The organism is Chryseobacterium sp. FG46, assembly GCF_057809135.1.
On record NZ_JBMDJJ010000023.1, the window covers coordinates 1 to 57,671 of the forward strand.

The 57,671-nt window shown below is 37.2% G+C and carries 50 protein-coding genes (1 of these 50 running past the window's edge); 20 read left to right on the plus strand and 30 right to left on the minus strand.

Annotation, left to right across the window (positions count from 1 at the left end; translation table 11 throughout):
• The 4 genes from ACODR7_RS16115 to ACODR7_RS16130 form a co-directional block, all read right to left on the minus strand.
• On the minus strand, window positions 1-100 hold a 100-nt coding region (locus ACODR7_RS16115; RefSeq protein ID WP_488840696.1), incomplete at its 3' end, for a class I lanthipeptide.
• Between the two features lie 55 nt (window positions 101-155).
• Window positions 156-335 carry a class I lanthipeptide gene (locus ACODR7_RS16120; RefSeq protein ID WP_076595229.1) on the minus strand — a complete coding sequence of 60 codons (180 nt, stop codon included), beginning with the start codon at window positions 333-335 and terminating at the stop codon, window positions 156-158.
• 88 nt (window positions 336-423) lie between these two features.
• Window positions 424-2,820 carry a TonB-dependent receptor gene (locus ACODR7_RS16125; protein WP_488840589.1) on the minus strand — a complete coding sequence of 799 codons (2,397 nt, stop codon included), beginning with the start codon at window positions 2,818-2,820 and terminating at the stop codon, window positions 424-426.
• 66 nt (window positions 2,821-2,886) lie between these two features.
• The gene (locus ACODR7_RS16130; RefSeq protein WP_488840591.1) at window positions 2,887-3,531 is read right to left on the minus strand and encodes a hypothetical protein; all 645 of its coding nucleotides are present in this window, start codon (window positions 3,529-3,531) and stop codon (window positions 2,887-2,889) included.
• Between the two features lie 125 nt (window positions 3,532-3,656).
• Here ACODR7_RS16130 and ACODR7_RS16135 point away from each other — a divergent pair, with 125 nt between their 5' ends.
• Window positions 3,657-4,415: a response regulator transcription factor gene (locus tag ACODR7_RS16135; protein ID WP_488840593.1), complete on the plus strand. Its 759-nt coding sequence runs from the start codon at window positions 3,657-3,659 to the stop codon at window positions 4,413-4,415.
• A 19-nt stretch (window positions 4,416-4,434) separates the two neighbouring features.
• Here the strand turns inward: ACODR7_RS16135 and ACODR7_RS16140 are convergent, their stop codons facing one another.
• Window positions 4,435-5,181, minus strand: a complete 747-nt coding sequence (locus ACODR7_RS16140) for a ThiF family adenylyltransferase (RefSeq protein WP_488840595.1) — start codon at window positions 5,179-5,181, stop codon at window positions 4,435-4,437.
• A 202-nt stretch (window positions 5,182-5,383) separates the two neighbouring features.
• Complete coding sequence (locus tag ACODR7_RS16145; protein ID WP_488840597.1) at window positions 5,384-6,010, minus strand: helix-turn-helix domain-containing protein; 627 nt, start codon at window positions 6,008-6,010, stop codon at window positions 5,384-5,386.
• Between the two features lie 121 nt (window positions 6,011-6,131).
• On the opposite strand from ACODR7_RS16145, the gene ACODR7_RS16150 reads away from it, so the two are divergent.
• The 8 genes from ACODR7_RS16150 to ACODR7_RS16185 all read left to right on the plus strand — a co-directional run bounded on the left by ACODR7_RS16150 (window position 6,132) and on the right by ACODR7_RS16185 (window position 17,564).
• Window positions 6,132-6,527 (plus strand): type III secretion system chaperone family protein, encoded by a 396-nt coding sequence (locus ACODR7_RS16150; RefSeq protein ID WP_076595237.1) that lies wholly within the window; start codon window positions 6,132-6,134, stop codon window positions 6,525-6,527.
• Between the two features lie 19 nt (window positions 6,528-6,546).
• The gene (locus tag ACODR7_RS16155) at window positions 6,547-7,248 is read left to right on the plus strand and encodes a PspA/IM30 family protein (RefSeq protein WP_488840599.1); all 702 of its coding nucleotides are present in this window, start codon (window positions 6,547-6,549) and stop codon (window positions 7,246-7,248) included.
• A gap of 1 nt (window position 7,249) precedes the next feature.
• Window positions 7,250-7,906: a hypothetical protein gene (locus ACODR7_RS16160; RefSeq protein WP_488840601.1), complete on the plus strand. Its 657-nt coding sequence runs from the start codon at window positions 7,250-7,252 to the stop codon at window positions 7,904-7,906.
• A 124-nt stretch (window positions 7,907-8,030) separates the two neighbouring features.
• Window positions 8,031-10,052, plus strand: coding sequence for a flotillin family protein (locus tag ACODR7_RS16165; RefSeq protein ID WP_136522985.1), 2,022 nt, complete (start codon window positions 8,031-8,033; stop codon window positions 10,050-10,052).
• A 156-nt stretch (window positions 10,053-10,208) separates the two neighbouring features.
• A complete protein-coding gene (locus ACODR7_RS16170) occupies window positions 10,209-15,011 on the plus strand; it encodes a DNA repair ATPase (RefSeq protein WP_488840604.1) in 4,803 nt (1,600 codons plus the stop codon).
• 226 nt (window positions 15,012-15,237) lie between these two features.
• On the plus strand, window positions 15,238-15,606 hold the full coding sequence (locus ACODR7_RS16175) for a hypothetical protein (protein WP_488840606.1): 369 nt from the start codon (window positions 15,238-15,240) through the stop codon (window positions 15,604-15,606).
• A gap of 42 nt (window positions 15,607-15,648) precedes the next feature.
• Window positions 15,649-17,064 (plus strand): aminotransferase-like domain-containing protein, encoded by a 1,416-nt coding sequence (locus ACODR7_RS16180; protein ID WP_488840608.1) that lies wholly within the window; start codon window positions 15,649-15,651, stop codon window positions 17,062-17,064.
• A gap of 14 nt (window positions 17,065-17,078) precedes the next feature.
• Complete coding sequence (locus ACODR7_RS16185; RefSeq protein WP_488840610.1) at window positions 17,079-17,564, plus strand: GNAT family N-acetyltransferase; 486 nt, start codon at window positions 17,079-17,081, stop codon at window positions 17,562-17,564.
• 74 nt (window positions 17,565-17,638) lie between these two features.
• On the opposite strand, the gene ACODR7_RS16190 is transcribed toward ACODR7_RS16185, so the two are convergent.
• The 6 genes from ACODR7_RS16190 to ACODR7_RS16215 form a co-directional block, all read right to left on the minus strand.
• Complete coding sequence (locus tag ACODR7_RS16190) at window positions 17,639-19,492, minus strand: alkaline phosphatase family protein (RefSeq protein ID WP_488840612.1); 1,854 nt, start codon at window positions 19,490-19,492, stop codon at window positions 17,639-17,641.
• Window positions 19,493-19,903: 411 nt separating this feature from the next.
• Window positions 19,904-20,572, minus strand: a complete 669-nt coding sequence (locus ACODR7_RS16195) for an HAD-IA family hydrolase (protein WP_488840614.1) — start codon at window positions 20,570-20,572, stop codon at window positions 19,904-19,906.
• A 7-nt stretch (window positions 20,573-20,579) separates the two neighbouring features.
• Entirely contained in the window at window positions 20,580-21,734 is a 1,155-nt protein-coding gene (locus ACODR7_RS16200) for a TIGR03364 family FAD-dependent oxidoreductase (RefSeq protein WP_488840616.1), read from the minus strand.
• 11 nt (window positions 21,735-21,745) lie between these two features.
• Complete coding sequence (locus tag ACODR7_RS16205) at window positions 21,746-23,050, minus strand: DUF5690 family protein (protein WP_488840618.1); 1,305 nt, start codon at window positions 23,048-23,050, stop codon at window positions 21,746-21,748.
• Window positions 23,051-23,059: 9 nt separating this feature from the next.
• Entirely contained in the window at window positions 23,060-25,885 is a 2,826-nt protein-coding gene (locus ACODR7_RS16210; protein ID WP_488840620.1) for a TonB-dependent receptor, read from the minus strand.
• Window positions 25,886-26,477: 592 nt separating this feature from the next.
• A complete protein-coding gene (locus ACODR7_RS16215) occupies window positions 26,478-27,047 on the minus strand; it encodes a helix-turn-helix domain-containing protein (RefSeq protein ID WP_034693936.1) in 570 nt (189 codons plus the stop codon).
• A gap of 420 nt (window positions 27,048-27,467) precedes the next feature.
• Between ACODR7_RS16215 and ACODR7_RS16220 the strand changes: the two genes are divergently transcribed.
• The 10 genes from ACODR7_RS16220 (at window position 27,468) to ACODR7_RS16265 (ending at window position 36,923) form a co-directional block, all read left to right on the plus strand.
• Window positions 27,468-28,175 (plus strand): response regulator transcription factor, encoded by a 708-nt coding sequence (locus ACODR7_RS16220; RefSeq protein ID WP_047377977.1) that lies wholly within the window; start codon window positions 27,468-27,470, stop codon window positions 28,173-28,175.
• A 3-nt stretch (window positions 28,176-28,178) separates the two neighbouring features.
• Window positions 28,179-29,591: a sensor histidine kinase gene (locus ACODR7_RS16225; protein ID WP_488840623.1), complete on the plus strand. Its 1,413-nt coding sequence runs from the start codon at window positions 28,179-28,181 to the stop codon at window positions 29,589-29,591.
• A 275-nt stretch (window positions 29,592-29,866) separates the two neighbouring features.
• Window positions 29,867-30,361 carry a hypothetical protein gene (locus ACODR7_RS16230; protein ID WP_488840625.1) on the plus strand — a complete coding sequence of 165 codons (495 nt, stop codon included), beginning with the start codon at window positions 29,867-29,869 and terminating at the stop codon, window positions 30,359-30,361.
• A 30-nt stretch (window positions 30,362-30,391) separates the two neighbouring features.
• On the plus strand, window positions 30,392-31,219 hold the full coding sequence (locus tag ACODR7_RS16235) for a YoaK family protein (protein WP_488840627.1): 828 nt from the start codon (window positions 30,392-30,394) through the stop codon (window positions 31,217-31,219).
• A 314-nt stretch (window positions 31,220-31,533) separates the two neighbouring features.
• Window positions 31,534-33,330 (plus strand): DNA mismatch repair endonuclease MutL, encoded by a 1,797-nt coding sequence (gene mutL, locus ACODR7_RS16240; RefSeq protein ID WP_488840629.1) that lies wholly within the window; start codon window positions 31,534-31,536, stop codon window positions 33,328-33,330.
• Window positions 33,331-33,335: 5 nt separating this feature from the next.
• Window positions 33,336-34,064: a rhomboid family intramembrane serine protease gene (locus tag ACODR7_RS16245; RefSeq protein WP_488840631.1), complete on the plus strand. Its 729-nt coding sequence runs from the start codon at window positions 33,336-33,338 to the stop codon at window positions 34,062-34,064.
• A gap of 9 nt (window positions 34,065-34,073) precedes the next feature.
• Window positions 34,074-35,066: an endonuclease/exonuclease/phosphatase family protein gene (locus ACODR7_RS16250; RefSeq protein WP_488840633.1), complete on the plus strand. Its 993-nt coding sequence runs from the start codon at window positions 34,074-34,076 to the stop codon at window positions 35,064-35,066.
• 73 nt (window positions 35,067-35,139) lie between these two features.
• Window positions 35,140-36,111: an endonuclease/exonuclease/phosphatase family protein gene (locus tag ACODR7_RS16255; RefSeq protein WP_488840635.1), complete on the plus strand. Its 972-nt coding sequence runs from the start codon at window positions 35,140-35,142 to the stop codon at window positions 36,109-36,111.
• A 4-nt stretch (window positions 36,112-36,115) separates the two neighbouring features.
• Window positions 36,116-36,478: a hypothetical protein gene (locus ACODR7_RS16260; RefSeq protein WP_488840637.1), complete on the plus strand. Its 363-nt coding sequence runs from the start codon at window positions 36,116-36,118 to the stop codon at window positions 36,476-36,478.
• Window positions 36,479-36,506: 28 nt separating this feature from the next.
• The gene (locus ACODR7_RS16265) at window positions 36,507-36,923 is read left to right on the plus strand and encodes a hypothetical protein (RefSeq protein ID WP_488840639.1); all 417 of its coding nucleotides are present in this window, start codon (window positions 36,507-36,509) and stop codon (window positions 36,921-36,923) included.
• A gap of 69 nt (window positions 36,924-36,992) precedes the next feature.
• Here ACODR7_RS16265 and ACODR7_RS16270 read toward each other — a convergent pair whose 3' ends face one another.
• From ACODR7_RS16270 to mraZ, 18 genes are all read right to left on the minus strand, one after another.
• A complete protein-coding gene (locus tag ACODR7_RS16270) occupies window positions 36,993-38,507 on the minus strand; it encodes a GH3 auxin-responsive promoter family protein (RefSeq protein ID WP_488840641.1) in 1,515 nt (504 codons plus the stop codon).
• Window positions 38,508-38,612: 105 nt separating this feature from the next.
• On the minus strand, window positions 38,613-39,023 hold the full coding sequence (locus tag ACODR7_RS16275) for a BrxA/BrxB family bacilliredoxin (protein ID WP_027372869.1): 411 nt from the start codon (window positions 39,021-39,023) through the stop codon (window positions 38,613-38,615).
• A gap of 457 nt (window positions 39,024-39,480) precedes the next feature.
• Window positions 39,481-39,927 (minus strand): GatB/YqeY domain-containing protein, encoded by a 447-nt coding sequence (locus tag ACODR7_RS16280; protein ID WP_076595261.1) that lies wholly within the window; start codon window positions 39,925-39,927, stop codon window positions 39,481-39,483.
• 90 nt (window positions 39,928-40,017) lie between these two features.
• Entirely contained in the window at window positions 40,018-41,931 is a 1,914-nt protein-coding gene (ftsZ, locus tag ACODR7_RS16285) for a cell division protein FtsZ (protein ID WP_488840643.1), read from the minus strand.
• Window positions 41,932-42,053: 122 nt separating this feature from the next.
• Entirely contained in the window at window positions 42,054-43,439 is a 1,386-nt protein-coding gene (ftsA, locus tag ACODR7_RS16290; RefSeq protein WP_488840645.1) for a cell division protein FtsA, read from the minus strand.
• A gap of 64 nt (window positions 43,440-43,503) precedes the next feature.
• The gene (locus ACODR7_RS16295; protein ID WP_488840647.1) at window positions 43,504-44,472 is read right to left on the minus strand and encodes a cell division protein FtsQ/DivIB; all 969 of its coding nucleotides are present in this window, start codon (window positions 44,470-44,472) and stop codon (window positions 43,504-43,506) included.
• Window positions 44,473-44,515: 43 nt separating this feature from the next.
• Window positions 44,516-44,893 (minus strand): GxxExxY protein, encoded by a 378-nt coding sequence (locus tag ACODR7_RS16300; RefSeq protein WP_488840649.1) that lies wholly within the window; start codon window positions 44,891-44,893, stop codon window positions 44,516-44,518.
• Between the two features lie 194 nt (window positions 44,894-45,087).
• On the minus strand, window positions 45,088-46,446 hold the full coding sequence (gene murC, locus ACODR7_RS16305) for a UDP-N-acetylmuramate--L-alanine ligase (protein WP_488840651.1): 1,359 nt from the start codon (window positions 46,444-46,446) through the stop codon (window positions 45,088-45,090).
• A gap of 134 nt (window positions 46,447-46,580) precedes the next feature.
• Window positions 46,581-46,874: a GIY-YIG nuclease family protein gene (locus ACODR7_RS16310; RefSeq protein ID WP_076595267.1), complete on the minus strand. Its 294-nt coding sequence runs from the start codon at window positions 46,872-46,874 to the stop codon at window positions 46,581-46,583.
• A gap of 107 nt (window positions 46,875-46,981) precedes the next feature.
• Window positions 46,982-48,076, minus strand: a complete 1,095-nt coding sequence (gene murG, locus ACODR7_RS16315) for an undecaprenyldiphospho-muramoylpentapeptide beta-N-acetylglucosaminyltransferase (RefSeq protein ID WP_488840653.1) — start codon at window positions 48,074-48,076, stop codon at window positions 46,982-46,984.
• Between the two features lies 1 nt (window position 48,077).
• Window positions 48,078-49,316, minus strand: coding sequence for an FtsW/RodA/SpoVE family cell cycle protein (locus ACODR7_RS16320; protein ID WP_488840655.1), 1,239 nt, complete (start codon window positions 49,314-49,316; stop codon window positions 48,078-48,080).
• Window positions 49,317-49,338: 22 nt separating this feature from the next.
• Complete coding sequence (gene murD, locus ACODR7_RS16325) at window positions 49,339-50,676, minus strand: UDP-N-acetylmuramoyl-L-alanine--D-glutamate ligase (RefSeq protein WP_488840657.1); 1,338 nt, start codon at window positions 50,674-50,676, stop codon at window positions 49,339-49,341.
• 62 nt (window positions 50,677-50,738) lie between these two features.
• Window positions 50,739-51,980 carry a phospho-N-acetylmuramoyl-pentapeptide-transferase gene (gene mraY / locus ACODR7_RS16330; RefSeq protein ID WP_110011287.1) on the minus strand — a complete coding sequence of 414 codons (1,242 nt, stop codon included), beginning with the start codon at window positions 51,978-51,980 and terminating at the stop codon, window positions 50,739-50,741.
• A gap of 77 nt (window positions 51,981-52,057) precedes the next feature.
• The gene (locus tag ACODR7_RS16335; protein ID WP_488840660.1) at window positions 52,058-53,518 is read right to left on the minus strand and encodes a UDP-N-acetylmuramoyl-L-alanyl-D-glutamate--2,6-diaminopimelate ligase; all 1,461 of its coding nucleotides are present in this window, start codon (window positions 53,516-53,518) and stop codon (window positions 52,058-52,060) included.
• Between the two features lie 58 nt (window positions 53,519-53,576).
• On the minus strand, window positions 53,577-55,568 hold the full coding sequence (locus ACODR7_RS16340) for a penicillin-binding transpeptidase domain-containing protein (RefSeq protein WP_488840662.1): 1,992 nt from the start codon (window positions 55,566-55,568) through the stop codon (window positions 53,577-53,579).
• Window positions 55,552-55,917, minus strand: a complete 366-nt coding sequence (locus tag ACODR7_RS16345; protein ID WP_488840664.1) for an FtsL-like putative cell division protein — start codon at window positions 55,915-55,917, stop codon at window positions 55,552-55,554. Before ACODR7_RS16345 ends, ACODR7_RS16340 begins: the two co-directional genes overlap by 17 nt.
• Window positions 55,918-55,991: 74 nt before the next feature.
• Window positions 55,992-56,885, minus strand: coding sequence for a 16S rRNA (cytosine(1402)-N(4))-methyltransferase RsmH (rsmH, locus tag ACODR7_RS16350; RefSeq protein ID WP_488840666.1), 894 nt, complete (start codon window positions 56,883-56,885; stop codon window positions 55,992-55,994).
• Window positions 56,886-56,936: 51 nt separating this feature from the next.
• The gene (mraZ, locus tag ACODR7_RS16355; RefSeq protein ID WP_110011282.1) at window positions 56,937-57,395 is read right to left on the minus strand and encodes a division/cell wall cluster transcriptional repressor MraZ; all 459 of its coding nucleotides are present in this window, start codon (window positions 57,393-57,395) and stop codon (window positions 56,937-56,939) included.
• A 272-nt stretch (window positions 57,396-57,667) separates the two neighbouring features.
• Here mraZ and ACODR7_RS16360 point away from each other — a divergent pair, with 272 nt between their 5' ends.
• Window positions 57,668-57,671, plus strand: partial view of an alpha/beta fold hydrolase gene (locus ACODR7_RS16360; protein WP_076595276.1) — the start only. It continues 758 nt past the right edge of the window; 4 of the gene's 762 nt are visible here — the first part of the coding sequence; the start codon lies at window positions 57,668-57,670; its stop codon lies off the right edge, out of view.

A 57,671-nucleotide genomic window follows, 5' to 3' on the forward strand; every position in this document is an offset into this window, starting at 1 on the left:
TGTTAACTCCTCCTTTAAGGCTGTTCATTTGCTCCTCTTGAAGCTTGCTGATTTGCTCTTTGTTGATTTGTAAACCTTTGGTTAATTTAATTTTGTGCATGATGTTTAATTTTTAGATTGTTATTGTTTATTTTAAATGTGATTGGGAGTGCTGATTATTGAGCTGCTCTTGTTTTTACCACTGTGTTTCCACCGCAAGAACACTGTCCGCAAGACTGCGCCGCTGCCTGAAGGCTGTTAACTCCTCCTTTAAGGCTGTTCATTTGCTCCTCTTGAAGCTTGCTGATTTGTTCTTTGTTGATCTGTAGACCTTTGGTTAATTTAATTTTGTGCATGATTTAAAATTTTTAGAATAGTTTGATTGTGGTTATCTTTTCAAGTCATAAAACCTTTATTGGACCCTACTTGCAAGTATATAGTTGATTAATTAATTCTGTTTCTTTCGTCCTCGTTCCCGAAATTTCTCTGCTGTTCAGATTTCAGGTTTTTGTTCCCGAATTTGTAGCTTAAAGAAACTCTCACCCCTCTGGTGTCGCCATAGCTGGTGAAGTCTGTTTTCACTCCGTTAGACTCATAAGTGATCACAGGACGCTGGCCATTCAAAAGATCCATACCGGTAACCGTAAGCGTCAGTTTCTTATCCAGGAGAAGGAATTTCATAGAGACATCCAGAATATTCATAGTTGAGATATGAAAGATCTGATAACGTCCCGGAAGCTGAAGCCCGTAGTTCGCACTGAAGAATAGGGTTTTAGATTTATTCAGTGTAAAATCATTATTTGAATAGAAATAGGCATTATATCCGTCTATTGAACTGATGAAATCTGTTTTGGACTTTACCTTCTGATAATTCACATTAAACCCTGTAAAGCTGTTCCACCATGACCATTTATTAAAATTATAATATGTGGAAACTCCTACCTGATACGTATTGGCATAGTTCAACGGTGTACTTCTGGTGATATTCGTTTCAGGATCCAGAATAGAAAGATCCTGGCTGAAATCTGAGACCTGAGAATAATACACAGAGGATACCCATTTTTGGTTTCTCACATAAGAAAACTCTAGATTATCAATAATAGAAGGCTTTAAAAATGGATTTCCTTCCGAATAATAATAAGGGTTTGTACGCACCACAAACGGATTCAGATAATCGAAATTCGGTCTGCGGATCCTTCTGCTGTAGTTGAGTGAGAAAGAGTTTTTATCATTCGGATTATACGTTACATACGCAGTGGGGAATAATTTCACATAATCATTTTTGTTGGTCTGATTAAGATTGTGAGAATAGCCCGTTGTCTGCGTTGCTTCCATTCTCAGTCCAGCCTGGGTTTCCCATTTTTCGCCCAGCTTTTTGCTTGCAGAAACATATAATGCTTCATTGTGCTCTTTATAGTTAAAAATATTCGACTGATCTGTATTTAAGACCGGCGTTCCGGTTTTACGATCTATAACCACAAGGTCGTTATTGGTATTCGTATAAGTGTATTTCCCCCCGAAGCTTAAAGATGCCCATTTCAGCGGCATTTCCACATCTACTTTTCCGGAATAGTTTTCAATACGGTTCACATTCGTATTCGTTGCCGAGAAAAAGCTTCCCGGAAGAATATTTTTCAGCAGATCCAGCTCATTTCCTGCGTAGAAGTTGTAATCACTTTTTCTATAGTGGAAATAATCAAAATCTGTAGTGATTTTTGTGCCTGCAGAATCCACTTTAAAGGTATTGTACCAGTTAAGAGAATTCATATTGGGTTTATTATTCGCATCCATATCAGAGGTAATGTAGGAGTTAACAGCTCCTGCCGGATTAAATCTTGAGGTAAAAGGACTGTTGGATGAGGTGTTTCTGGTGAAACTACCCAGGTATTTAGCTCCTGTTGTCCATTTATCAGATATTTTGTAATCTACCCCAAGTCCCAGCCCGAGATTGTTCTCTTCGGATTTATTTTTTACATTCAGAATCCATAGCTCATCCGGATAGTAAATCTTACTGTCTGATGTGGTGCGGAGTCTTTGAGAATTCGTATTGGCTGTAACCTGTAATGAGAGTCTGTTTCGGTTGTAATTGAATGCTCCCTGAAGCCCGCCTCCTGCATAGGTTTTCTGGGTATAATTACCGCCGATGTTGGCATTCCAGGAATTAGCTTTTCCTTTTTTAAGTTTGATATTGATCAGTCCGCTGTCCCCTTCTGCATCATACTTTGCAGGTGGGGTAGTAATCACTTCAATAGACTGAATATTATCTGAAGGAATAGATTTTAAGAAGCTTGAAAGATCATCAGGAGACATTCTCTGAATACGGTCGTCAATCATGACCAAAACTTCACCTTTTCCTACAATGGATACTTTCTCATCCTGAATACGAACCAAAGGAGTTGTTTTTAAAGCATCTATTGCTGTCCCTCCCGTAGCCGCAACCGAATTTTCCACATTGAAAACAAGACGGTCTATCTTTCTTTCCACCAGTTTTTTCTTTTTCGTAAGACTGATGGCCTGAATTTCCTGGCTTTCCTGTTGGCTTTCTTTTATTGTATAGCTTCTCGTCACTTCTCCTTCTATATTTTCATTTCCTTCATATACCTTGCTTCCGTTCAGGAAAAATTCCATTTTATAAGAATCTGCTTTGGGAAGTTTAATAGAGAAAAGTCCATTTTCATCAGTAATTGCCGAGAATTTATGGTCTCCTGCCAAAAGAATAACCTCTACGTAAGAAATATTTTTTGCCTTTTCATCAGATACTTTACCGGAAATACTCTGAGCATTAAGTTGAATGCCCATTCCTATGAAGGATAATAACGGTATTAAGTATTTCTTTGTCATGTCTTTTATTTTATGTTTCAAATGTAGAATGTTGTGCTTTGAATGATGCTACACGGAAGTGTAGTTTTAGGCGGTTTGTTGTAATACTACACTTTGGTGTAGGGCGCTTACTTCCTGTGTGGACATCAGGTGATAGTTCTTATCCAGAAACTTTTTCAGCCCGCTATAAGTAAGCATTACAGGGATAGTTTCTGAACCCAGATAATGAATAGGTTCGGCCAATGTAATGGCTTCAATTCCCATAAGCTTAAGAACTTTCAGAAGCTTCGCATCACATTCCGCAATGGCAACCGAGTTTTTATTGCAGCAGACTTCATTGATTGCGTAAGCCATTAGCGTTTTGAAAATTCCGAATCCCGTTTTATCAATTCCTTTTTTAATAGCAAATCTTCCGATATGCCAGATGTTAGTAGTTTTGTTTTTGATAAAAGAAGAAGGATTGATTTGGAAAAGCTTTTCCAATGGAAGGACATCCTTATGGTTCCATTTAAAAACTCTTATAGAACCATTGATCTTTCCTTCGTGATCTCTGGAAACAAAAATCTTAGACTTTTTAAAGTTCTTCTCTTCATGGTAGATATCCTCTACTTCAGCCTTAAACTGATCCGTATCAGAATAGCTTTCATGATGATTAAAATTTTCGGTAACAACAAATTTTGCTAATTCGTATAAGTTTTTATTACTTAAAGAGTAAAAGTTAAGATGTCCCATATTTTTTTTATCTTTATAGTAAAATTATTACACTGAATAGTGGGATAGGCTACACTTTAGTGTAGATTCCTTAAAGTCTACACTAAAGTGTAGTAACCTAAAAACTATACCTTAAAAACTTAACTATGGAAGAGATTGGAAAATTCTTTTCAAATAAAAACAGCATTGATTCGATCTCAGAGTCAGAGAATACTCAGACTTCTGACTACCTTGAGGTCATTAAGGCCTTTGCAAGAATCACCTATATGAGTCTGTATGTCATCGACTATCAGAAACAGAATTTTGAGTATGTATCGGATAATCCTTTATTTCTTTGTGATCATACCCCTAAAGAAGTAGAAACAATGGGCTATGCTTTCTATTTCCGGCATGTGAAAAAAGAAGACCTGGACCTGTTGTTTAAAATCAATGAAGTAGGATTTGAATTCTATGAGAACCTGCCTGTAAATGAAAGGAAATTATACACCATTTCTTACGATTTCCACTTAGTTAATGAAAGTAAGAATACCATTCTTATCAATCATAAGCTGACCCCTCTTTTCTTATCTTCAGAAGGTAAAATGTGGAAAGCGATGTGTATTGTTTCATTATCCCATAACCACGCTTCCGGAAATATCTCTATTGTAAAGCAGGGAACTGATGAAATCTGGAATTATGATCTGAAAGATAGCAGATGGATCAAAGAAGAAAAGGTAAAGCTCTCAGAAAGAGAAGCCGAGATTCTGCGGTTATATGCACAGGGGCTTACCATTAATGAAATTGCGGATAAAATTTACGTGACAGGAGATACCGTAAAGTTCCATAGAAGAAAGCTTTTCGACAAAATGGGAGTAAGTAATATTACAGAAGCGCTATCCTATGCCACCAATTACAAACTGATTTAATCATATAATGCACAAATAGCTATTCGGAAATAGCATTCATATAAAACTGAGGAAAAGTTTTGTAGGTCTTTCCTGTGGCTATTTTGAACATTATATGGGTACACATTCCGGCAACAATCCACGATGCGATCGCTAATTGAGGAGGAGGAAGATTTTCTTTTTCCTTCTTATAATCATCGATGATATTTTCCAGCCACTCATTGGGGGTTCTCCAAAACCGCAGATAACCCGCAATGTACTCTACCATTTTCAGTTCATTAAAATTTTCATCGGAAAGAATGTCTAGCGGAAGACCGCCAGGTTCCAGAACGGCGACTAAACCTCCCCAGCCAAGATTATAGGGATGCAGCACATGTATTCCTCTTTCCTGGCATATTTTGTCAAACACTACAGGAATATTGCTTGAAAAGTCCAATGCGTTAATCGCAATATCGTGATCGCTGATTATTTCATGAACATTTTCAGACGTAATAAATTCACTTCGGTAGCGGATATTGGCATCCGGATTAATGCTTTTCAGCCGATGGTATAAGGTTTCTGCTTTGTAGGAAGAAATATCCTGATGCGTATAGTTTTGTCTGTTCAGATTAGACTGCTCAATAGTATCGCCATCCACAATGGTAATATTTTCAAAACCAAAACGAAGGGCACATTCAGCAATATTACTGCCGATTCCGCTTCCTGCAAGCAAAACAGAAAAATTTTTTATTGCCTGCTGCTCTTCCTGCTGTACGTATAACCTGTTTCGGGAATATTTTGTTTCCATTGTTTCTATTTTAATACAAAAATAGGTGTCTTTGTTCTGATTTTGACTACACGATAGTTTAGTTTTTGTTCTGAAAATCAAAATAAAAGCATGCGAAACATAGATTAAATATAGGATTTTTTAAAATCCTGATTTGTATTATTCAATAAATGGTGATTAAAATGAGATTAAAGGCTTAAACATTCTTTACCGCTTTTACCCGTTAATTTTTGACTTTATCTTCGAGTTTTTCGAGCCTTTCAAAAATATCGGTGAAAATATTTTTATCTGCGGTAGAAACATAGCCTACAATCTTATAATACTGCTGGTCATCAGCATTTTTAATTTTGATGTCGGATAGATATTGCAGACCTCCGTCTTTATATAACACCAGACTTGATAAAGCTTCTTTTTCCGGATCTGTCTTATTTAAAAATAGTATGTCTCCGTAGTGATAATTAAGAAGCAATTGCTTTTCTGCAGTAAATTCATAAACCAAGTCAACGGATGCTAATATTTTTTGCAATATCGGCGAATTTGGATTATTATCTTCCGTTTTAGCCTGTGTTTCCTTGCTGTTTTGAATAGCCAGTTCCGGAAAAAGCATAAGCTGATCAATATCGGAAACGCTTACCAATTGGTTTACCTGGATGATTTCAGTCAGTAATTTATCCAGATTAAGGTTAAAATGATTGGCAACCTTTAATATCGTCTCAATCTTAGGTTCTGCCCGTCCTTCCTCATAAGAGCTTATTACCCCTCTGTTTAAATCAAATAAATCAGCAAAAGCCTTCTGGCTCAGTCCTTTTACCTGTCTTATTTTCTTAATATTAGTTCCAAAGAAGCTCATTTTTGTCTAATCATTTTTGCAAAGATAGAGAATCTGGAACAAATAATTGCTAATAATATTTGCATTTTGAAAGTTTTATTTTATATTTGTGTAGACAAAATAAAACACTAAACCAGCCATTATGAGAAATCAAATATTCAGAACGGTCAAAGAGTGGTTGTTAGATTATGAGTTTAACATCACGCTGGAGGATGAAGCTCAGAGAATCTTAATCATTGAAAAAGAATCCAACGGGATAAAAAATATGATCCTTATCATATCAGATTCTATTCTGATTATGGAACAGTTTCTTTTTGAAATCAAAAACCCATCAGAAAAAATATTCCTGAGACTGCTTCAGAAAAACAGGGACATTGTTCACGGAGCATTTGCATTGGACGGTACAGGAAGGCGTGTGATTTTCAGAGACACACTTCCTACCGATAATATGGCACAAAACGAAGTGATGGCTTCCATCAATTCTCTGGGAATCCTTGTGGGGGAATTTACAACAGAAATGCTGGAAATGAGTAAGTAATTCACAAAAGATATTTAAAATGAACATTTTCAAAAGATTGTTAACAATAGGAAAAGCAGAGATCCATTCTGTGATCGAAAACTTTGAAGACCCAATCAATTTAACGGAACAGGGAATCCGTGAAATGAAAGAACAGCTGACAAAAAGTATAGAAGCACTTGCCCAGTTGAAAGCCCTTGCTATCCGGAAAAAGAATGAAGCAGAGACAGAAGGGCAGACGGCCAAAGATTACTATAATAAAGCTATAGTCATTGTTCAGAAAGCAGAAAAAGGAGAGGTAGAAACGGCAGAAGCAGACCGTCTTGCCAAAGAAGCTCTGAAAAGGCAGACTGTTTCTCAGGAAAATGCAGATGCTCTTCAGAAAGAACATGAAAAACTATATGATGAATGCGAAAAGATGCAGGGAAATATCAACCACCTGAAGTCAAGCATTGCCAAATGGGAAAATGAACTGAAAACCCTGAAAGCAAGAGTTCAGGTAAGTGAAGCCACGAAAGATATCAATCAGAAGATGACCCAGATGGATACCGGAAGCACGGTAAGCATGCTGGAAAAACTGAAGGATCGTGTTGTACAGCAGGAAGCCTTGGCTGAAGCTTATTCTGATCTTTCAAAATCAGGAAAAAGCATTGATGATGAGATAGATGCCATAGTAAACAATAGCGATACAAAGGCTGAAGAAGCTTTAAACAGATTAAAAGAAACACTAAAAAAAGGCTAATATGACCTTTCAGGAATTTTTAAATGTAGCATTTTCTCCGGTGAATACGGTGCTGACAGTTCTTCTTGGGCTTTCAGTGGTGTATTGGCTCTTTACCATTCTTACAGGGCTGGATATCGATGTTGGGATTCATTCCGATCTGGATACAGATGCAGATATAGACGTTCCGGATGGCCATGTTCACACTCCTGATCATGATCCTTCGGCATGGATACATTTCCTGAAATTTCTGAATCTGGATATTGTTCCGGTGACGTATTTTCTTACCCTTTCATTGCTGATCACCTGGCTGGGCTCATTTTATCTGAATTATTTCATTCCACTTCCTACCTGGGCAGGAATACTTATTCTCTTTCCATTAATGATCGGAGGAATGCTATTAACCAGAATAATTTTAAAGCCTCTGAACCCCTTCTTTAAGGAAATCAATCATAAAGGTGAATTATCATATGCCTTTTTAGGAAGAGAAGGGCGCTTAAAATCAAGCATTCAGGATGATAAAATAGGGATGATGGAAGTCTTTATCGGAAGTGATCCTATGACGCTGATGGTAAGAAGTAAAGACGGAAGCAGACTTGAACATGGAAGCCGTGTTATGATTGTAGATGAAGAACCCGAAAAAAGGATTTACTATGTACAACAGTCAATAAGATATTAAAAATAAGAACTAATAACCATGATAACTATTTTTTTGATTCTGATGAACTATATCCTGGACATCATCTGTCAATTTCTATAAAAACAAAAAACACAATCTATATAAACTATAAACTTATAAAACTATGAACTTACCTTTAATTGCTGGAATTGTTGTTGCTGTGGTAGCATCAATCGGATTGATTTTCTGGATTTTATCGATGTATAAAAAAACCGTTCAGGGAATCGTTATTTTAAGAACTGGTTATGGAGGTACAAAAGTCTTCTTTAATGCCGGTATTGTCATTCCCATTATCCATCGTATGGAATCTATGGATATCTCTGTAAAAAAACTGGAGATTTCGAGAGAGGGAAGAGCAGGATTAATCTGCAAAGACAATATGAGAGCAGATATTCAGGTGGCATTTTTTATCCGTGTCAACAAATCAGTGGATGATATCGTGAATGTAGGTCAAACCATTGGCTGTCAGCGTGCTTCTGATGCACAGACGTTGAGGGAACTCTTTGAAGCAAAATTTTCAGAAGCCCTTAAAACGGTAGGAAAGAAATTTGATTTTACAGAATTATATGAAGCAAGAAGTGAATTCCGTCAGGAAATCCTTGATATCATCGGAACAGATCTTAACGGATATGTGCTGGACGACTGCGCCATAGACTACCTTGAGCAGACTTCCATTGATAAATTAGATAAAGACAATATTCTTGATTCTGAAGGGATTAAGAAAATAACAGAACTGACAGCTACTCAGAATATTAAAGCCAACCAGGTTCGTCGTGATGAAGAAAAAACCATTACAAAACAAAATGTAGAAGCCAGAGAAGCCATTCTTGAGCTTGAAAAACAGCTGGCTGAAAAAGAAGAATCTCAAAAAAGAGAGGTCGCCAATATCAAAGCCCGTGAAAATGCAGAAATTCTGAAAGTAGAAGAAGAAGAGCGCCTTAGATACGAAACCGTTCGCATTGCTACAGAAGAAAAACTGCAGATTGCTGAAGAAAATAAACTCCGTCAGGTCGTTATCGCTGCTAAAAATAAAGAACGTGCTGATCTGGTAGAAACCGAAAGAGTATTGAAAGATAAGGCCCTTGAAGCTACAGAAAGAGAAAGAATTGTCTCTCTTGCTCAGATTGAAAAGGAGAAAGCAATAGAGCTGGAGAAGAAAAGTATTCAGGATGCGATCCGTGAACGTTTGACAATGGAAAAAACCGTTGTAGAAGAGCAGCAGGGAATCAAAGATCTGGAAGCCTTCAAAACAGCAGAAAGAAATAAGCAGGTAGAAATTACCGTTGCTACTCAGGAAGCAGAGAAAAAACTGATTGAAGAAACAAGAGCCGCAGAATCCCGCAGATTGGCAGCAGAAAAAGATGCACAGAAATATGTCATTGAAGCCCAGGCGAAAAGAGATGCAGCCGAAAAAGAAGCAGAAGCCCGTAAGATCATTGCAGATGCCAAAGCAAAAGAAGAAGCAACCGTAGGATTGTCAGAAGCTCAGGTAATGCATGCAAAAGCAGATGCTGCGGAAAGACAGGGAGTTGCAGAAGCTACAGTGATTGAGAAAAAAGCAGATGCCAATAAAAAAGAAGGAATTGCCCAGGCAGAAGTCATCAAAGAAAAAGCACTGGCAGAAGCAGCAGGAATTACTGAGAAAGCAGAAGCCATGAAGAAACTAAACGATGCCGGTAAAGACCACGAAGAATTCCGTCTTCAGCTTGCCAAAGAAAAAGATGTGGAACTGGCTCAGATTGCTATTCAGAAAGATATCGCAGAAGCACAATCTATGGTATTGGCAGAAGCCTTCAAATCTGCAAAAATTGATATCGTAGGAGGAGATAATACTTTCTTCGACAATGTTATCAGACAGGTTTCTGCAGGAAAAGGACTGGATAAATTCATCAGCCACAGCGAAAACGCGCAGATTGTAAAAGAAAACCTTCTGGGTGATGGGGAAAACATCATCGGAAAAGTGATGGGAATGGTAGATAAATACAAAATCTCATCTGATGACATCAAAAATATGAGCATTGCTTCTTTGATCTTTAAACTGAATGGCGTTGCCTCTCAGCAGGAAAAAGGAATTCTGGAAAGAGCGCTGGATATGGCTAAACACCTGGGTGTGGAAAACAAGCCGGTGAACAATAATCATATTTGATGCAAGAGTGCTTTAGATACTTTAAGAGATTCTAAACCTCAAACCTTATAGGTTTTTAAAACCTATAAGGTTTATATCAAAAAAAATTTTCAAAGTACCACAAGTTATACAAAGATCTGCTGTGAGACAGCAGTGATGACAACCTAAATAAAAACGATGTCAGAACAACTTAATTCCGGAACTTACGAAATTATTCAGAACCGTTTAAATGAGCAGAAGAATAACCTGATTCAGAGACTTCAGCAGCTTAATGAAAACCGCAAAAATATATTTGGCGGGGTAGATTTCTTACTTATTGCCAATGAAAGAATTTCAACGGATCACAGCTGTATAGCCAAAGATATCTATTCACTGGGTGATCACCTGATATTCGGGTTTAATGCCCATCTGGGACTTCAGACGGAAATCAATATTTCGGACGTTTTTTCAATATATACAATTAATAATGACCGGTTTGAACCTCAGGATCAAACCCTGATCAATGATGAGGTTTTCATTGATGAGTTCAAAGACCTTTACAAATATTACAGAAATACTTTCTTTGCCAGGTTTACCTTCACTGAAAACTATCTGTATATGGTTTTCCAGCTGTCCGAAAGTACCACAGATATCAAAGCCTTTAAATGGCTGATCAAAGAAAATCAACTGGTCTATGTAGACTCAAGAAGTGCTTCCGAGACCTCTTACCCTCAGCAGCATGGTTTTGCATGGACAAAGGCAACAAGAGATATGCAGAGATCCGGGAAACATCCTCACATTTCTTTAGCAGATAAAGTTTTCGTAGAAAGTATTGGTGGAGATATTACCATTAAAGTAGAAGACAATACAGATACAGGAAAAGGAATTTACTCCGAAGATGTCATTCATAAAGATCAGAATCTGGACGACGCTGAGATTCATTTCTGTGATCTCGATAATCTTGTTTTGTTTAAAATAAAACCCTATCAGGAAACGGAACGCTATTTCATTTATAATCACAAGGAAAAAACCGTTTCCAGAGCAGATGCTCTTAAATATTCAGGGCTTTTGCTTCCGGAAAATCAAGGGGTATTATTTTCAAACGGATATGCGCTTCAGACCGGAGGATTAAAAGTAATTTCTCAGGATCAGAACAGACTTTACTATCTCAAAACGATTATTGAGCCTAACGGAGAAAATTTTTTATACGTTTTCTACGATGATAAAACCAACAATTATCAGTTGATTTCTTATAATATCATCACCCAAACCATCGAAATACCAATCCGATGCAGTGGATTTACGTTTCTCAATGATGGAAAACTTATTTATCTCAGAGAAAGTATTGAAACCACTAAGCATCATCTGGCTCAGATCTGGCAGACTCCTTTTTCTAAAGAACTGCTGCCTAATGCGGAAAAAGCAGACAGTTTACTTTACAAAATAGGAAATAAAGATATTGTAAGAGTAATGGCAGAGAGTCAGGAGCTGATCACTCTTTTGAATAAAAAAGACTCTTACAGTGGTTTGTATGATGATATTGTAAAGCTTTCCACCTTTATTCTGGATACTTATTATTTCCTTGGTGAAGATGAAGTTCAGAAACTGGATCAGCCATTGAAAGAGATCAGAGCGATTGCGCATTCAGCCATCAATGAGTACGAAAAAGTAGTGGAGCAGAGGAAAAATACAGAGGAAACTTTAGAAAAAATAAAGTTGTCCTGTGATAAAATTCTTGATGATACCAAAAGGCTTCACTATTCTCAGCTTACTGAATATATTGATGCCCTTTCTCAGATCAGAGCCTTAAGAGGAGAAGTGACAGGAGCAAGAGAGCTTAAATATGCAGACACTGCTTTGCTGGATAAATTGGAAAAATCCCTTGCAGACCGCTATGCAGAATTGTCAAATGCCTGTGTGGGATTTCTGCTTCAGGAGGGAGCATTATTACCTTATCAAGAAAGAGCGGAGAAGATTTCCGAAGATATTATTGGTCTGCAGAAAGCCATTGATGCCAAAACAATTGAAGAAGATATCAATCTCCTTTCCGGGCAGCTGGAATTGTTGGTGGATATTGTCAATAACCTTAAAATTGAAGACACCTCGCAATCTACCCAGATTATTGAAAACATATCTCTGATTTTTGCGAGGCTGAATAAGGAAAGGCTGGAGCTCAGCAAAAGGAAAAGAGAAATTTCAGGAAAAGAACTCGCTTCAGATTTTCAGGCTCAGATTACCCTGTTTGACCAATCGGTGATCAATTTTCTGGAACTTTCGCAAACTCCGGAAAAATGTGATGAATATCTCACCAAACTTTCCATCCAGTTGGAAGAAATGGAAACGAAATTTATTGATTTCGAAGAATTTATCCAGCAGATAGGAACTAAAAGAGAAGAAGTTTACGGACATTTCCAGAATAAAAGAGTACAACTTACCGAAACACGAAATAAAAGGACTCAGAATCTTTTTGATGCTGCGCAGAGAATCCTGAAATCTGTACAGACCAAAGCAGAATCTTTTGACTCTGAAAATGAGATCAACGGTTACTTTGCAGCTGATCTGATGGTGGAGAAAGTGAAGGATCTTTCAAGACAGCTTGCAGAGCTGGAAGATTCAGCAAAATCTGAGGAAATTCAGGCACTGTTAAAAACATTACAACAAGAAGCGGTAAGAAAGCTTAAAGATAAAAAAGAGATCTATGCAGACGGAGAAAGCGTCATTGCATTGGGAGACTATAAATTTGCAGTCAATCAGCAGAAGCTGGATCTTACTTTGGTGCTTAGAAATGCTCAATATTACTATCACCTTACCGGAACAAGCTTTTATGAACCTTTGAATTTCACAGCAGATGAATTCAAAGAAGTATGGAATCAGGAATTTGTATCAGAAAATAACAATGTAAAAAGATTTGAATACCTAGCCTGGAATGTGTTTTCCGCTCACAGGGAAATAACTTCAGAGGCTGAAAACGAAAAGGCTGTACAGCAGTTTACAGCAGAGCATTTCGGAGAAGGATTGGTAAAAGGAATTCATGATAAAGATGCTGAGACAATTGTATTGAAACTTCAGCAGATGCACAATGAATTGGGACTGATGAGGTTTACTGCACAGGAAAGAGCACTGGCACAGCTTTTCTGGTTTTTCCTGGAAAGTGAAAGAAAAGAATATTATACCAAACAGTTTGAAGCAGCCGCTATTATTGCTCAATCATTCACTGTAAAACAGGGATTTGAGTATTTAATCAGAGAAATTTCGGAGGAAATGAAATCTTTTGCATCGGCCCATGGTGTTTTTAAAGAAACGGATTGTATCAATGCTGCCATATACCTTAAACAGGAAGACAAAGAAAACTTCCTGATCTCAGAAAAAGCGGCCGGATTGTATGAACTTTTCATGAAAGAACTGAAGGGAAAAGGCAAAGACCTGGAGTTTATCAGCCAGTTGCAACCGATGTATCAATACCCTCAGGCGTGTTATTATATTGCGGAAAGCGCGCTAAAATCCTTTAATTCAGAGGCTGGCCAAGATATTATACAGGAGGCAGCAGTATTTATCATCAGTCAGAAGTTTGATCCGAATAATATCAAATACATTTCTTATGAAGTCACCATAAAAGAGCTGAAGTCTCTTGAAAAAGATACGGAATACCATCTTAGCTACTTTGAATTTGTATCCCGTCTTAGTCATTTTAATACGGTTACCGTTCCTAAATACAAACAGCTTCAGGAATTGAAGTACAACTGGGTGGATGAAAAGAAAAAAGCGTTGAAACTTGATACTTTCAAACCTCAGGTATTGAGTTCATTTGTTAGAAATAAACTGATCAATGATGTCTATTTCCCTCTGATAGGAGCCAACCTTGCCAAGCAGCTGGGAACTGCAGGATTAGACAAAAGAACAGACAGAATGGGAATGCTTCTTCTGGTCTCTCCGCCTGGATATGGAAAAACTACCCTGATGGAATATATGGCTGAAAGAATGGGACTGGTCTTCATGAAGATCAACGGACCGTCGTTAGGATATGATATCGTATCAACAGATCCATCCGAAGCCAAAAATGCTGGGGCGAGACAGGAACTTGAAAAACTGAATCTCGCCCTGGAAATGGGAGATAATGTCATGCTTTATCTTGATGACATTCAGCATTGTAATCCTGAGTTTTTACAGAAATTTATTTCACTGGCAGATGGACAGAGAAAAATTGAAGGAATCTACAACGGAGAAAGTAAAACATATGACCTTCGATCCAAGAGATTCTGTCTCGTAATGGCAGGAAATCCTTATACAGAGAGTGGAGAAAAATTTAAAATTCCGGATATGCTGGCCAATCGTTCAGATACTTACAACTTAGGAGAAATATCCGGATCAAAAACAGATCTTTTCGACCTGAGTCTTATTGAAAATGCGCTGATGTCCAACGAATATCTGACCAGACTGACCAATCCGGGAATTGAAAACCTGTATGAGCTTTATGATTGTGTGATTACAGATCATCCTGCTGACAACCTGAAAGGAAACTTCAGCTCCAGTGAGATATCGGATTTCAGAGCAGTACTGAAAAACACAATCAGGGTAAGAAATATGGTGCTGAAGGTAAACAAAGAATATATTGCCTCTGCAGCCATGTCAGACGATTACAGAAATGAACCCTCATTCAAGCTGCAGGGATCGTATCGTAATATGAATAAACTGATAACACAGATACAGCCTATCCTGAAAGACAATGAAGTTACTCAGATCGTCCTGGATCACTATCAGAATGAATCTCAGACGCTGACAACAGGGGCAGAAGCCAATATGTTGAAACTGAAAGAACTGATAGGAATTCTCTCAGAAGAAGAAACCGAACGCTGGAATGAGATCAGAAAAACCTTTGTTAAAAATAAAACCTTAAAGGGTCTTGGAGAAAATGATAGAATGTCCCAGATTGTAGCGCTGCTTGCCCAATTTGGAGATGGATTGGAAGGAATCAAAGAAGCCCTGAAAAAAGCAGAACAATAACCATGAGACTTTAAATAGTTGCAACAGGCTGTTTCGGAAGAAACAGTCTGTTTTTTATTTCTACGCTATTATCAATTCGATGAATTAGATTTCTTCAAGAGAAAATCTGCTTTATCTGCGAGAATAAAAGATCAAATAAAAAAATCTGTATCCATAATATTCTATAGTTCTGTATCTGTATCCAAAATGAAATACTCCATAATTTTGTTTAGCTAAAGAAGAAAATATGGAAACAATCACTCAACATCAGAAACAGTTTCAATATGCTGAAGCTTATGTATCAGACATGTTGATGCTTAAAAATATCTTTCTGGAAACACAGCATCTGAAAAAAGCAGATCACAGTTTCGGACTTCCTTTTCTTTTGGCTAAAAATGGTAGGGAAGTCATTGCTTTTGCCAGTCTTATCATCAATGAAAAAGAAAAAATATCTTTTAAAATCTATGATAAAAACAGCATGACAGAAGCAGAAAAAAGGAATTTTTATTCCCGTGCAGATAGATATTGCAAAAATAATAATACACCCAATTTCAAGGATCCGGAACAATTGAAAAGTAGTATCAGCAGTATGATCAGCTGGCTGAATCCTGAATAAAAACAGGATAAAATTGTACATTTACTTAAAACCCCTGATTCTATGTCTAAAGATGTGCTGTATCTTAAAATAGCCAATTCTGTCACGGAGCAAATTAAAAGCGAAACCCTGCAGTTTGGAGACAGACTGCCTTCATTGAGAAGCGCCCAGAAATTATACAATGTAAGCCTGAATACCATAAAACAGGCGTATATGGAACTGGAAAGCCGTTCTCTGGTAGAATCACGTCCTAAGTATGGATATTATGTAAGCCAGACTTCCCAGCGGAAACTGGCGCTGCCTTCTGTGGCTCAGATGAAGGTTTCAGAAGGGAAAAACACCCCTCAGGATCTGATTGACAAGGTGTTCGGGAGTATCGGAGGTACAGATGTTACACAGTTTGCCCTTGGAATTCCGGGGAAAAGTCTTCTTCCGGTAGCCAAGATGAAGAAATGTATGATTGATGTGATGAAAAGGAAAAGCGACAGCGGAACCAATTACGAACCCGTGCAGGGAAGCGAAGTTCTGCGTCGGGAAATTGCCAAATGGTCTATGGTCATGGAAGGGAAAATCACAGAAGATGATCTGGTTATTACTTCCGGAGCAATGAATGCCGTTTACAACTGCTTAATGGCCGTGACGCAACCGGGAGATTCGGTGGCGGTGGAAAGTCCTGTATATTTCGGAATTCTGCAGGCTATCCATTTATTAGGGCTGAAGGCAGTAGAAATTCCAACCCATCCCATTACCGGAGTAGACTTGGATGAGCTAAAAAAGGTACTTCCAAAGCTGTCTGCATGTTGTTTTGTGGTGAACTATAATAATCCGTTAGGGTTTCAGATGCCTGATGAGAACAAAAAAGAACTGGTTAAAATGCTTACTGAACACAATGTTCCTTTGGTGGAAGATGACGTCTACGGAAACATTTATTTCGGAGCAGGAAGGCCGAAACCGTGTAAGTTTTATGATGAAGCAGGAATTGTGATGTGGATAGGCTCGGTTTCCAAAACACTGGCTCCAGGCTTTAGAGTAGGATGGGTGGCACCGGGAAAATTTAAAGAAAAAATCATCCGTCAGAAATTGGTTCAGACGGTAAGCGGACCTTCTTTGTTTTCGGATGTGATTACAGATTTTCTTGCCCACGGAAGGTATGATCACCACCTGAGAATGTTCAGGAAAAAATTGTACGCCAACTACCTTCAGATCCAAAAATCGGTGATTGAATATTTTCCGGATAATACAAAAATCTCAGAGCCTAAAGGCGGTTTTATGCTCTGGCTGGAACTGGATAAGAGAATCTGTACGGAAGATCTTTATGATTTGGCTGTCAGCCAGAAAGTAAACTTCGCTCCCGGAAGAATGTTTTCACAATATAATCAGTATCAGAACTGTATGCGTCTGAACTATGCATTAGAGTGGACAGACAGAGTGGAAAGTGACCTGGAGAAGCTTGGAAAAATGATAAAAAACAGAATTTAATAAACCCTATAGCGATGAATGATAGTAAAAATGATGTAAAAATTGTGGCCTATGAATCTCAGTACAAAGAAGCTTTCAAAGCTTTGAATGAAGAATGGATCAAAATGTTTTTTGTAATGGAAGCAGGTGATTATAAGCTGCTGGATCATCCGGAAGAGGAGATTTTAAATAAAGAAGGACACATTGTCTTTGCTTTGCTGGATGGAGAAGCGGTAGGAACCTGTGCATTGGTAAAAACGGAAGATCATCCTCTTACTTTTGAGCTGTCAAAGATGGCCGTAAGTCCTAAAGCTCAAGGAAAAAAATTAGGCTATCTGCTGGGAAATGCTTTAGTAGAAAAAGCAAGAGAATTAAATGCAGAAAAAATCTTTTTAGTCACCAACTCTATTTTGGTTCCGGCCATAAAACTGTACGAAAAATTAGGCTTTATTCATACCCCTATCGGTCATGCTGAGTACGACCGTGCAGATGTTAGAATGGAGTTGACTTTCAATACGTAAACAAAAAAATATTAGAACTCGGATAGGAATATCCTTGTTCTAATATCAAATTTAAATCTAATTGCTTTACTGTTTTATTTCTTGATAAAAGTCTTTGTCAGTGTTTTTTTGCTTCCGTTGATTTTAATGAAATATACTCCGGCCGGAAGATTTCCAATGCTGATTTTTTCATCATAAAAACCTCTTGAAGACTGCAAATGTGATGTGGAAACAAGAGCCCCTTTACTGTCAATGATATCTGCTTTAATTTGCTTATCCTCAGATTGATACTGAATTCCAATGAATGTTGAAACTGGATTAGGATATATTGTAAACTCATTAGTAATTACCTTCGTCTCTTTTGCCGCCAATACTTCGTTGGAACATGCCGGAATTCTGTTAACTCCATCTATTCCCCATGAAGACTGTACCGGAATACAAAGCCAGTTCAATACAGTAGGGAAATGATCTGTTTCTCTTGTTGTTGAGGTATAATCATACACCTTGAAGTTATTAACTGTCCCCGCATTATAGGCAGGAGAACCCGTTACAGTCATATTATTGGTGTTCGGACTAGAGTCTGCCAACGTATTTCCTGAAGTTCCATTACATTTCCAATTGGCTAATAATTGAGAATAATAAGGATGTGAAGGGGTAATATCCTGATTAGCCCAGTTCACAATGACATCATTGGGAAGAGCCGATTTCCAGATTCTTACATCTTTATAAGAAGCCGCCAGATTGATTCCGTAAGTATTCGTTCCATCCTGATTTAAGGTCAAAGGAAGTCCGGAATCAATATTTCCGATCGTATTCATTTTAGCAAAAGTTACCGGAACACCATCTTCATACAGTGTTACAAGACCATCTCTGTCAAAGCTTGCTGCAATATGTTTCCATTTATTGGTTTCTACTTTTCCGCCTACAAGGTCAATTCTGTTCGTTCCGTCCCCAATATTCATCTTTAAAGTCTGGCCTGAATAACCAGAGAAAACAAATCCTTTATTTTTTCCGTTAGCCCAGTTTTTATTACTGATCATTACCGGATCACTGGAGTAAGCTGCATTAGGCTTTACCCAAAATTCAATGGTAAAATCCTGATTCACGCCAAAATTAAAAGGAGTCTGGTTCGCCGGTTTTGCATATGTTCCCGCCGGAAAACTTAACTGATTAAACGTTTTATTGGATTCCAGCACTGTTTTGCTGATCTGCTGAGGAGTAAATCCGGGATTGGAATACACCGTAAAAATATTTCTTTCAGAAAGATTTCCGCCTCCGTGAGAGCTGTCTACCGCACCGTGGTCTGTAGTAAGAACTACCAGCCAGTCTTCATTGTTATAAGAAGGCCTGCTTTTCATTGCAGTTACAATTTCACCAATATAAGTATCTGTTGTCTTAATAGAATTTACATACTGAGGAACAGTGGATGAGAACCCATAAGAATGTCCTGCATGGTCTACATCATCAAAATCTACAAAGAGGATGTCAGGATTGTCGTTCTGCAAGGCATTTACGGCAGCATTTTTTACAGCAAGATCTGTTGCCAGATTGGTCTTTACATCAGCGTTTTGAATAATTTTATCGTTGATGGGAGACCAGTGAGCCAAAGAAATGGTTCTCAAATTAGGGTTGTAAGCCTCTGCTCTTGTTAAGAAATCAGGGTAATTAACGAAGTTCGGATTGGTAAAATTATTGTCCTGAACATTGTGTTTGGTGTGCCATACTCCGGTAAGCATCGTGCTCCATCCGTTTCCGCTCCAGGTAGTAGCAGTGCAAAGTCCGTCAACAGAGTAAATGGACTGATTGATAAGGTTTTGAATGTTAGGAGTAGGCGTAGACATCATGACATCTGCACGGCATCCGTCAATTCCGATAAAAAGGACTTTTTTAGTCTGTGCTCCAAGGAAACAGCTTATAACAACAGCCATTGAGAATAGTTTTGTTTTCATGGGAAAATAAGGTTTTAGAATTATAAATGTTTACAAATAGTAATTTATTTTTTAATTATTGTAAAATTAGTTTACTATTTGTAAACATTTATGAACTGAAAGTTAATTATTTGATAATTAAAAAGGTTAGAAAAAAGAATTCTAAAATTTTCAATTGGGCGTACTAAACCGAGACTGTTTCAAAAGTGTTATTCTGAACGAAATGAAATGTTGTGAAGAATCTAATATTGGGAAGATCAGTAAGATTCTTCCTTCGTCAGAATGACAAAAGCCAAATTACTTAGCTTTTGTGTAAACCCCTGTCAAATTTATAATTTGACGGGTTGGTAAAAACACAAACATTTTCAATAGAAGTATCCATAAAAACGTTTGTGTCAAGAAGTATTAAAAAATAATTTGAAAAAGATGTATTTAAAGAAGATCTTCAGCCTCAGAAATGGTATTCAGAATATAATCAGGTGATGCTTTCTCAAGCTCTGATTGGGTTTGAGCTCCTGATAGAACAGCTATTGTAAGTCCGCAGCCTGCATTTTTGCCCTCTTCAATATCAATAACAGAATCGCCTGCTTTTAAAACTTTATTGGCTTCCGTAATATTGAATTTCTTCATCGCGAGATGAATCATTTCAGGGCTTGGACGGCTTTCCGATACGTCATCCGCAGTAATCAAAGCATCAAAATGAATGCTTTCCTTCCAGTTAAGTTTGTTCAAAAGCTGATGCGCAATCTCTGATGTATATCCTGTATTTAAAACGATCTTTTTGTTTTGAGACCTCATGCTCAGCAGAAAATCTTCTGTTCCGTTGATGGGTTTTACCTCAAGGTTTTTATAAGATTCTTTTAGCTGATCGGAAAAATTCTCAAAAATGGCAGGAGCATCCTCTTCATTTCCCTTAATTTCTTTTAAAAGGCTTGTGATGGCTTCCAGTTTTTCCATTCCGGCACAGCTGGATAATACTTTTTCAAGGCTTACAGTATAACCGTAATCATTCACAGCATGGGTAAGTGTTTTGTAGACTACATTATCTTCATCAACGGTTGTTCCGGCCATATCCAGAACTAATAATTCTATATTTTTCATGTAAATGTTATGCGTAAATTTTTTCAATATTAAACTTAGAGAAGCCACCGCTTCCCGTCATTCCTTTTCCCCCGATACCCGTTACAATATGAATGTTGGAAGATGGGCTGTGCTCAAAAATATCCTTTGTTTTGCACTGGGAATAGATCCCAAACCATCTTCTCTGAATTTCATACGTAGGAAGATCAATGATTTTCTTCGCTTCATGAATCATGAATTCATCAATCTCCATATTAAGATCATATCCCAGATCATCCGCATTTTTAGCATCCGCATACTCATGAGAATCTCCTATGATCACAGAGCCGTCAAGGGCCTGTTTGAATAAAATATGTACTCCGTATTTCTTTTCAAACGAATTAGGATCTTCCAAAGCCTTGATTTTCTGAAAAGAAGGACACTCGCTAAAAGACTCATACCTTCTCACGGAAAGTCCGGTAAGAATATTTCCCTGAAGTGAATAGATTCCCTGAGGTTTGGTCTGAAGCATCTGAAGTTTGCTCACTTCCAGATCACTGTCATTGAATACTTTAGGATATAAAGTTTTGAACTCATGCCCGCCGCAGATGATGATTTTAGATGCATAAAATTCTATTCCGTCTGCAGTTACAGCGGTACATTTCTGATCATTTTCATGGGTTTCCAGCACTGTAGTATTATAGAAAATCTGCAATCCCATTTTTTCCTGAAGCAGCTTGTGAAGCTTTACAATCATATCTGCAGAATCTACGGAAAGTTCCTGCGGAAAAAACAGACCTCCTTTGCAGTAATCCGAACGGAGACCGTCAAATTTCTTGATGCAGTCGTTTTTGGATAATAAAACAGATTCATAATCATTATTTCGGTTGATTTCATATAGTTCTTCAATCAACTGAAGCTCCTCATCATTGGATGCGATATAGGCAGATCCGTTTTGCCTGATGGTAAGATCCGCCTGATCATGAAGTTCATTGTATATAGTCAGGCTTTCCCTTCCGAAATTCTGCCATTTCAGATTCATTCCGGAAGGGACTACCTGTCCGAAATTCCTTACCGTGGCTCCCTGAGGAACAGAATTTCTTTCCAGTAGGGCTACCTTAAGATTTTTCTTCAGTGCATGATAAGCATGGAATGTTCCTAAGATTCCACCTCCTACAACGATTAAATCAAATTTTGTTGTCATTGTACTATAGTTTATAAAATTTTCGATGTATCGAAATTGATGAATTGATTAGAGTTTGAGTTTGATTTCGGCTTTGATTTCTTCCTGAAAGCCAGAAATGCAACCACCGAAAGAACGAAAACCGTTATGGTGATAATATAATTCAAATTGATATAAAAATGTAACCACGAAGTCTGAGCCGAGCCGAAGTTTTTATACAGCAGGATCAGCACACTTCCCAGATATCCGAATGAATCTACAATATAGATCAGAAAACCTACGTTTCCTTTGATTTCAAAGGCCGCGATCATCCGGTCAAAATAAATTCCATTGAAAGGAATATAACAAATGTACATTCCAAAACCTGAAATTGTCATCCATAAAAAAGGTGCCAGATAACCCTGCTGATACAGATAGGTAGAAAGCCCTACCGTAAGAATTCCTGCAAAAAGAATATAATGATAGCAGGCAAACGCTTTTTTATTGTTTTTCACTTTCACCATAAAGCTTAAAATCACAAGTACCATCACCGCAATCGGAATCTCTGTTAAGGTGAAAATAGAACTGTCCAAACTAAAATGCAGCCCGTCCCAGATTTCCCGGTTGAAGTTATCTCTGAAATCTCTTAAAACGGTTAAGCTGATATAAAGAAATATGATACACACGATCGGAACAAAAAACTTTTGAACCAGTGCTTTTCTTTCTGCACCATTCAATGGCTGTCTTTTATTTTTAAGCAAAATATCTTCTTCCGAAGGTTGGGGAATTCTTTCAAGAAGCAGTCCGAAGAAAATCAATGGAATAATAAAAATAAGTCCGGCAGAAAATGGCATCCAGAATTCGGAAATGGAAAATGTATCCATTAAAAATTTTCCTGCTGACTTTGTAAATCCTGAAGAAACTACAAAGCTTGAACATAAAAACAAACCAATAATTTCCGTGGTTTTTCGCCCTTCTATATAGGAGAAAACAATTCCCCAGATCATTCCCAGCGGTATTCCGTTGATGAACATACATATGATATTATAAGGAGCGGGAACGGCTGCGAATCCCAGTAATGCAAGCTCTGCAATAGCAATGAAAACAAACAGATAAGTAAGTCTTTTCTGGGGTTTCAGTTCGGAGATAAACTTGATCCCGATGAATTTTGAAATAAAATAGCCTACTGCCTGTGCAATAATAATCAGTATCTTATAATCTACCCCGAAATAAGAAAGTCCCTCGAAAGAGGCTACAGTAAAAGGTTTCCTGAAGCCGTACATGCAGAAGTATACACCGAAAGCGGCGAAAGCGGCCTTCAGTGTTACTAATGTTTTTTTATTGATGGTTCTGGCCATGATAAGGGTTTAGAAGTTCAGTTTTACTCCAAGATTGAATCGTACTCCGTAATATTCTACCTGTTCAGGACGGTCTTCATTTTTTCCGAAGTGATAGATCAGCGGTTTGTTAAGAATATTGTTCACATCCGCGTACAAAGTCAGATATCTGGTAAACTGATAAGAACCTCCGAAATCAAGATTGCTGTATTTTCCATAATAAGAATCGTTGATATCTTCCTCGGCATATTCTACAGCATATTTCCCTTTGTAGTTGTAAGCAAGCCTTGCGTTGAATCCTTTTTTCTCAAAGAAAAGCTGCGCATTGTATAACTCCTTTGCCTGATAGGGAAGGGCTACCGTTCTTCCGCTTGGTTTTTCCATTTCAGAAGTCATGAAGGTGGCATTCAATTGTACCCCGAAATATTGGAGAAGCCCTGGAAGAAAGTCAAATCTTTTATTAATTCCCAGCTCAATCCCTCCCAGCCATGCCGCTTTTCCATTATTAGGAGCGGTAAATTGTACTCCGTTGTTTCCGTTATAGTTTCCGATAAAAGAATCCTGGAAAATAGGATCTGTAATGGATTTATAGAAAACACCGCCACTCAGAATCCCTACGTTGGAGAAATAATATTCTCCCATGAGGTCAAAATTCAAAGAATAGGTAGGATTAAGATTGGGATTTCCCCCTTTGAATTCGTTATCTGCTTCACTATAAGTTCCTCCCGGAGTCAGATCTCCAAAATTGGGTCTTGAGAAGGTTCTTGTTGCTGCAAAACGAAGATTTGCTTTATCGTTTAAAGTATATTTCAAGTGAATCATCGGAAGAACGGCCAGATAGTTTTTGGTATTTTCTACCGGTGTCAATACATTATCATTTACGCTGTAACCTTTCACTTTTGTATGGGTATTGGATAATCTGATTCCTCCTAAAACGGTGATCTTGTCATTCAGTTTATAGGTTGCCATTCCGTATGCATCTGCATGTTTTTCAAACACATCAAAGTTTCTTCCCAGTGCTTTATTGTATTCCAGCGCTTCGGAATCTGCTGTGTTGATTTTCAGATTTCCCTGATGGTCATACCAGAACTGGTTCATTCCTGTGGTAGAAAGTACCGGACCAAAAGTATTTCCGATGTGAGCATTCATTTCACTTAAATATTTCGGCCCATTAGGTTGTGTTGTGATGTATTGGGAATAATCAGACAGAAGAGGTGCTGTTCCGCTGCTCCAGTTGTAGAAAATATCGGAGAATCTTGCATTACGCTCTTTATCACGGTATTTAAAACCATATTTTAAAGTAAGTTTATCAGATGCATTGATCTCATGGTTGAAAGCCGCTACGATTTTATCCTTTTCCTCTACAAAAACCTTGTAAAATTCAAGATCTGTAAATCTCATTTGGGAAGCATCCATTTTAAAGTTCGGATCACTGTAAAAACCGAATAAAGCATCCGGATTTTTATAATCTAATTTCCCGCCATCTGCTTTCCAGTAGGCTCTAGGTCCATTTCCATGATTGGAAATATAATCAGGATTGATGCCTACACCGGATTGAGTGTACTTGATGACATAATAAGAATTGTTCTGTTTGTCTGGGATGTTTCCATACTTGAATTTGTTGTCATAATAAGAGAGATCCCAGTCGATTTTTCCTTTGTTTAATTGATGAACCGCTCCCAAGGAAACAGACGTGAGTTCCGTTATCAATAAATTGTGAATGTTCTGAAGCTCCACTCTTGCCGTATTGTTCGCACTGCTGAATTTATCAAAACGGATTCTATGTTTGTAGTGGGTTTCATCGTCTGATAATGTCCCATACATTCCTTTTAAATAGAAAGTTGTCTTTGGAGAAAGTACATATTCAAAAGCCGTATTAATTCCTGTTGTCTTTCTCACCCCGTTATAATCACGGAGTTCCAGTCTGAAAACGCCTTCATCACCACTTCTTCTGGCCTCGAAATTATCTGTAGACCAGTTTCTTATGAAGTGGGCGAAATTGAAAAGATACCCGAATTTCTTGTCTTTTGTTCTTCCTCCATATAAAAATCCAAGGTTGTAGACCCCTTTATCTGCTTTGGCATTATATCCGCTTCCAATCGTTGCTTTAAACTCTGTTTTCATGGGTGGTGTTTTGGTGATGAAATTCACACCTCCGCCAATTCCGTCGGCTTCCATATCCGGGGTAAATGATTTATTTACATGTACATAGGAGATCAGTTCCGTAGGAAAGAAGTCGAATGCTGTCGCTCTGGAAGTTGTCTCCTCTTCGGCCGTAGGAAGTCTGTTTCCATTAATGGTTGTGGATGCCCAGAATGGCGGAAGCCCTCTGAGGGAAACAAACCTTCCTTCTCCCTGATCTCTTTCAATAGAAACTCCCTGCACACGCTGTACGGTTTCTGCTGCATTTCTGTCCGGTAATTTTCCTATTCCGTCTGAAGCAATTACATTGGTAATATTGATTGCATTTTTCTGAAGATTCAACGCTCTCGCTTCCGTATTTTTCAATGTTCCGGTCACTACTATTTCATCAATGTTTTTTCGGGGCTGGGAAAGTTTAATGATTCCCAGATCAACCGTTTGCTCCGGTTTCAGATCAATAGTAATGTCTGAAGATTCATAACCGATATAACTGATTTGCAATGTATATTGGCCTTCTTTGATATCATTGATGGCAAATTTTCCTTCAATATCGGTTGTTATATTTCTGGATAAGCCTTTTATTTTGACTGTTGCCCCAGGGAGAGGCTGGCTCTCATCAAGAACAGTTCCTATAATTAACTGTTTCTGCGCTGAAACAAAGACCATGAAACAGACAAAAACAAGGGTAAGTAATTTCTCTAATTTTGTTTTCATTTTTACATATATTAAATTTTTTATGCAAATCACGCTAATAATTTTAATATATATAAATATTTTATGTTAAGTATTGTTTAACAAATAAACGCCATTTGTTACAGCTATTTTACTTTGAAAAGCATTGAATCTGATCTTTGAAAATTGGATAAAACAGGTTTAGAGATCGTTCGCACAACGTTTTTTGTAAATAATACCTTATACTTACGAAATAGAGAATTGCTTCAAAACAGGAGTAGTTTGGTTAATATTTCGTTCATCTTAGAAGTAAACAAGAATTTAAAAGTTGCATATTTGTAAACTTTTGAGTGCTTCGGAAAATCAAAATTGAAGCATGATGTAAAAATTGAAATATGATTTAAACGCAAATATTAATAATTATAATACCTCATTGTAAGTGTGCAAAGGTTACAACATTGTCGTTGAGGAAGCATGATTATTATATGTGTATCTACAATGAATCTACACTACAATTGTCATTCTGAATGAAATATAATGAAGAATCTCAAGTTATTGAATGCAAATAAGAGATTTTTCCTTCGTCAGAATGACAAAAGAAAAATAATAAAAACTTTGCTAAAAAATGAGATAGTTAAGCAGTATAAAAATAAAGAACAAGCATCACACAGCTTTCATTACTGATGCTTACCGGAACGTGAGGAAATTTTCCGTTGAAATACAAAGAATCCCCCTCTTTTAAGATGATTTCTTCGTTGTCAATCACATATTTCACTTCTCCTTTCAGAATATATTTGAATTCCCAGGCATCTGTAATGACCTTTTCTCTTTTAGAATTGGGTTCGAGAGTAAGCAGTACAGCTTCAAACCCTAAAGAATGAAGACTTTTGCTGAAGATATGCATGTATTTGAATCCTTCAGCTTCCACCTCCTTTTCGATGACTTGCTGGCTTTCTTTCGGAACATAGATGAATTTGGCGTTGGATTTTTTCTCAACTCCTTCAAAAAAATAACTGGCGTCAATCTCAAGCGACTGAATCAGATCCAATAAAACAGGAAGTGAAGGAATGGTTCTTCCATTTTCAATCCTCGAAACAAGTCCGTTGCTTACATTCGCTTTGAAAGCCAGTTCGTTAATGGTTAAATTATTCTTTTTTCTAATATCCTTTAATCTCTTGCCGATACCTATTAAAAAGTCATTCATACTGTGTGCAATTTAACCTGAATTATTTTTTCATCATTATATTCAAAACAAAGGTAATATTATTCTATATAGGTTGTATGGTAAAAAGAGGAATTCACAAAAAGGTAAAGTGATATAAAAGTGGAAAAATAAAAAACGCAAAGTTGGCAAGTTTATTAATTATGCTGTTTTATTTTGATCGCGAGGGCACTTCGTTCAGCTAAGAATGCAATCATTGCATAGTGAAACGCCCTTGCGATCACTGTATAATTTTATATTGAAATTTCTTTGCGGATTTTGCGTTAAATCTAATCCATTTGAACGGAAGCATAATCGTTTGTAGTAGACTCCTATCTTCCAGACTCCCTTATTCTTTCTCTATTCCAGGTTTGCCCATCCCAAGAAAATTTACCTATTTTTGTAAAATTCCTTATTTCATCTATGAAAAAAATTATTCTTATCGAAGACGAAACCAGTGTTGTCTCATTTATTAAAAAGGGACTTCAGGAAAATGGGTATGAAATTTCTGTTGCTTTTGACGGGCGTACAGGAGTGCAGCTGGTGCAGGCTAACGATTTCGATCTGGTTATTTTAGACATTATGCTTCCGGAAATGAATGGTCTGGACGTGTGTAAAGAAATAAGAAAAACCAATCAGAGCGTTCCTATTTTATTTTTGACTGCTTTGGGAACTTCTGAAAATATCGTTCTTGGGCTGGAAAGCGGCGGAGATGATTATCTGGTGAAACCTTTTAAATTTATTGAACTGGTGGCACGCGTGAAATCTCTGCTCAGAAGAAGCAATAACAACGGACCACAGGAAATTGCCGAACCGGAGCCGGATAATGAACACGTATTTCAGTTTTCGGATCTGATGGTGAATGATTATACCAAGAAAGTAACCCGTGCCGGAGAAGATATTTCCCTTACTTCCACAGAATATAAACTCCTGTTGTATTTCCTGAATAATCCTGAAAAAGTAATTTCAAGAGCTGAAATTCTGGATGCGGTCTGGGGCGTAAATTATGAGCTGGGAACCAATGTGGTGGATGTTTATGTCAACTATTTAAGAAAAAAACTGGATAGCCAGGATGATAATAAATTGATTCATACCGTGATAGGAATGGGGTATGTGTTGAAAAAAACATAATGAATGTTTAATAAAGTCATTACAAATCAAACCAAAACGATGGTGCTTTTGATGCTGGTTTTTACCGCCATCATTTTGCTGTTCAGTGGTTTGGTGTACTTTTCTATTGTTAATTTTTCGCATCAGAGGTTTTATGAGCTGCTGAAGATCAGGACGGCAACTATTGTTCAGATTGAAAAAAGCAAAGATCATCTTGATCTTCCGGAAAACTATGTTCTCAACAGTTTAAATGATGAGGAACTTCCGATGGAAAAAGACTATGTTTTTGCTGTTCCCAGTGATTCCAATTTCAAAAAAATATCTCAGGAAGTTCATATTCCTTCATATTTCTTTAAAAATATTATCAAAGAAGGAGAGTCCAATTATAATGATGAAGAATTCTATTATATAGGACAAAGCTTCAGATATGATGATAAAGATTATATTGCCATTGCTTCAGCCAAAAACCATTATGTGGTTTATTATTTAGGCTTTTTAAAACGAACACTGCTTACCTGTATTGTACTGTCTCTGTTCTTTAGTATGATTTTCTCTTTTTATTTATCTAAAACTTTATTCAGACCGATCTTAAAAATCACTGGAAAAGTAAAGGAAATCAGTTCCGAAAACCTTCATTTAAGGCTGGAGTCTCAGCCTGATAATAAAGAACTTAACGAACTGGTGGATACTTTCAACGATATGCTCAACCGTATTGAAACCTCTTTCGAAACCCAGAATCATCTGATCGGAAATGTTTCCCACGAATTGAGAACTCCTCTCACCTCCATTATGGGTGAGGCGGATGTGGCACTTTCCATCAGCAGAACGGCCGATGAATACAAAGAAACCCTGGGAATCATTCTGGATGAAGCTGAAAAACTCGATAAAAAGATCAAAGCACTGCTTATGATTGCTCAAACCGGATTTGATGGAAAGATTCAGAAAATGGATAAGGTAAGAATCGATCAGCTTCTTTGGGATGTTATTGAAACGCTCAGAAGAATTGATTCCAGAAACAATATTTACCTTGATATCAGCATGCTTCCCGATAATCCGAAGAAACTGAAAGTACAGGGGAATGAGCAGTTGTTACATCTTGCCGTAGCTAATATCATCAGTAATGGCTGTAAATATTCTAATTTCCAGCAGGTTAAGGTTTCTCTCGGAGCCACCAATACAGATGTCTACATCATTGTAAAAGATAATGGTATCGGAATTCCGGAAGTGGAAATGAACAAAATCTACGATCCGTTTTTCAGGGCTTCGAATACCAATAATTACGAAGGCTACGGAATCGGGCTTCCGCTGGCAAGAAATATTGTAAGAATGCACCATGGTGAACTGATTGTAAGCTCGCACGAGAATCAGGGAACAACAGTACAGATGCGTTTTCCTAATTTCTACAGCACTCAGAAGGGCGAAGAAACCAATAAATAAGAATCTCTGTTCTGACTCTTTTCATTTTTTTTTAATTTTTTTTTTTTTTTTTTTTTTTTTTTTTTTTTTGTTTTGTTTTGAAAATCAACATGTTGTATGTTGGTTTTGCTTATTTTCGATTTTAGTTCATTGGTGTATGAACCCTCGTTAACAATTTTCTAATCTCATTTTAATCTCTTTAATCACATTTTAATTCCGTTCCAAAGATCTTCTAATATGGTCGTTCTAGTTTTGTATCATCAAAAAAGATAAACACAATACAAAATAATAAGAACATGGCTAAAACAATTTTAATTGCAACAGATTACTCTCTTGAGTCATTGAACATATTGAAAAAAGTACTTAAAGAGAAAGATGCAGCAGAAGATCAGAACCAATATAATATCCTTCTGACTTCCGGATATGATTCCGGAGATTCTATCAGGGATCTTTTATTCAGTACCAAAACATCGATATTCAATAAAATCAGGCCTACGGAATTCTGTGATGCCTACGGAATCATCAGCAATAAATATCCACACCTGGTCAATAAAATCATATGTGATGTCTTTACAGGAAGTTTCCAGAGGACATTCAATCAATACGTTAAGACGGAAAATATTGAGGAAGCTTATTATTCTCCTTCTATCAAAAGCAAAGGAAAGGGCAAATTTGATCTGATTCCTTACATCAAAAAGTGTAAAGACCTGAAGTCTCATGAAATCCCTGTTGAAGTAAGAAAAAGACTTCCGGAAAGAGGAAGGCTGGCAGAGATCTTTGTGGAAGCCTAAGAAGTTAAACACTATTTAAAAAGATAAAAAATGTTAAGAAATTATAGTAACAGCAGGACACTGGGAGACAATATCAGGTTGGGGACGCTGACTGCCTTTACGGCAGGTACTATAAATATAGCATCCCTATTGATATTTCTCTCTTTTACGTCGAACGTAACGGGACACTACGCTATTTTGGCGGCGGAAATCAGTAAAGGAAACTGGACGCAGGTGGGAGTAGTAGGAGGATGGATCTTTTTGTTCTTCTTCGGAAGTTTCGTGTCCAACTTTATCGTCATCAATTTTAATAATAAAAGCAAATATTTTGCCCATGCCATGCCGATTGTGCTGGAAATTATATGTCTTCTTTTTGTGGGAATATACGGGCAGTTTTATTACCAGAAAACATTAGAAGAAACAGAATATTTAGTAGCATTAATGCTTTTCGCTACCGGCCTTCAGAACGGTCTTACCGCAAGTATTTCCAACTTCTCTGTAAAAACGACCCACCTTACCGGAACTACTACTGACCTTGGAATTCTGGCATCGATGTTTACCCAGAAAAAGTACAGAAAAAACGGAGAGCTGATTGGCAGAGCAAAACTTCTCATGAGTATTATGCTTGCTTATGTAATGGGAGCTGTATTTTCAGGATTAACTTACTACTATCTGGAATTCAGAGTGTTCTATGTCATCAGCATATGTCTTCTGGTTGTCATCGGGTATGATGCCTATAAAATTCATATCCGTCACTTCAACACGAAGTACAGATACAACAGGATTTACAAAAAGCCCAATATTTTTGCTTTCCTGTATGAGAAAATCCATGGAATTCCTAAAAGAGAGAAGAAAAGAAAATTGGTCTTTGAGGATTAAAATAGAAAACACACTATTAATTTTTTGTATAAACTAGCTGTAAATGCCCTTATTTTATTATAAAATAAGGGTATTTTTCTTAAAGATGATCTTACTAATCAGTATTTCTGTTGTTTTTTGCCCTATTTACTGGCTGCTGAAATGAAAGTTTCCGGATGAGACAAATCAACTTGCTAACGCCCTTCATTACAAACATTAAAAAAATCGGTTGGGGATAAATAGGCAAAAATGTTGATAATTAAATATTAAATCACGATTTTAGTATTTTAATTCCCGTTTCCATTAACTATTTTTGTAAGTTGATTTACGTTTTTATGTCAGATATTATTCAGCTTTTACCGGATCATGTAGCCAACCAAATTGCAGCAGGAGAGGTGGTGCAGAGGCCTGCATCCATTGTGAAAGAACTTTTGGAAAATGCTATTGATGCAGATGCAACGAAAATTGAACTGATCATCAGAGATGCCGGGAAAAACCTTATTCAGGTGGTAGATGACGGAAAAGGAATGTCTGAAACAGATGCCCGCATGGCGTTTGAAAGACATGCTACCTCCAAAATAAAAGGAACAGAAGATATCTTTAAGATTGCCACAAAAGGCTTCCGCGGTGAAGCACTGGCTTCGATAGCAGCGGTTTCACAGGTGGAGCTGAGAACGAAACAGAAAGATACTTCCATCGGAACCAATATCTATATTGAAGGAGGCGTTTTCCAGTTTCAGGACCCGGTTCAGACAGCAGACGGATCAAACTTTCTGGTTAAAAATCTTTTCTATAACGTTCCTGCAAGAAGGAAGTTTTTGAAAAATAATAATATTGAATTCAGACACGTAATCGATGAATTTCAACGAGTTGCACTAGCTCATGAGAACCTTGAGTTTTCCCTGTTCCATGATGACGAAGCTGTTTTCAGGCTGAGAAAAGGAAGTCAGATGCAGCGTATTGTGGATGTTTTCGGAAGAAAATTACAGCCACTTTTAATTCCCATTAAAGAAGATATTATCTGGTGTAAGCTTCACGGTTTTGTTGCCAAGCCAGAAGGAGCAAAGAAAGCAAGGGGAGAACAGTTCCTTTTTGTGAATGGAAGGTATTTCAGAAGTCCATACTTCAATAAAGCAGTACAGGAAGCTTTTGAAGGGCTGCTTCAACCTGGATATGTGCCATCCTTTTTCCTTTTCCTGGAACTTGATCCGGAGAAAATAGATGTCAACATCCATCCACAGAAAACAGAAGTGAAATTTGAAGATGAACATCTCATTTTTGCTTTGCTTCGTTCAACCATTAAAAGATCTTTAGGAATTTATAATGTTTCTCCAAGTCTTGATTTCGACAGAGATCCAGAGCTGGATGAAATGATGAATAAACCGATTCCCAGCAAAGGAAATGGAGGCGGAACCGGTGGCGGTGTTTTTAAAATGCCTGAAATCATTGTAGATAAAGACTATAATCCGTTTCTGGAAGAAAAAAATGTAGTACATCCGGAGGAAATTCAGAACCTTACAGAAATGTACCATCAGAATATTACGGCAGAACCTTCAAAGATCAATCTTTTTGAAGATGAAGATTTTGACGAAGACCTGATGAGACTTCCCAATGGATACTGGCTTTTCAACAAAGGAGATGTCACATTAATGCTGGATTTGGGAAGAATGCACAGATTATTGGTTTCTGAAGGAAATAAATCCACCAAAAAATCCAATACAAACAGCCATGCTCTTCTTTTCTCTCTGGAATATCATATGAATGAAATCGAAAAGACAAAATACAATTCGATAAAAAAATATCTTCCGGAATTAGGGTTTGACATGAAAATTGCTCATGAAAGTGTACTTCGAATAGATTCACTTCCAGAGGGATTGAAAGAAACCCAGGCCATGAAATTTCTCGAAAACCTTTTTGAGATCCTGGACTACAAGACGGAAGAAGAATTTATGCAGTATTACCATAACCAATGGAGTAAAATGCAGTCGAAGTCAAGATTTGACTTTATTTATAAAAAAGATGCGGAACAGCTTATTAAAGATTTTACAGCATTAGGCTTCCCGGAATTTTTACCGGACGGCAAAAGATGCTTTTATGAAGTTCCGTTTAATGATTTTAAAAACAAATTTTAAAGAATATGTTTAACAATATACCACCCATCACAAGGAATATTATTATAATCAATGTTATAGTTTTCATTGTGACTTCTTTACTTGGAGATAAGATTGTTGAGTATCTCGCAGCCTTTTATCCTTTTTCTCCATTTTTCCACTCATGGCAGGTGATTACTCATATGTTCATGCATGGAAGTATTATGCATATTCTATTTAATATGATGACACTTTTTAGCTTTGGACCAATTCTGGAACAGACATTAGGAGATAAAAAGTATCTGATTTTATATTTTGTAAGTGGTCTTGGGGCTTTTTTTCTTTTCAATGCATGGAATTTTGTGGAAGTGCAGCAGTTCTCTCGTGAACTGGAACAGTTAGGGTTTAATGTGAATGCCTATTTATCTGGTGCCAGCGTTGAGTTTGCAGGAAATACAGGCTCAGTTCTTAAACAAAAAGAGTTACTGAAAAGTTTAACAGATATTTTAACAACGCCAATGGTTGGCGCTTCCGGAGCAATTTTCGGAGTAGTAGCTGCATTTGCAACATTGTATCCCGATTCTAAAATTGGAATCATGTTTATTCCTGTGCCTATAAAAGTAAAATATCTTTTGCCTATTATTGTTGTGGTTTCCATATATCTTGGGGTGTCAGGAAATGGAGGAGGCGTTGCTCACCTGGCTCACGTGGGTGGTGCTTTGGTAGGATGGCTGCTGGCAAGAATTTGGAAAAAACATTTGTACAGATTCAACTAAAGCAGCATTGTGAAGGCTTTCCGACTTATATTGTTCATAATCCACCTGGGAATTTTATTTCTACTGTTGGGTACTTTATTAAACGCTTACGTTCCACCAAAGATTTTTCCATGGTTTAATCTGCTTTCCTTAGGTTTTCCTGTGCTTATTATAGTATATGTGATTCTAACGGTTTTCTGGGTATTCAGCTGGAAAAAACGAGCTTTTGTATTTATGTTTGCAGGTTTAGCGTTTATCAATCCTGTAAAACGTTGGGTTAATTATTCTTCGCCTGAAAGTGGGAATTCTGATATAAAAATAGTTTCTTTCAATACGAGAGCTGGCGGAAGAGGAAGCGCGGAGACAGGACCTTACCTGAAGTCTCTGGATGCGGATGTTCTTCTTTTACAGGAGGATGCCGGTATAATATATCGATTTGATGGATATCAGAAAGCAAATCCTGGTGGAGGTTTGACGATTTTAACCAAACACAGAATTGTTAAACAGCAGCTCATAGATCCGCAGGATGAAAATGTAAGAATTCCCGGATTACAGGTTGATATAGAAATTAAAGGTAAGGTATACAGATTCATTGATGTATATCTTAATCCATTCCGCTTCGAAAAAGAGATGGTGAGACTTAATGGAAATACCGATACGGATGAACAAAAAATAAAAGATGTTATTAAAAGGCTGATTCCCACCTTTAAAAAGCATCAGGATCAGGTAGCACTCATTCGGGAGGCAATTGATAATTCTCCTTATCCCGTTATTCTAGCAGGCGATTTTAATTCTGTGCCCAATTCTTACGAATATTATCATTTGTCAGACGGGCTTGAAGATGCATTTCTGACTGCAGGAAAAGGAAGCGCAACCAGTTTTCATGATTATAAATTCCCAATTAGAATTGACTATATTTTTTCTTCAAAGTCATTAAAGGCAATATCTTATGAAGTTGACCGTTCTGTAAGTATTTCAGATCATTATCCTGTCACAGTTAAGTTTTCTACGGAGAGTAAATAATCATAAAAATAGTTAAAGTTATCTGCTTGGTAGGATTTTTGTTGAAAGAAAACCGTACCAAGACCATTTTTTCATGAAGTTTAACCAGATATTACTATTTATACATATCATTGTTGCTGTTTTGCTGTTATGCACATTGGGGAATGCATGGATTCCACCCAATATTTTAGGCAACCTGAATCTTCTGTCTCTTGGTTTTCCTTATCTGATTCTGGCACATGTAATTTTTACGCTGATCTGGATCTTTAAAAAAGAAAAAATTGCTATTGCATTTGTATTAGGGACATTTATTTTCTATAATCCAATCAGAAGATGGATCAACTTTTCTCCCAAAACAGAAAATTTAAAAACAATACGGGATATCAAGGTATTGACATTTAATGTGAAGTACGGAGAGTATGGCTGGGATAAAGTAAAGGACTACATCAAAGCACAGGATGCTGATATTATTCTGGTACAGGAAAAAGATACCAATCGTGTTATAAAACGTGATCTTATAAAATATCCGTCAGTTATTCTTAAAACTAAGCATAAAATTGTAAGACAAGCGGAACTTATTGATGAGAAAGCCCGTGGAAATTCATTCTATGCTGATATAGATATCAATGGAAAAGTAATCAGAATTATTAATGTATATCTTGAACCCTTCAGACTTCATAAATCGATGTTTACGAAACTAGATGGATTTGGTTTGGGAAATATTTCAACATTACTTTCTCATATGACTCCTACATTCCAGGCCCACGAAGATCAGGTAAAAAGAATCAGGAAAATGGTAGATTTATCTCCTTATCCTGTTATTTTGGCTGGTGATTTTAATTCGGTTCCCAATTCTTATGAATATTACAATCTTGGTAAAGACCTTCAGGATGCCTTTCTGGTAGCAGGAAAAGGTAGCGCAAGCAGTTTTCACGATTATAAAGTTCCTTTGAGGATTGATTATATTTTCACTTCGAAATCCATCATTCCGTTAAGCTATAAAGTAGACCAGTCTGTGAAATTATCGGATCACTATCCTGTAATTGCAGAATTTCTATTAAATTAGTTCCATGAAAAATTTACTGGCTGCGATTTTTATTTTTACCATTCTTTTTACGGCTTGTTCCAAGAAAGAATCTCCAGGCTTCGGAGCTGAACATGAAGTAAAAATACGTTATGATACTACCGCTATCGACTCCTTTTCTACAGGAGCTGTTTCAGTAGATATTGCACGCAAAATAAGAATGTCTTCTCCTCAGTATATTGATTCTGTAAAACAGGCTAAAAAGTTACAGGATGAAGAAAATAAGCTCAAAGCAGAGCTTGAAAAAGAAAACAAGGCAAAACAGGAAGAAGAAAAGAAAAAAGCAGAGGCTGAAAAGAAGCTGAAGACAGCAGAAAAGCCGTCAGCCCAGGAAACTAAACCAGAATAAATACGAATTCCATTAAAAAATAAACAATATGAAAAAACAAATTCTAGCTGCAATCGTGATCTCAGTATTCACTGTAGCATGTACAAAATCAACAACAAAAACAGAACAGGTAGAGAATCCTGACGGATCTACTACCACTACTACCACTACCACTACCACTACTGAAACACCTAACGTTGTGGATAGTGCAAAGATCAGCAATGCTAAGGAAGATGTGAAGGCTAAAGTAGATGAAGCAGGTAATAAGATTGATGCCGCTGCTCAGAAGGCAAAAGATAAAATAGATGCCACGGCTGATAAGACAAAAAAGGATCTTAACAAAGCTGGTCAGGATATAAAGACTGAAGCTAATAAAGTAGGGCAGGATGCAAAAGAAGCTGCGAAAAAAGGAGCTTCGAAAGTAGAGGAAGCCGCCAAGAAAGTAAAAGAAGATTTAAGCAAATAATTTAAAAGCCGTAGTTCAGTAGAATTACGGCTTTTTAGTATGCAGTGTAGAGGGTTAAGAATCCCTCTCTTATTTATTCATTTCCAGCAGTGGATCAATATATTCTCTGTCGTTGCTTAATCTTGGCACTTTATTTTGTCCGCCTAGTTTTCCTTTAGCTTCCAGCCAGTGATAGAAAAGATTTTCTTTAGCGATATGTACAATCGGCCTTTTTAGAGTCATATTGTTGTATCTTTTTGCTTCATAGTCTGAATTAATGGTTTTTAAATGCTTGTCAAAAGCATCAATAAAATTGTCCAGGCTGTCAGGCTGCCGGCTGAATTCAAAAATCCATTCGTGGGCACCCCCTTCATTTCCTTTCATAAAAACCGGAGCTCCTGTAAAATCTGTGATCTGTGCTCCTGTTAATTCGCAGGCTTTGGAAAGCGCAGATTCTACATTGGTAATCATCAGTTCTTCCCCGAAGGCATTGATATAATGCTTTGTTCTTCCCGTTATTTTTATTCTGAAAGGATTAATTGACGTAAAGACAACCGTATCACCAATCAGGTATCTCCAAAGCCCTCCATTGGTAGTGATCACCATGGCGTAATTTTTTCCTGTTTCCACATCTTCCAGACTTACCACCTTCGGATTTGAAAAATGAAACTGATCCATCGGGATAAACTCATAAAATATCCCATAATCCAGCATCAGCAGCATCTCATCACTATCTGATCTGTCCTGGATACCAAAGAAGCCTTCGGAAGCATTGTAAATTTCGTAGTAATTGATGTTTTTTCCGATGATCTGCCTGAATTGTTCCCTGTAGGGCTTAAAGCTGATTCCGCCGTGAAAAAACACCTCTAAATTAGGCCACAGCTCAGAAATGCTTCCTACATTGGTTTCTCTTAATACTCTTTGCAGAAGAACCATCATCCAGCTTGGTACTCCAAGGATACTTCCTACATCTTCATTTTTTACTTCAGAAGTGATTGCTTTAAGCTTGCTTTCCCATTCTCCCATTAAAGAAACTTTCTTACTCGGTGTGGTGGTAATTTCTACCCAAAAAGGCAGGTTGTCAATTAAAATAGCAGATAAATCTCCGAATTTTGTATTGAAATCAGCATACAGCTCAGAACTTCCGCCTAGGCGTAGATTTTTATAATTAAAAAGCTGGTTTTCGGGATGGTTGTTGGCATAAATGGAAACCATGTCCTTTCCGGCCTTCATGTGGCAGTATTCAAGGCTTTCAGCAGAGATAGGAATGAATTTGCTTTTAGCATTGGTAGTACCCGATGATTTGGCAAAATGTTTAATAAGACCTGGCCAGCTTACGTCCTTATATCCCTGTCTGGCTTTTTCAATAAAAGGTTCCATTTCTTCATAGGTAACAATAGGAACTTTGTTTTTGAAATCCTGATAACTTGAGATAGAATTGAATCCGTATAGTTTGCCATATTCCGTATCCTCCGCATGAAACAACTGAGAAAAAAGTATACCTTTCTGGGTTTCAATAGGATGGTCCATAAAATTCTGTATCTGGTCAATCCTTTGACGGATGAACCAGTTGACTACGGTATTGAAAAGTGCTTTGGTTGCCATTTCAACAAATATAATGATATTTGAATTTTCAGAAAATTTTTTACGTGATTAAATAAAAAAACCGTCACAAAATTTGTAACGGTTTGATATTTATTTGATTGCTTGTTAGCAATATTCATCGTATGCTGCCTGAAGGTTTGCTGCAATAGCACCTGCAGGGTTTCCTTCGATGTGATGTCTTTCCAGCATGTGAACCAATTCGCCATCTTTGAAAAGTGCTACACATGGAGAACTTGGAGGGAATGGAGCAAGATGTTTTCTTGCTTCTACTACAGCCTCAGTATCAAATCCTGCAAATACAGTTGTTAAATGATCTGGTTTTTTGTCTCCAGTCAAAGAGTAAACTACTCCAGGTCTTGCAGCACCTGCAGCACAACCACATACGGAGTTGATTACCAATAATGTAGTTCCAGACTGCTTCAATGCATCTTCTACCTGAGCCGGAGTTGTTAAATCCTGGAAACCTTTATCTGTAAGCTCTGCCTTCATAGGCATTACTAAATCTGTTGGATACATATATTTTGTTTTTTATCTCTACAAAGTTAAGCAATTCTTTGCGTTTGTTCAATATATAAAAACTATCAATTGATTAGTCATATAAAATTAACCAAATATTAATATTGTAATAATATGCTATAAATAATGAAATAATACTAGGAATATTAAAATATTATTATTAAATTTGAAATGATTCTGAAAAACAAACGATCATGAAAAAACATTTATTGCTTTCCCTCAAGCAATTAATAACTTAAATACTTTCTGAAATATGGTAGTAGCTTAATTCTTTTTTTCAGTTTAGAATCAAAACTGATTAACAAACTTTAATATCCAAAGAAATGAATCCCGGAACTGAATAGCTCCGGGATTCTTTAATCAAATCGATATGCAAAGGTTGTATATCCTTAGTTATGGAATGAGATATGTGTTTGCGAAATTAAGATCAATTCAAAATCCCGAAACCTGAATCACATTATGAAAGGAGCTTTTTAGCCATCTCGGAAATACTTTTTCCGTCTGATTTTCCTGCTAATGCTTTTGATGCCACTCCCATTACCTTCCCTAAATCTTTAGCAGATTCAGCTCCGGTTTCAGAAATAATATTTTTAATTTCTGTTTCTAATTCTTCAGCAGTAAGCTGTTTGGGTAAAAACTGCTCAATAACTTTCATTTGAGCATCTTCTACTTCTGCAAGGTCATTTCTTCCCTGTGCAGTAAATTGATCGTAAGAATCCTTACGTTGTTTTACCATTCTCTGAAGAATAGCAATTTCCTGTTCTGCGGTTACTTCGGCTCCGATAGCTTCAGTTTTAAGCAGTAATATCTGGGATTTCACAGCACGCAGAGAATCCAAAGCCACTTTGTCTTTGGCTCTCATTGCTGTTTTTATAGCTTCGTTTATTGTATTTTCTAAACTCATTTTTATATGCTTTATGCTTTAGGCAATAAGCAGTAAGCTTTTGGATTCGGCCAGAATAGCCTATAGCTTACTGCGTATAGCTTATAGCGTTTAGTCTACGTCTTTATTTAAAAATCTGTTTTCTCTGATCTGCATAGATCCATTGTTATCAGACAGGTAAGTGTTGATGTTCTGGTCTGATGCATTGTTTCCGTCAATAGAAATATTTTTTCTTTTAAAAGCAGGAATAGATTCGAATTCACTTGTGCTGTCAAAATTTTGGTAGCGGGAGTTGAATTCTTTTAATTTATTTCTTCTTTCAATCACTCTGTCCTGATCCATCGTTTTATTCACGAAAGTGAATTCTGATTCTTCAGCTTTTGGAGTTTCAATTTCAGTTTTGTTTTCAAAAGTTGATCTTACTTCAATCTTTGGTTCTTCCTGTTTCTGGTAGAAAGTTTCAATCTTTTGAGTGGGTTCAGCTATCGCAGCATTTGCAGGTGTATTAAATTCTGCTTTTGGCTGTCCAAAATCCGTATTAGGTTCGTTTCTGATAGGCTCGTTTACGAAGAAACTGAATTCAACAGGTTTTTCATTTGAAAATGAGTTGTTGAATGGAGTTCCGGATTGTGGCTCCTCTTTTTTGTTTTCAAAATCAAATGAGAAAGACTGGATCTCAAGATCATTAGGATCTTCATTCTCTTCATCAATAGAGAATAAGCTGTATTCCTCTTCTCCTTCTTCTTCATTTCTCCAGTTTTGTTCCGGGATGTTTACCGTATCTTCCTCTTTATCAAAGAATTTTATTTCAGTTCTGGGCAGCTCTTCTTCAATAATCATTTTTTTTTCAGCAGACGTCACATTGAACGGAGTGTCATGCTCTTCGTCATCCAGTCTGAAAAGATTTTTTCCGCCAAAATCATGGGTTGCCTCAGGAGCTGATTCTCTTTCTTCTCTTGTTTTGAAAGGAGAGTTTTTAGGAGTATCAAAACTGTCGTTAAGACTAATTCTGATTTTTTCTGTAGGTCCTGCAAATTTTTTATTATCATTAGAGAACCCAGTTGCGATAACAAGAACGCTTACTGCATCTCCTAATTCTTCATCTGCTCCCACCCCGAAAATGATATCTGCAGTATTTCCTGCTTCTTTCTGGATGTGGTCCATGATGATACCGATCTCATCCATGGTAACTTCTTCAGCACCACTTCTTATCAATAACAGAACGTTCTTAGCTCCTGTAATCTTATTGTCATTCAATAACGGAGAATCAAGGGCTTTTCTTACAGCTTCTTCGGCTTTATTTTCACCTGAAGCTGTTCCTGTAGACATCAATGCTGTACCAGAATTCTGAAGTACAGATTTAGCATCTCTAAAGTCAATGTTTACATCAAAGTAACCGGTAATAACTTCTGCCATACCTTTCGCGGCATTGGTTAACACTTCATCGGCCTTTGAGAATCCCTGTTTGAATCCAAGGTTTCCGAATTGCTGTCTTAGTTTATCATTGTTGATCACAATAAGCGAGTCAACATTATTTCTTAATTTATCAAGACCGTTTTCTGCCTGTTCCAGTCTTCTTTTCCCTTCAAAACTGAAAGGAACGGTAACAATACCTACGGTAAGAATTCCCATGTCTTTTGCCACTTTAGCAATGACGGGAGCGGCTCCGGTACCTGTACCACCACCCATTCCGGCGGTGATGAACACCATTTTGGTGTTTTGCCCCATAGCGGCCTTGATATCCTCAATACTTTCAATCGCTGATTTTTCTCCTACTTCAGGATCGGCACCAGCTCCAAGACCTTCTGTGATAGAAGTTCCCAACTGAACTTTATTGGCTACCGGGTTATTATCTAAAGTCTGAGCATCCGTATTACAGATCACGAAATCAACTCCGTGAATTCCTTTCTCGTACATGTGCTTCAAAGCGTTGTTTCCACCGCCCCCTACACCGATTACTTTTATAATGGATGAATTTCCTTTTGGCAAATCAAATGAAAATCCTTGTGTACCTATATTTTCCATAACTATACTTTTAATAATTGATAAGTGATAGATGATAATTGATGAATGATATTCGTTATTAAATTAATAAATATTAAATTATTTCCAGCTATCATTGACCATTAATCTTGTACCATTTATATTTATTCTACTTCTTCAAAGAATTTTTTTACTTTTTCCATAAGCGACTGTCCAAAGGTCAGCTTCGCCTTTCTGTTCTCCTGTCTCTCATTTTCAAAAGACTGCTGCTCCTGAACGGGTGCTGTCTGTTGAATAGCCTGAACCGTTTCCGGCTGTGCTGAAGGTGTTTCCTGCTTGGGCTGCTCAGTAACGATTTCTGTCTCTTCATCAGCATTCTGCTTTTTGTCTCTGATCTTCAAACTCTCCATCAGTAATCCGATAGAAGTAGCAAATTCAGGACCTTTCAGGTACTGATTTTTATCGTTGGCAATATATTCATTCGCAAAACCGATTCTGCTGTCAAAACCTGTGGTATAATTGGCAAGCTGACGAAGATGTTTCAGATTTGAACCCCCTCCTGTAAGAACGATTCCGGCAATCAGTTTTTTCTTTTGTTCAAAAGCACCGTAAGCTTTCAGTTCTGTATTCACCATTTCCAAAACTTCTTCTACTCTCGCGTTAATAATCTGCGCTAAAGTTTTTAAAGAAATCTCTTTGTCCGGTCTTCCGTGAAGTCCGGGAATGGTTACAAAAGTACTGTCTTTTTCTAATTCGGGAACAGCCGAACCAAACTTTACTTTCAGTTGTTCTGCATGTTTCTCTATAATGGAACAGCCTTCTTTGATATCTTCGGTAATAATTCCGCCTCCATATGGAATCACACAGGTATGACGGATGATATTATCTTTAAAGATCGCAATATCTGTTGTACCACCACCAATGTCAACAATTGCCACACCGGCTTCTTTTTCTTCTTTTGTAAGAACAGCTTCTGAAGATGCCAATGGCTCTAAAGTAAGGGCTTCCATTTCTAATCCGGCTTCACGAACGCATCTTGCAATATTTCTGATACTGCCCATTTGCCCTACTACAACGTGGAAGTTGGCTTCTAAACGTTTTCCATGCATTCCGACAGGTTCCTGAATTTCACCCTCGGAATCCACTTTATATTCTTGAGGAAGTACGTGGATAATTTCTTCTCCGGGAAGCATAACCAGCTTTTTTACCTGATCTTTTAATGCTTCAATGTCGTCGTCTGTAATAAATTTATCAGGATGTTCACGCATAATATAATCGGAGTGCTGCAGAGAACGGATGTGTTTTCCTGCAATACCTACCGTAACTTTGCGGATAGGAACTCCGGCACTGGATTGTGCTTCGGATACTGCAGCCTTGATTGAATTAATAGTTTGTGAAATGTTATTCACAATACCTTTATGAACACCAAGACTTTTAGCTTTTCCTACACCGAGAACTTCTATTTTCCCGTGTGCATTCCTTCTTCCGACAATCGCGACTATCTTCGTTGTCCCGATGTCCAGACCTACTGAATACTCTTGATTTTCCATTTTATATCGATTTGATTTTTTCTACTTTTTTATCTATAATGATAGTTTCCTATTTGTGTATAACTTATTCTATTTTAACTTTTGCCTTAGGCTTGGACTGGGCCTTGACGGGTGGCTTTTTCTCTGCTTTTTTTGTTTCTTTTGTTTGTCCTTTCGGTTTTGTACTCTCTTTCGTTTTTACCGGTGTGGAGCTGCTTTTTTTTGCCTCTGCTGTTTTGGGTTTTGCCTCCGTCTTTTTAGCGGCTCCCGGGGAAGGAACTTTTGCCAATTCCATTTTTCCCGCCTTTAAAATACTGTCGTTTTCTTTAAAATAAGGGTTTAAAGTAGTGACAATCTGATTCTGATATTTCACAGAAATCATGCTGTATTTCTGAGGGTCCTGATACACCAGATATTTTTCCACAAATGTTTTAAATCCTCTTACTTTAAAATCAATATTATCAAGATCTCCGATCTCAACTCTGTAGTTTCCTTCGCTTGTCAGAAGATTATAACTGTCTTTATTTTTAGAGATTCCGATAAAATATTTTTTACTGAAATCATCTTTATCTATTTTCTCTACCAGCTCTGCCAGCTTTTCATATTCATCCGGCTGCACGTTTCCTGTTACCAGCATACAAGGGTGGGAATAGGTTCTTGAAACAGGGAATTCAACTCCTTTTTCATCCACATAAAAGTCTTTTCCGTCTTTATTTAATCTGAAAACGGGCACTCTCTGTTTGATATCCAGATTGAGCTTTCCGTTCAGGTTCAGATAAACATTGGCGCTGTCTACCGCTGGTAGGGAATTGATCTTTTTTTCCAAAGAAGGAATATTGAGATCCCCCACTTTTCCTGAAGGATTTTCTTTTTTTACAATTTCCCTGATATCTTTTTCATCAACAAAATATACCGGAGTTTTCTCGCTCATTTTTACAGAAATCTTGTTATCCGTAATCTGCTCACGGCTGAATCTTCTCAATGAGAAGCTCAGTAACAATCCTAAGATGATTACAGTGACAACAATTTTTAATATTCTGTATTTATTTTTCATATTTTTCTTTAATCACAAAGGATGTAAAGCAGTTTTATTTTCTTTATAATTTATTTACAACTCGTTTTACTCCATTTTTGAATAATATTGAATGGAAGTTCAAAATCATTCCAAGTTTTATATCTGTTATTCTTAAATAATTTAAAAGCTGGAAAAAATGATAATCATTAATCTCCTGAATTGCCTTTATTTCAATTGTTACTTTGTTTTCAACTAATAAATCTACTCTGAACGCTTTAGAAATTTTTAATTCTTCATATTCAATGTCGATATTTTTTTGACTTTCTACATTCAATCCTCTATTTTTTAGTTCATAAACTAAACATTCTTCATATACATTTTCATAAAGCCCAATTCCAAGCGTACGATGTATTTTCATTCCAGCATCGAAAACAATTTCTGAAATTTTATTTTCAATCATACATTTTGTGTTTTTATTTTTAACGCTATGATCGCAAAGCAATCTTTTTATTTTTTCCGTTCGCGAGGGCGTTTCACTCAGCTACGGCTATATTTTTATAATTTGTTTTAATAATATAATTTGTTTTTCTCATTTGCTGAGTGAAACGCCTTTGCGAACGATTTTATATTTTTATTCGCGAACGCAGCGTTTAATCAAACCTTTTCTATCCATTCACAAATAGGATCATACAGGGTATCTATATTTCCTGCACCTACCGTAAGAAGGATATCAAAATCTTTTTCTTTTATTTTTTCAAAAGCATCGGATAATGTGGATACTTCTTTTTTATCTAATGTTACCTTATCCAACAGCCAGCTTGAAGTAATTCCTTCAAAATTTTCCTGAAGCTCTCTTGCAGGGTAAATATCGAGAAGGATAAGCTCATCTGCTTTGCTTAAACTTTCTGCAAATCCACCTGCGAAATCTCTTGTTCTGCTGAAAAGGTGAGGCTGGAAGGCTACCAACAGCTTTTTGTCAGGGTAAAATGTTCTGATTGAACTCATTACAGCATTGATTTCTGTAGGGTGGTGAGCGTAATCATCAATGTAAATTTTACCGTTTTGATAAATATGTTTGGTATATCTTCTTTTAATTCCTTTAAAATTGGCAATTGCTTTTTTCAGCGTATCAAAATCTGCGCCTAAATTATGCAGAATAGCCAGTGCTACAGTGGCATTTTCCACATTATGAATTCCAGGTATTTCCCAGACAAAATCTTTAACTGTTTCGGTTGGGGTATGGAAATCAAAATAAATTTTATCATGATCCATACGCAGGTTGTCTGAATAATAATCTGCAGGCTCATTTACCGCATAAGTTTGATGCCCTCTGCCAATTTCCAGACCTTTTCTTACAAAAAGTTGTTTGTCTTGAGGAACTAACGCTGCGAATTGTCTGAATCCTTCTTCAATATGATTTATATCTCCATAAATGTCCAGGTGATCAGCATCTGTAGAAGTTACTACTGCCCAGTCTGGAGACAGGTTCAGGAAGCTTCTGTCATATTCGTCTGCCTCTACCACGGAATATTTGGAACCGTTGTACAGGAAGTTGGATTTAAAGTTTTCAGAAATTCCTCCCAAAAAACATGAGAATGGAAGATCAGCTTCTTTGCATAAGTGAGCCACAAGGGTAGACGTGGTAGTCTTTCCATGAGTTCCTGCAACAGCTATACAATCTGTATTTTCTGTGATTAATCCTAAAACTTTAGCACGTTTCAACACTTCAAACTGATTTTGGTTGAAGAAATCAAGGATTCCCAGTGTTTTAATGGCTGGCGTATAAATAACTAATGTATCTTCTTTTTGAAGGGAAGTGATCCTTTCATCAACAAGGTCTTCAAAAACAATATCAATCCCTTCATTCATAAGATTCTGAGTCAGTTTTGTATTGGTTTTGTCATAACCCAATACTTTTTTTCCGGATGCATTGAAATAACGCGCCAATGCACTCATTCCAATACCTCCTATTCCAACGAAGTAAAAAGTTTGATATGTTTGTAAAATGTTCATTTATATTTTAATCTTTAATGGCTCTTGAACAAGTTCAGAGTTTTATTACTAATATTTTATACTATAAAGCTTTCATCAATGACTCGCTAATGAATTAAACTTTAACGGTGTCAGGCTGAGCTTGTCGAAGCCTTCTAATCTTTCATCCTATTTTTTGATAACATTGGTAATAAGTCCCAGTTATCATTTATTATTGCTTCCTTCTTTTTTCTACTCCAACCTTTAATTTGTTTTTCAAAGCTTATAGCTTGAGTAGCATCATTAAATTCATGATAGAAAACAAGTTCTACAGGTTTTCTTGTATACGTGTAACTTTCAGGATTAAATCCGTCATTATGTTCATTAATTCTTCTTTCCAAATCGTTGGTAAAGCCTGTATAATAAGAATTATCAGAACATTTTACAATGTATACATAATATATTTTCATTCATTTGTGTTTGCTTACTGGCCCTTCGACAAGCTCAGGGTGACAGATCTAATACTAACTGTTTTATTGTATTTATGTCAGGCTGAGCTTGTCGAAGCCTTTCCTGATTATTTTATTACTTTAAAAATCTCGTCTACAATTTCTTTTGCGGCGTTTGGCTTGGCAAAGTATTTCAGATTGTCTGACATTTCTTTTCTTACGCTTTCATTTTCGCAGATCTCTGATAATGTATTCCAGAATTTTTCCTGCATTTCAGAGTCTTTTACCATTCTGGCTGCATTTTTTTCAACCAGATTCATGGCATTTTTAGTCTGGTGATCTTCCGCTGCAAAAGGGAAAGGAACCAAAAGCACCGGTTTTTGTGCTACAGCCAACTCTGAAATGGCAATAGCTCCGGCTCTGGAAACAATGATGTCAGCTGCAGAATAAGCCAGTTCCATATCTTTGATGAATTCTTTCAAATGAATGGAAGCTGGAAGCTGTAGGCTGGAAGACAATTCGTTGTAATCCAGCTTTCCTGTTTGCCAAATTAACTGATACCCTTTTTCTTTCAGATTTTCAAGGTTTTCTTTCCACGCATTATTTAATGTTCTTGAGCCTAAAGAGCCGCCTACAGACAGAATTGTAAGTTTGTCTTTATTCAGTCCCATTTTTTCTTTTGCATGAGATGTTTCCTGCATTCCTGAAACAATATTCTCACGGATCGGATTTCCCAAAAACTTTATTTTGTCTGCCGGAAAGCCTTCTACTTTTGGGTAAGCTGTAAAAACGGCTTTAGCTTTCTTGCTTAAGATCTTATTGGTTACTCCTGCATGGGCATTTTGTTCCTGTATGAAAATCGGGATTTCCATTTTGCTTGCTTCATAAAGGGCGGGGCCACTGGCAAATCCTCCCGTTCCTACAGCAAAGTCGGGAGCGAAGTTTTTGATAATCCTTTTAGATTTTGATAAACTTTTCAGAATCTTAAAAGGAAGCCCCAGATTGGATAAAAGATTTCCTCTGTCGATTCCTGCGATATCAATTCCTTCAATTTTATAGCCTGCCTGTGGAATTTTTTCCATTTCCATTTTGCCGTTGGCGCCAATGAACAAAAATTCTGCATCAGGAAATCTTTTTCTGATCTCATCTGCAATAGCGATGGCCGGGAAGATATGTCCTCCTGTTCCTCCGCCGGATAATAGTATTTTTAATTTTTTGTCCATTTTAAGCGATATCGTTTATTTCTGCTATACTTTGTTTTTTACCCATTCCTTCTTCATCATAAATCTGAATCCTTGAGCTTATATTTAAAATAATGCCTAACTGTAAATAGGTTACCAGCATTGAGGTTCCTCCGTAACTGATCAAAGGCAGAGGCTGCCCTGTTACCGGGATCAGGTTTACAGCAACGGCTATATTTACCGAAAGCTGGATAAAGATCATTACCCCGAGACTGAGCACAAGCAACGATCCGAAGAAGGCTGGCATTTTACTGGCAATCATTACAATTCTTATCATCATGATCAGGTATAAACAGATCAGGAAAGCCGCTCCTATAACTCCATACTCTTCTACGATGACCGCGAAAATAAAGTCGGAGGCCGATTGCGGAAGCATTTGTTTTAAGGCACTTTTTCCTGGTCCCATTCCGGTAATTCCTCCGTGAACAATGGCTGCTTTGGCCTGCATTACCTGATAATTTTTTGCTTTTACGCTTTCATCATCTACATCAGCTGATTTTGCTTTGCTTGAGGTAAATGTTTCGATACGGCTCATCCATGTATGTACACGGTTTCCGCCAATCATGTTCGTATTAAGGGCAATTAATAAAAATAACACAATAGCTACAAATGATGCAGAAATGAACCCTGCAATATATTTCCAGTGAAGCTGTCCTATAATAAGAACGACTACGGAAACCATTAAAATCATTAACGCCGTTGAACCGTTATCTTTGGCTACCAATACAAAAACAAGCAGAATAGGCCCGAAAATATACATGATATTTTCTATCGGAAGCCTTTCTCTGGTGATCTTCTTGGTTAAATATCTGCACAGGTAGATGATCAGCATTAAAAAGGCAAATGATGAAGGCTGGAAAGAGATCGGTGTTCCTGGGATTTTCAGCCATCTGGAAGCACTGGCTCCATCAATGGTCTGTCCGGTAAACATGGTAACGATCAGCAGAATAATCATCAGGCCGAGTAGAATACTGCTGAGCTTTCCGATGTATTCGTATTTTATAGTTCCTACCAGTCTCATAATGGCTAGCCCCAGGACTACAAAGAACATGTGTTTGATAACGTGGCCTGTTGTGGTCCCGTTATTAACAATGTATTCAAGATTTGAACTTGCAGAGTATACAGGGAAGATAGAGAAAATGGAGATCACAAGGATGACCATCCAAAGTACTTTATCGCCCTTTAGAAATTCAAATCTGCTTTCTGTGTTCTGTTCGTCCATATTTTATGCTATTGGCTTCTGGCTACTGGCCATTGGCTTTTAATACCTGTTGTTTAAACTGTCGTCCTCTATCTTCATAGCTTTTGAACAAGTCAAAGCTTGCGCAGCATGGAGATAACAAGACCGTATCGCCTTTTTTAGCCAGTGATTTTGAAATTTTCACGGCTTCTTCCATGCTTGAAGTATCATAAATAAACTCTTTCTTATTTTTAAAGAAATCGATGATCTTTTTGTTATCTACTCCAAGGCAAACAATTGCCTTTACTTTTCTTTTGACTAAATCTTCAATTTCGGTATAGTCGTTTCCTTTATCTAATCCGCCAACAATCCAAACAGTTGCCGTTTTCATACTTTCTAAGGCGTAGTAAGTAGCATTCACATTGGTTGCCTTACTGTCATTAATATATTTTACGTTATCAATTTCAGTAACGAACTCTAATCTATGCTCTACAGCCTGGAATGTCATCAATGAATGTCTGATACTTTCATTGTTGATTTTTAATATCTTACCGGCAATGGATGCAGCTAAGCTGTTGGCCACATTGTGATTTCCCAGCAGAGACAATTCTTCAACTTTCATTGAGAATTCGTCTTTCATTTTTACTACAATTTCATCATCATTAATGAATCCTCCTTCCGTCAGCTTCTCTTTGATGGAGAAAGGAATCATTTTCGCCTTTATTTCAAGCTTTTCAAGAAGGTTTTTACTCATTTCATCATCTTTGTTATAGATGAAGAAGTTATCATTCTCCTGATTTTCCGTGATTCGGAATTTGGCCAATGCATATTCTTCATAATTGTAGTTGTACTGATCCAGGTGATCCTGAGACAGATTCAACAATAAAGAAATATAAGGTCTGAAATTCTGAATATCATCCAGCTGGAAAGAGCTTACTTCCAATACATAATATTCATGGTTTTCATCTGCCACCTGCTTGGCAAAGCTGTATCCGATGTTTCCTCCTAAACCTACATTCAATCCGTCATTTTTCAGGATATAGTAAATCAGGGAAGTTGTGGTTGTTTTTCCGTTGCTTCCGGTAATGGCAATGATCTTTGCATCTGTAAATTCTGAAGCAAATTCAATTTCAGAGGAAAGTCTGATTCCTTTTTCATGAATTTTATTGATGATATCAGCCTTTTTCGGAATTCCCGGGCTTTTTACGATCCAGTCAGCATTTAAAATCCTTTCTTCATCATGGTTTCCTTCTTCAAATTCAATTTCATTTTCGGTAAGAAACTGCTTATAGTTATCCTTAATGGCTCCTTTATCTGAAAGAAATACTTCCAGACCTTTCTTTTTAGCCAGATAAGCAGCTCCGCATCCGCTTTCTCCACCTCCTAAAACAACTATTTTCATATTATAAAAGCTTTATGCTATAGGCTTTAAGCTTTACGCTTATTGCTTACAGCTTTTAATTTTTATCTCATTTTTAATGTGATCAGACATACAATGGCCAATATTACCCCGATGATAATCATTCGGTTCACGATTTTACTTTCGTGGAACCCTTCCTTTTGATAGTGATGGTGTAATGGTGACATTTTGAAGAGTCTGTTGTTTTGGGCATATTCCAGCCCATATTTTCTTTTTCTGTATTTGAAAACAACTACCTGAAGCATTACAGACAGGTTTTCAATTAAGAAGATTCCGCATAATACAGGAATCAGCAGTTCTTTTCTTAAAATAATGGCTAAAACGGCTATCACGCCTCCCAGCATCAGACTTCCGGTATCTCCCATGAAAACCTGCGCGGGATAGGTGTTGTACCAGAAGAATCCGATTACGGCACCTACCATTGCCACGGCAAAAATGGTGGTTTCCCCCATGTTGGGGAGGAACATGATATTGAGATAGTCTGCAAAGATGATGTTCCCTGAAAGGTAAGCGAAAAGAGCCAGTGTAAGTAATATAATGGCACTTGTTCCTGCTGCGAGACCGTCAATTCCATCGGTGATATTGGCTCCGTTTGAAACGGCTGTTACAATGAAGATCACGATAGGAATAAAGACAATCCATGCCCACTCATGGGCATCTTTATCATTCATCCAAAACAAAATTCCACTATAGTCGAACTCATTATTTTTTGCAAAAGGAACGGTGGAAACGGTGATTTTTTCTGTAGGCATAAAGTTTTGCTCTACATTATTTCGGTTCACCACCTTGGCATCTGCATATTTTCTTTTAACGGTAATGTCAGGGTGGAAATACATTGTAATTCCGACAATTAGCCCTAAACCAACCTGTCCTACAATTTTAAATTTACCACTTAAACCGTCTTTGTTTTTTTTAATTTTCTTTAAGTAATCGTCCAGGAAACCAATAGCACCCATCCAGAACATAGAAACGAGCAGCAGAACAATGTACACATTGGTAATTCTTGTAAACAGCAATACCGGAATGATGGTTGCCAGAATAATAATAAGGCCTCCCATGGTAGGGGTTCCCTCTTTTTGTTTCTGCCCGTCCAATCCCAGATCTCGTACCAATTCTCCCATTTGTTTTGTTCTCAGGTAATTGATGACTCTTTTTCCGTAGACAAGAGCAATAATCAATGAGAATAATACAGCCATTCCGGCACGAAAAGAAATGTATTTCAACATTCCTAATCCCGGAATGTGAATTCCATGGTTGGTTAGATATTCGTATAGATAGTATAGCATAGTTTCAATTGTTAATAAATGATCATTGATAATTGATGAATGATTGAGCAATTATTCTTTCAGTTATCACTTGTAATTTATTTGCTCATTAATTTCCAAAGCTCATTAATTACTTCTTTGTCATCAAAATGATGTTTCACACCATTGATCTCCTGATAGGTTTCGTGGCCTTTGCCGGCAACTAAAACAATATCTTTGGGTTCTGCAAACTTGATGGCCATTTTTATGGCTTCTTTTCTGTCCGGAATTGAAGTGTATTTGCTGAAATTCTGGGGTTCAACACCTGCTTCAATTTCTTTGATGATCTGTGCAGGATCTTCTGTTCTCGGATTGTCTGAAGTGATGATTGCCAGGGTTGATTTTTTAGTGGCAATATTTCCCATTTCAGGTCTTTTGGAGTGATCTCTGTCTCCTCCACAACCGAATACAGTAATTAATCTTTCGTTTTTGGTTCTGATATCGTTAATGCTGCCCAGAATGTTTTCCAAAGCATCCGGAGTGTGTGCATAGTCTACGATAAAGAATATTCCGCCATCAGATTTGAAGGTTTCAAATCTTCCGGAAACTCTTTTTAACTGGCTGATAGCCTGAAGAATTTCATCCTGCTGAAAGCCAAGTTCAGCAGCAATTCCGAAGACAAGCAGTAAGTTATATACATTGAATTTCCCGGTCAGTGTCGTCCAGAATTCTTTTCCGTTGAAATTCAACAGCATTCCGTTGAAATCTACTTCCAATAATTTCCCGTGATAGTCTGCCATGGTTTTCAAAGCATAAGACTTCTTTTTAGCCTTGGTGTTCTGAAGCATGACATTACCATTTTTATCATCTACATTGGTGATGGCAATGGCGGTATCTTCTAATTGATCAAAGAATCTTTTCTTCGTCTTTAAATATTCTTCGAACGTTTTATGATAATCTAAATGATCATGAGTAAGGTTGGTAAAGCCTGCTATTTTGAAGTGTAGTCCTTCAATTCTGTTTTGGGCAATTCCGTGTGAGCTTACTTCCATGAAGGCAAATTCACATCCTTTTTCTACCGCTTCAGCCAAAATCCTGTTGATTGTAATGACATCAGGGGTGGTATGGGTAGCCGGGATAATTTCTTCACCGATTCTGATTTCAACAGTGGAAAGTAAAGCCGCTGGGTATCCCAGGTTCTTGAAAACGTCAAAAAGAAGGGTGGAAACAGATGTTTTTCCGTTAGTTCCTGTAATTCCTATCAGTTTTAACTTCTGAGAAGGGTTTCCATAGAAATTAGAAGCAAGGTGGCCTAAGGTTTTAGATGAATCTTTTACCTGAATATACGTTACATTTTCAACCAAAGTTTCGGGAAATTCTTCGCAAACGATTGCTGCTGCTCCTTTTTCAATAGCAGATGCAATGAATGAGTGACCATCCACCACCGTTCCTCTCATCGCAATGTAAAGAGAGTTTTCTGTAACCTTTCTGCTGTCGATCACCAATTCAGTAACCTCACGGTTGTTGTCACCGTGGATTTCCAGTACTGGGATTCTGTTTACTAATTCTGTTATAATCATCTTTATCAATAAGGCTTTGCCTTATTCTGGTTTAAATGGTCCTTCCGGAACCTTGGTTTTAATTTTGCAGAGACAAATAAATTCTCTGGTTTTTACTGATTGTTGTGCCTTCCAGAGGGAATTGTTCTTTAATTCTTCCTACTCCTTTATAATCGACGCGGTAGCCTAAGTTTTCCAGCTGCGGGATTACATTTTTTCCGATTAATCCTACTACATTAGGCATTTGCTTATCATTGACGGCTACTTTAACGTTAGGTTCCACCATTTTGCTCAGGTTTACCTTTTTGTCTACCAGCATTTCTTTTTCAATATTCTGAGGTGTTTTCAGGAATGTTTTTCCTGCAATTTCTTTAAACACCGGAGCTGAAACGGAACCTCCATAAAATCCTTTTGCGGTATTAGGCTCACTGATCATTACATAGCACGTATATTTTGGGGCATCAGCCGGATAGAATCCTGCAAATGATGCTCGGTACTTCATTGGGCCAGGCAGCCAGTATTCAAATCTTGCAGTACCTGTTTTTCCTGCCATTTTCAGATTAGGAGTAAAAATGCTTCGTCCTGTTCCTTTTTCTACAGCTTTTGTTAAAGCGCTGGTCATCATTTTAATCGCTTTTTCAGAAGCCATTTTGTTCACCATCACTTCAGGCTTTGCATTGTACATTACCTTTCCGTCTTTCAGTATTTTATCAATGAATAAAGGCTTAAGCATTTTACCTCCATTGGCAACCCCGTTGTAGAAAGTTGTCAGCTGCAGCAGGTTGATGTTGGAAGAGTATCCGTAAGAAATGGAAGCCAGCGTTGCTGCATTCCATCTTTTATTTTGTGGAGTTACGATCTTCGGTTTTGTGATTCCCGGAAGTTCTATATCCATTTTATCGAATAATTTCCAACGTTTCAGGTGGTCAAGGAAAATCTGTGGCTTTTCGGCATAATACTTTGTAATCAGCTTTGAAGTTCCTACGTTACTGGATTTTGCCAATACATCACTGATATCGTATGTTCCTCCTCCGTGGCCGTCAGAGATTCGCTGTTTTGCATAGACCCAAACACCGTTTCCTACGTTTACGGTTGTGTTTTCATCGATGAATCCATCATCCATTGCTGCTAAAAGCGAAATGGTTTTAAAAGTAGATCCAGGTTCGATATTATCTTTCAGAGCATAGTTGTAAGAGTCTTCGTAATCTCCTGATTCTGTTCTTTTTAAATTAACAAGAGCACGTACTTTTCCGGTTTCAACTTCCATGACAATGACGGTCCCGTGTTTGGCTTCGAAATTAATCAGCTGTTTCTCAAGAGCGGAGTGCGCAATGTCTTGAATTCTAAGGTCTAAGGTGGTGTACACATCTTCTCCGTCTACCGGTTCCTGCACCTTCCAGAAGTCGATAGGTTTCCATTGGGAAGAATTGATTCTTTGCTCCAGTCTTTTGCCGTCTGTTCCGGTTAAATATTTTGAGAATGCACCTTCCAGCCCGGATTTAAGCTCGCCGTTATCCATACCGATAGTTCCGGCACCGATTTCCGAAGTAGCCAATTCTCTTTTATAGTTTCGGTCAACAATAAATCCTCCTTTATTTTTTCCTTTTTTGAAGATCGGGAACTTTCGGATTCTGTCGTATTGATCGAAATCAAGACCTTTTACTAAAGTATAATACTGGTTTTTCTTTTTCTTCTGCTCGTCAAACTTCTGTCTGAATTCTCCTCTTGATTTTCCGAACATTTTGCTCAGAGAATCAGTAAGTGCTCCGATATTGTTGGAATACACCGTATCTTTCATTGTTTTGAAGTCAAGATAGATGTCATATCGCATTACAGTGGTAGCGAGAATTGAACCGTCGGACGCAAAAAGGTTACCGCGGGCAGCTTTTAAAGTGGCTTCACGATAGTTTTTATTAATGTAATCATCTTTTATTTCCTGAACATTGGTATTCTGAAGGACTACAATTCTTGCCAGGAACATGACAAACACGCACAAAGCTACCACTGCAAAGAGGTAGCCCCATCGTAAGGTTTTCTTACGTTTATTGTCGTATTCATTTTGCTTTTGCATCTGTACTGTCCAGTTTTATTAGCAATTTATGAGGATGGTTTTCCAGGGGCATCAGTGAATCCCGTGCAACCTCTTTCCCCAGTTGTGATTCCATTTTTACTTTGATCAGCTTACTCTGGGCGTAAGCATTTCGTGATTTGTATTCTTCTGTTTCTTCTTTTAAGGCGTTTACAATTTTTATTTTTTTATTGACGAGATGGTTGGTATAAATCATGGCCATCATCAGAACAAATAAGAGGAGAAAATACTTGTAATGTACTTTGATCTCATCACGATTCAGAAAGTTTCCTTTTATAATGTCTATAAAAGTGAGTCTTTTCTGGGGGCGATTTGTTGTTCTTTTTGCCAAAGCTTTGTTTATAATTAATTAATGATAAATGATGATCGATATTTTAAAATCATTTATCAATAATCTGTTATCATTTATACTTTAATTCCTGTTCTCATCTTAGCACTTCTTGCTCTTGAGTTTTCTTCAATTTCCTGGTCATCAGGAATGATTGCTTTACTCTTTATCAATTCAAATGCCTTTTTATAATTTCCGTAGATATCTCTTTCCGGTTCTCCTTCAAACATTCCGTTTTTCAGGAATCTTTTTACCAAACGGTCTTCTAAGGAGTGATAAGAAATAACCACTAATCTTCCTTCCGGTTTCAATACATTAAAAGCCTGAACCAGCATTTCTTTCAATACTTCAAGTTCCTGATTGACTTCAATTCTTATCGCCTGAAAAAGCTGAGCATAGAATTTATTAACCTTGTGAGGCGGAATATAGCTGAACAGTTTTTTCAGATCTTCCGTAGTGTCTATACTTTTTGTTTTTCTGTGATGAACAATTTCTCTCGCCAGCTTTCTTGCTTCTCTTAGTTCTCCATAGTGATAGAAAAGGTCTGCAAGCTCACTTTCTTCATATTCATTAATCACTCTCTTGGCATCCAGATTCTGCATTACATTCATTCTCATATCCAAAGGAGCATTGCTTCTTGTTGAGAACCCTCTGTCTGCTTCATCAAACTGATGAGAAGACACACCTAAGTCTGCCAAAACACCATCCACCTGTGAAATGCCATACATCAGCAAAGAGTTTTCCAGAAACCTGAAATTCTGATTAACTAATGTAAACCTTGGGTCATCAATTGTATTTTTAAGTGCATCCAGATCCTGATCAAAACTGAACAATCTCCCTTTGTCGGAAAGTCTGCTCAGGATTTCTCTTGAGTGGCCTCCGCCTCCAAAGGTGCAGTCCACATATATTCCGTCAGGATTCGTCACCAAATCATCAACACTCTGCTTCAACAAAACGGGGTTATGATACATGCTTAATTGTGTTTTTTGTTTACTATATAATCAATTAATAACCTACTACAGTTATTCTTCATCGAAAGAGCCCATTACATCTTCAGCCAGGCTTGCAAAATCAGCTTCGTTGGTAGCAATTACCTTTTCATAGGCTTCTTTGTCCCAAATCTCAAAGAGTTCTCCTGCACTGGTAATCACAATATCTTTCTGAAGATTTGCGAAAACTGTGAGGTCTTTAGAGATCTGTAATCTTCCTGCATTATCCAACTCTACTGTTTTTACTCCTGCTGTAAACATTCGTATGAAATCAGCATTCTTTTTTATGAACCTGTTCAGTTTATTAATTTTGCCCATCAGTTTGTCCCATGCATTCATAGGATAAACTTCCAGACAAGGTTGGAACACAGATCTTTTGACTACAAACGCCTTATCGTCGAAGTTTTCCATCTGTTTGATTAAAGATGAAGGAACTTTTAAGCGGCCTTTGTCGTCAATTTTACACTCATATGTCCCAATGAAATTTTTCATTTGGGACAAATTTATATAATAATTTCCAAAATTTCCCACTTTTTCCCACTTTTTGACTTAATGTTAATAAGTTTTATTAAAGATTGAATTTCAATAATGTAAAATACTGATATGAAGAGACTTGTTGAAAGTGTTATTTGGGCCATAATAAAGAGGTTTTGAAAAAAAAAGTTAAAAAGGAGAATATTATATTATTTTTATCTTAAATTAGGATAATCAAAATTTTTTTGAGGTTTAATTTGTATTTTTGCAGGGCTTTATTAAGGCGTTTTATGA

Bases quoted from the DNA above. Each gene is read 5' to 3' on its own strand.
- ACODR7_RS16120 (WP_076595229.1), bottom strand. From the start codon at position 335: ATGCACAAAATTAAATTAACCAAAGGTCTACAGATCAACAAAGAACAA.
- ACODR7_RS16125 (WP_488840589.1), bottom strand. From the start codon at position 2,820: ATGACAAAGAAATACTTAATACCGTTATTATCCTTCATAGGAATGGGC.
- ACODR7_RS16130 (WP_488840591.1), bottom strand. From the start codon at position 3,531: ATGGGACATCTTAACTTTTACTCTTTAAGTAATAAAAACTTATACGAA.
- ACODR7_RS16135 (WP_488840593.1), top strand. From the start codon at position 3,657: ATGGAAGAGATTGGAAAATTCTTTTCAAATAAAAACAGCATTGATTCG.
- ACODR7_RS16140 (WP_488840595.1), bottom strand. From the start codon at position 5,181: ATGGAAACAAAATATTCCCGAAACAGGTTATACGTACAGCAGGAAGAG.
- ACODR7_RS16145 (WP_488840597.1), bottom strand. From the start codon at position 6,010: ATGAGCTTCTTTGGAACTAATATTAAGAAAATAAGACAGGTAAAAGGA.
- ACODR7_RS16150 (WP_076595237.1), top strand. From the start codon at position 6,132: ATGAGAAATCAAATATTCAGAACGGTCAAAGAGTGGTTGTTAGATTAT.
- ACODR7_RS16155 (WP_488840599.1), top strand. From the start codon at position 6,547: ATGAACATTTTCAAAAGATTGTTAACAATAGGAAAAGCAGAGATCCAT.
- ACODR7_RS16160 (WP_488840601.1), top strand. From the start codon at position 7,250: ATGACCTTTCAGGAATTTTTAAATGTAGCATTTTCTCCGGTGAATACG.
- ACODR7_RS16165 (WP_136522985.1), top strand. From the start codon at position 8,031: ATGAACTTACCTTTAATTGCTGGAATTGTTGTTGCTGTGGTAGCATCA.
- ACODR7_RS16170 (WP_488840604.1), top strand. From the start codon at position 10,209: ATGTCAGAACAACTTAATTCCGGAACTTACGAAATTATTCAGAACCGT.
- ACODR7_RS16175 (WP_488840606.1), top strand. From the start codon at position 15,238: ATGGAAACAATCACTCAACATCAGAAACAGTTTCAATATGCTGAAGCT.
- ACODR7_RS16180 (WP_488840608.1), top strand. From the start codon at position 15,649: ATGTCTAAAGATGTGCTGTATCTTAAAATAGCCAATTCTGTCACGGAG.
- ACODR7_RS16185 (WP_488840610.1), top strand. From the start codon at position 17,079: ATGAATGATAGTAAAAATGATGTAAAAATTGTGGCCTATGAATCTCAG.
- ACODR7_RS16190 (WP_488840612.1), bottom strand. From the start codon at position 19,492: ATGAAAACAAAACTATTCTCAATGGCTGTTGTTATAAGCTGTTTCCTT.
- ACODR7_RS16195 (WP_488840614.1), bottom strand. From the start codon at position 20,572: ATGAAAAATATAGAATTATTAGTTCTGGATATGGCCGGAACAACCGTT.
- ACODR7_RS16200 (WP_488840616.1), bottom strand. From the start codon at position 21,734: ATGACAACAAAATTTGATTTAATCGTTGTAGGAGGTGGAATCTTAGGA.
- ACODR7_RS16205 (WP_488840618.1), bottom strand. From the start codon at position 23,050: ATGGCCAGAACCATCAATAAAAAAACATTAGTAACACTGAAGGCCGCT.
- ACODR7_RS16210 (WP_488840620.1), bottom strand. From the start codon at position 25,885: ATGAAAACAAAATTAGAGAAATTACTTACCCTTGTTTTTGTCTGTTTC.
- ACODR7_RS16215 (WP_034693936.1), bottom strand. From the start codon at position 27,047: ATGAATGACTTTTTAATAGGTATCGGCAAGAGATTAAAGGATATTAGA.
- ACODR7_RS16220 (WP_047377977.1), top strand. From the start codon at position 27,468: ATGAAAAAAATTATTCTTATCGAAGACGAAACCAGTGTTGTCTCATTT.
- ACODR7_RS16225 (WP_488840623.1), top strand. From the start codon at position 28,179: ATGTTTAATAAAGTCATTACAAATCAAACCAAAACGATGGTGCTTTTG.
- ACODR7_RS16230 (WP_488840625.1), top strand. From the start codon at position 29,867: ATGGCTAAAACAATTTTAATTGCAACAGATTACTCTCTTGAGTCATTG.
- ACODR7_RS16235 (WP_488840627.1), top strand. From the start codon at position 30,392: ATGTTAAGAAATTATAGTAACAGCAGGACACTGGGAGACAATATCAGG.
- mutL (WP_488840629.1), top strand. From the start codon at position 31,534: ATGTCAGATATTATTCAGCTTTTACCGGATCATGTAGCCAACCAAATT.
- ACODR7_RS16245 (WP_488840631.1), top strand. From the start codon at position 33,336: ATGTTTAACAATATACCACCCATCACAAGGAATATTATTATAATCAAT.
- ACODR7_RS16255 (WP_488840635.1), top strand. From the start codon at position 35,140: ATGAAGTTTAACCAGATATTACTATTTATACATATCATTGTTGCTGTT.
- ACODR7_RS16260 (WP_488840637.1), top strand. From the start codon at position 36,116: ATGAAAAATTTACTGGCTGCGATTTTTATTTTTACCATTCTTTTTACG.
- ACODR7_RS16265 (WP_488840639.1), top strand. From the start codon at position 36,507: ATGAAAAAACAAATTCTAGCTGCAATCGTGATCTCAGTATTCACTGTA.
- ACODR7_RS16270 (WP_488840641.1), bottom strand. From the start codon at position 38,507: ATGGCAACCAAAGCACTTTTCAATACCGTAGTCAACTGGTTCATCCGT.
- ACODR7_RS16275 (WP_027372869.1), bottom strand. From the start codon at position 39,023: ATGTATCCAACAGATTTAGTAATGCCTATGAAGGCAGAGCTTACAGAT.
- ACODR7_RS16280 (WP_076595261.1), bottom strand. From the start codon at position 39,927: ATGAGTTTAGAAAATACAATAAACGAAGCTATAAAAACAGCAATGAGA.
- ftsZ (WP_488840643.1), bottom strand. From the start codon at position 41,931: ATGGAAAATATAGGTACACAAGGATTTTCATTTGATTTGCCAAAAGGA.
- ftsA (WP_488840645.1), bottom strand. From the start codon at position 43,439: ATGGAAAATCAAGAGTATTCAGTAGGTCTGGACATCGGGACAACGAAG.
- ACODR7_RS16295 (WP_488840647.1), bottom strand. From the start codon at position 44,472: ATGAAAAATAAATACAGAATATTAAAAATTGTTGTCACTGTAATCATC.
- ACODR7_RS16300 (WP_488840649.1), bottom strand. From the start codon at position 44,893: ATGATTGAAAATAAAATTTCAGAAATTGTTTTCGATGCTGGAATGAAA.
- murC (WP_488840651.1), bottom strand. From the start codon at position 46,446: ATGAACATTTTACAAACATATCAAACTTTTTACTTCGTTGGAATAGGA.
- ACODR7_RS16310 (WP_076595267.1), bottom strand. From the start codon at position 46,874: ATGAAAATATATTATGTATACATTGTAAAATGTTCTGATAATTCTTAT.
- murG (WP_488840653.1), bottom strand. From the start codon at position 48,076: ATGGACAAAAAATTAAAAATACTATTATCCGGCGGAGGAACAGGAGGA.
- ACODR7_RS16320 (WP_488840655.1), bottom strand. From the start codon at position 49,316: ATGGACGAACAGAACACAGAAAGCAGATTTGAATTTCTAAAGGGCGAT.
- murD (WP_488840657.1), bottom strand. From the start codon at position 50,676: ATGAAAATAGTTGTTTTAGGAGGTGGAGAAAGCGGATGCGGAGCTGCT.
- mraY (WP_110011287.1), bottom strand. From the start codon at position 51,980: ATGCTATACTATCTATACGAATATCTAACCAACCATGGAATTCACATT.
- ACODR7_RS16335 (WP_488840660.1), bottom strand. From the start codon at position 53,518: ATGATTATAACAGAATTAGTAAACAGAATCCCAGTACTGGAAATCCAC.
- ACODR7_RS16340 (WP_488840662.1), bottom strand. From the start codon at position 55,568: ATGCAAAAGCAAAATGAATACGACAATAAACGTAAGAAAACCTTACGA.
- rsmH (WP_488840666.1), bottom strand. From the start codon at position 56,885: ATGTATCATAACCCCGTTTTGTTGAAGCAGAGTGTTGATGATTTGGTG.
- mraZ (WP_110011282.1), bottom strand. From the start codon at position 57,395: ATGAAAAATTTCATTGGGACATATGAGTGTAAAATTGACGACAAAGGC.